50 protein-coding genes and 1 pseudogene (2 of these 51 only partly in view) are annotated in these 57671 nt (G+C 73.8%); 25 read left to right on the forward strand and 26 right to left on the reverse strand.

Features of this window, described 5'->3' with window-relative positions:
* On the reverse strand, positions 1–936 hold the 5' portion of the coding sequence (locus Q6347_RS10905) for an MFS transporter (RefSeq protein ID WP_304607358.1). It extends 240 nt beyond the left edge of the window; only the first 936 of its 1176 coding nucleotides appear in the window; it begins with the start codon at positions 934–936; its stop codon lies off the left edge, out of view.
* A gap of 155 nt (positions 937–1091) precedes the next feature.
* Between Q6347_RS10905 and Q6347_RS10910 the strand changes: the two genes are divergently transcribed.
* Positions 1092–1751, forward strand: coding sequence for a TetR/AcrR family transcriptional regulator (locus Q6347_RS10910; RefSeq protein ID WP_171246269.1), 660 nt, complete (start codon positions 1092–1094; stop codon positions 1749–1751).
* A 71-nt stretch (positions 1752–1822) separates the two neighbouring features.
* On the forward strand, positions 1823–2827 hold the full coding sequence (locus Q6347_RS10915) for an HdeD family acid-resistance protein (protein WP_304607359.1): 1005 nt from the start codon (positions 1823–1825) through the stop codon (positions 2825–2827).
* 3 nt (positions 2828–2830) lie between these two features.
* Here the strand turns inward: Q6347_RS10915 and Q6347_RS10920 are convergent, their stop codons facing one another.
* Genes Q6347_RS10920 through Q6347_RS10950 form a run of 7 tightly spaced genes read right to left on the reverse strand, consistent with a single transcriptional unit; the run spans position 2831 to position 10774 of the window.
* A complete protein-coding gene (locus Q6347_RS10920) occupies positions 2831–4318 on the reverse strand; it encodes an NAD-dependent succinate-semialdehyde dehydrogenase (protein WP_304603677.1) in 1488 nt (495 codons plus the stop codon).
* Positions 4319–4320: 2 nt separating this feature from the next.
* On the reverse strand, positions 4321–5136 hold the full coding sequence (locus tag Q6347_RS10925) for an aldolase/citrate lyase family protein (protein ID WP_304607360.1): 816 nt from the start codon (positions 5134–5136) through the stop codon (positions 4321–4323).
* Positions 5121–5933: a fumarylacetoacetate hydrolase family protein gene (locus Q6347_RS10930; RefSeq protein WP_304607361.1), complete on the reverse strand. Its 813-nt coding sequence runs from the start codon at positions 5931–5933 to the stop codon at positions 5121–5123. Before Q6347_RS10930 ends, Q6347_RS10925 begins: the two co-directional genes overlap by 16 nt.
* The gene (gene hpaD, locus Q6347_RS10935; RefSeq protein ID WP_171247794.1) at positions 5930–7063 is read right to left on the reverse strand and encodes a 3,4-dihydroxyphenylacetate 2,3-dioxygenase; all 1134 of its coding nucleotides are present in this window, start codon (positions 7061–7063) and stop codon (positions 5930–5932) included. The genes Q6347_RS10930 and hpaD overlap by 4 nt, the downstream gene beginning before the upstream one ends.
* Before the next feature lie 29 nt (positions 7064–7092).
* On the reverse strand, positions 7093–8604 hold the full coding sequence (hpaE, locus tag Q6347_RS10940; RefSeq protein ID WP_304607362.1) for a 5-carboxymethyl-2-hydroxymuconate semialdehyde dehydrogenase: 1512 nt from the start codon (positions 8602–8604) through the stop codon (positions 7093–7095).
* Positions 8601–9323 carry a GntR family transcriptional regulator gene (locus Q6347_RS10945; protein WP_304603680.1) on the reverse strand — a complete coding sequence of 241 codons (723 nt, stop codon included), beginning with the start codon at positions 9321–9323 and terminating at the stop codon, positions 8601–8603. The genes hpaE and Q6347_RS10945 overlap by 4 nt, the downstream gene beginning before the upstream one ends.
* Positions 9320–10774 carry a fumarylacetoacetate hydrolase family protein gene (locus Q6347_RS10950; RefSeq protein WP_304607419.1) on the reverse strand — a complete coding sequence of 485 codons (1455 nt, stop codon included), beginning with the start codon at positions 10772–10774 and terminating at the stop codon, positions 9320–9322. Before Q6347_RS10950 ends, Q6347_RS10945 begins: the two co-directional genes overlap by 4 nt.
* A 131-nt stretch (positions 10775–10905) precedes the next feature.
* On the opposite strand from Q6347_RS10950, the gene Q6347_RS10955 reads away from it, so the two are divergent.
* The gene (locus Q6347_RS10955) at positions 10906–12285 is read left to right on the forward strand and encodes an MFS transporter (RefSeq protein WP_171247792.1); all 1380 of its coding nucleotides are present in this window, start codon (positions 10906–10908) and stop codon (positions 12283–12285) included.
* Positions 12286–12394: 109 nt separating this feature from the next.
* Entirely contained in the window at positions 12395–14290 is a 1896-nt protein-coding gene (locus Q6347_RS10960) for an FAD-dependent monooxygenase (protein ID WP_304607363.1), read from the forward strand.
* 89 nt (positions 14291–14379) lie between these two features.
* Here the strand turns inward: Q6347_RS10960 and Q6347_RS10965 are convergent, their stop codons facing one another.
* The 4 genes from Q6347_RS10965 to Q6347_RS10980 form a co-directional block, all read right to left on the reverse strand.
* Complete coding sequence (locus tag Q6347_RS10965) at positions 14380–16053, reverse strand: thiamine pyrophosphate-binding protein (RefSeq protein ID WP_304607364.1); 1674 nt, start codon at positions 16051–16053, stop codon at positions 14380–14382.
* Positions 16054–16249: 196 nt separating this feature from the next.
* Positions 16250–16756, reverse strand: a complete 507-nt coding sequence (locus tag Q6347_RS10970) for a GNAT family N-acetyltransferase (RefSeq protein WP_304603684.1) — start codon at positions 16754–16756, stop codon at positions 16250–16252.
* A gap of 20 nt (positions 16757–16776) precedes the next feature.
* Positions 16777–17097: an AzlD domain-containing protein gene (locus tag Q6347_RS10975; RefSeq protein WP_304603685.1), complete on the reverse strand. Its 321-nt coding sequence runs from the start codon at positions 17095–17097 to the stop codon at positions 16777–16779.
* Positions 17094–17795, reverse strand: a complete 702-nt coding sequence (locus tag Q6347_RS10980) for an AzlC family ABC transporter permease (RefSeq protein ID WP_304607365.1) — start codon at positions 17793–17795, stop codon at positions 17094–17096. The genes Q6347_RS10975 and Q6347_RS10980 overlap by 4 nt, the downstream gene beginning before the upstream one ends.
* Positions 17796–17900: 105 nt before the next feature.
* Here Q6347_RS10980 and dapA point away from each other — a divergent pair, with 105 nt between their 5' ends.
* The 4 genes from dapA to Q6347_RS11000 all read left to right on the forward strand — a co-directional run bounded on the left by dapA (position 17901) and on the right by Q6347_RS11000 (position 24260).
* Positions 17901–18821: a 4-hydroxy-tetrahydrodipicolinate synthase gene (gene dapA / locus Q6347_RS10985; RefSeq protein WP_304603687.1), complete on the forward strand. Its 921-nt coding sequence runs from the start codon at positions 17901–17903 to the stop codon at positions 18819–18821.
* A gap of 26 nt (positions 18822–18847) precedes the next feature.
* Positions 18848–20533: a ribonuclease J gene (locus Q6347_RS10990; RefSeq protein WP_304607366.1), complete on the forward strand. Its 1686-nt coding sequence runs from the start codon at positions 18848–18850 to the stop codon at positions 20531–20533.
* 87 nt (positions 20534–20620) lie between these two features.
* Positions 20621–21400, forward strand: a complete 780-nt coding sequence (locus Q6347_RS10995; protein WP_304607367.1) for a DUF4328 domain-containing protein — start codon at positions 20621–20623, stop codon at positions 21398–21400.
* Positions 21401–21692: 292 nt separating this feature from the next.
* Positions 21693–24260, forward strand: a complete 2568-nt coding sequence (locus Q6347_RS11000) for a DNA translocase FtsK (RefSeq protein WP_304607368.1) — start codon at positions 21693–21695, stop codon at positions 24258–24260.
* Positions 24261–24268: 8 nt separating this feature from the next.
* On the opposite strand, the gene Q6347_RS11005 is transcribed toward Q6347_RS11000, so the two are convergent.
* On the reverse strand, positions 24269–25525 hold the full coding sequence (locus Q6347_RS11005) for a CapA family protein (protein ID WP_304607369.1): 1257 nt from the start codon (positions 25523–25525) through the stop codon (positions 24269–24271).
* 42 nt (positions 25526–25567) lie between these two features.
* On the opposite strand from Q6347_RS11005, the gene pgsA reads away from it, so the two are divergent.
* From pgsA to Q6347_RS11020, 3 genes and pseudogenes are all read left to right on the forward strand, one after another.
* Positions 25568–26203, forward strand: a complete 636-nt coding sequence (gene pgsA / locus Q6347_RS11010; RefSeq protein ID WP_304603692.1) for a CDP-diacylglycerol--glycerol-3-phosphate 3-phosphatidyltransferase — start codon at positions 25568–25570, stop codon at positions 26201–26203.
* The gene (locus Q6347_RS11015) at positions 26200–26679 is read left to right on the forward strand and encodes a CinA family protein (RefSeq protein WP_304603693.1); all 480 of its coding nucleotides are present in this window, start codon (positions 26200–26202) and stop codon (positions 26677–26679) included. Before pgsA ends, Q6347_RS11015 begins: the two co-directional genes overlap by 4 nt.
* 204 nt (positions 26680–26883) lie before the next feature.
* Positions 26884–27206: pseudogene (locus Q6347_RS11020) on the forward strand (helix-turn-helix domain-containing protein).
* Here Q6347_RS11020 and Q6347_RS11025 read toward each other — a convergent pair.
* Both Q6347_RS11025 and Q6347_RS11030 read right to left on the reverse strand, forming a co-directional pair.
* Positions 27190–27990 carry a DNA-formamidopyrimidine glycosylase family protein gene (locus Q6347_RS11025; RefSeq protein WP_171247781.1) on the reverse strand — a complete coding sequence of 267 codons (801 nt, stop codon included), beginning with the start codon at positions 27988–27990 and terminating at the stop codon, positions 27190–27192. The pseudogene Q6347_RS11020 and the gene Q6347_RS11025 sit on opposite strands and share 17 nt — an antisense overlap.
* Complete coding sequence (locus tag Q6347_RS11030; RefSeq protein ID WP_304607370.1) at positions 27990–32675, reverse strand: ATP-dependent helicase; 4686 nt, start codon at positions 32673–32675, stop codon at positions 27990–27992. Before Q6347_RS11030 ends, Q6347_RS11025 begins: the two co-directional genes overlap by 1 nt.
* 55 nt (positions 32676–32730) lie before the next feature.
* Between Q6347_RS11030 and Q6347_RS11035 the strand changes: the two genes are divergently transcribed.
* The 3 genes from Q6347_RS11035 (at position 32731) to Q6347_RS11045 (ending at position 34931) form a co-directional block, all read left to right on the forward strand.
* On the forward strand, positions 32731–32964 hold the full coding sequence (locus tag Q6347_RS11035; protein ID WP_171247779.1) for a DUF3046 domain-containing protein: 234 nt from the start codon (positions 32731–32733) through the stop codon (positions 32962–32964).
* Between the two features lie 213 nt (positions 32965–33177).
* Positions 33178–34323 (forward strand): recombinase RecA, encoded by a 1146-nt coding sequence (recA, locus tag Q6347_RS11040; protein WP_304603812.1) that lies wholly within the window; start codon positions 33178–33180, stop codon positions 34321–34323.
* Between the two features lie 65 nt (positions 34324–34388).
* Positions 34389–34931: a regulatory protein RecX gene (locus tag Q6347_RS11045; RefSeq protein ID WP_304607371.1), complete on the forward strand. Its 543-nt coding sequence runs from the start codon at positions 34389–34391 to the stop codon at positions 34929–34931.
* Between the two features lie 108 nt (positions 34932–35039).
* Here Q6347_RS11045 and Q6347_RS11050 read toward each other — a convergent pair whose 3' ends face one another.
* The 4 genes from Q6347_RS11050 to Q6347_RS11065 form a co-directional block, all read right to left on the reverse strand.
* Positions 35040–35987 (reverse strand): amino acid ABC transporter permease, encoded by a 948-nt coding sequence (locus Q6347_RS11050; protein ID WP_304607372.1) that lies wholly within the window; start codon positions 35985–35987, stop codon positions 35040–35042.
* Positions 35984–36658: an amino acid ABC transporter permease gene (locus Q6347_RS11055; protein WP_304603699.1), complete on the reverse strand. Its 675-nt coding sequence runs from the start codon at positions 36656–36658 to the stop codon at positions 35984–35986. Before Q6347_RS11055 ends, Q6347_RS11050 begins: the two co-directional genes overlap by 4 nt.
* Before the next feature lie 114 nt (positions 36659–36772).
* Positions 36773–37651, reverse strand: coding sequence for a glutamate ABC transporter substrate-binding protein (locus Q6347_RS11060; protein ID WP_304603700.1), 879 nt, complete (start codon positions 37649–37651; stop codon positions 36773–36775).
* 44 nt (positions 37652–37695) lie between these two features.
* The gene (locus Q6347_RS11065; RefSeq protein ID WP_171247773.1) at positions 37696–38496 is read right to left on the reverse strand and encodes an amino acid ABC transporter ATP-binding protein; all 801 of its coding nucleotides are present in this window, start codon (positions 38494–38496) and stop codon (positions 37696–37698) included.
* Positions 38497–38642: 146 nt separating this feature from the next.
* On the opposite strand from Q6347_RS11065, the gene miaB reads away from it, so the two are divergent.
* Positions 38643–40277, forward strand: coding sequence for a tRNA (N6-isopentenyl adenosine(37)-C2)-methylthiotransferase MiaB (gene miaB / locus Q6347_RS11070; RefSeq protein WP_304603701.1), 1635 nt, complete (start codon positions 38643–38645; stop codon positions 40275–40277).
* An 18-nt stretch (positions 40278–40295) separates the two neighbouring features.
* Here miaB and Q6347_RS11075 read toward each other — a convergent pair whose 3' ends face one another.
* Together Q6347_RS11075 and Q6347_RS11080 are read right to left on the reverse strand one after the other, a co-directional pair.
* Positions 40296–40805: a YbjN domain-containing protein gene (locus Q6347_RS11075; RefSeq protein WP_369810836.1), complete on the reverse strand. Its 510-nt coding sequence runs from the start codon at positions 40803–40805 to the stop codon at positions 40296–40298.
* Positions 40802–41293 (reverse strand): YbjN domain-containing protein, encoded by a 492-nt coding sequence (locus Q6347_RS11080; protein WP_304603702.1) that lies wholly within the window; start codon positions 41291–41293, stop codon positions 40802–40804. The genes Q6347_RS11075 and Q6347_RS11080 overlap by 4 nt, the downstream gene beginning before the upstream one ends.
* Before the next feature lie 110 nt (positions 41294–41403).
* Between Q6347_RS11080 and Q6347_RS11085 the strand changes: the two genes are divergently transcribed.
* Positions 41404–42003 (forward strand): hypothetical protein, encoded by a 600-nt coding sequence (locus Q6347_RS11085; RefSeq protein ID WP_304607373.1) that lies wholly within the window; start codon positions 41404–41406, stop codon positions 42001–42003.
* Position 42004: 1 nt separating this feature from the next.
* On the opposite strand, the gene Q6347_RS11090 is transcribed toward Q6347_RS11085, so the two are convergent.
* The gene (locus Q6347_RS11090) at positions 42005–42475 is read right to left on the reverse strand and encodes a hypothetical protein (RefSeq protein ID WP_304607374.1); all 471 of its coding nucleotides are present in this window, start codon (positions 42473–42475) and stop codon (positions 42005–42007) included.
* A gap of 53 nt (positions 42476–42528) precedes the next feature.
* Between Q6347_RS11090 and miaA the strand changes: the two genes are divergently transcribed.
* From miaA to Q6347_RS11105, 3 genes are read left to right on the forward strand one after another with little or no spacing between them, the layout of a single operon-like run.
* Positions 42529–43512 (forward strand): tRNA (adenosine(37)-N6)-dimethylallyltransferase MiaA, encoded by a 984-nt coding sequence (gene miaA / locus Q6347_RS11095; protein WP_304603704.1) that lies wholly within the window; start codon positions 42529–42531, stop codon positions 43510–43512.
* On the forward strand, positions 43509–44444 hold the full coding sequence (gene dapF, locus Q6347_RS11100) for a diaminopimelate epimerase (protein WP_304607375.1): 936 nt from the start codon (positions 43509–43511) through the stop codon (positions 44442–44444). Before miaA ends, dapF begins: the two co-directional genes overlap by 4 nt.
* Positions 44441–45514 (forward strand): hypothetical protein, encoded by a 1074-nt coding sequence (locus Q6347_RS11105; protein ID WP_304607376.1) that lies wholly within the window; start codon positions 44441–44443, stop codon positions 45512–45514. Before dapF ends, Q6347_RS11105 begins: the two co-directional genes overlap by 4 nt.
* Before the next feature lie 44 nt (positions 45515–45558).
* Here the strand turns inward: Q6347_RS11105 and Q6347_RS11110 are convergent, their stop codons facing one another.
* Complete coding sequence (locus Q6347_RS11110) at positions 45559–46176, reverse strand: class I SAM-dependent methyltransferase (protein WP_304603814.1); 618 nt, start codon at positions 46174–46176, stop codon at positions 45559–45561.
* Positions 46177–46249: 73 nt separating this feature from the next.
* On the opposite strand from Q6347_RS11110, the gene hflX reads away from it, so the two are divergent.
* From hflX to Q6347_RS11125, 3 genes are read left to right on the forward strand one after another with little or no spacing between them, the layout of a single operon-like run.
* Positions 46250–47779 carry a GTPase HflX gene (gene hflX, locus Q6347_RS11115; protein WP_369810837.1) on the forward strand — a complete coding sequence of 510 codons (1530 nt, stop codon included), beginning with the start codon at positions 46250–46252 and terminating at the stop codon, positions 47777–47779.
* 52 nt (positions 47780–47831) lie between these two features.
* Positions 47832–49877: an ATP-dependent DNA helicase gene (locus tag Q6347_RS11120; protein WP_304607377.1), complete on the forward strand. Its 2046-nt coding sequence runs from the start codon at positions 47832–47834 to the stop codon at positions 49875–49877.
* Positions 49878–49887: 10 nt separating this feature from the next.
* Positions 49888–50847: an L-lactate dehydrogenase gene (locus tag Q6347_RS11125; protein WP_171247763.1), complete on the forward strand. Its 960-nt coding sequence runs from the start codon at positions 49888–49890 to the stop codon at positions 50845–50847.
* A 33-nt stretch (positions 50848–50880) separates the two neighbouring features.
* Here the strand turns inward: Q6347_RS11125 and lexA are convergent, their stop codons facing one another.
* Positions 50881–51624 carry a transcriptional repressor LexA gene (lexA, locus tag Q6347_RS11130; protein WP_304603709.1) on the reverse strand — a complete coding sequence of 248 codons (744 nt, stop codon included), beginning with the start codon at positions 51622–51624 and terminating at the stop codon, positions 50881–50883.
* Positions 51625–51846: 222 nt separating this feature from the next.
* On the opposite strand from lexA, the gene Q6347_RS11135 reads away from it, so the two are divergent.
* Together Q6347_RS11135 and nrdR are read left to right on the forward strand one after the other, a co-directional pair.
* On the forward strand, positions 51847–52188 hold the full coding sequence (locus tag Q6347_RS11135; RefSeq protein WP_304603710.1) for a LysM peptidoglycan-binding domain-containing protein: 342 nt from the start codon (positions 51847–51849) through the stop codon (positions 52186–52188).
* A 93-nt stretch (positions 52189–52281) separates the two neighbouring features.
* Positions 52282–52767 (forward strand): transcriptional regulator NrdR, encoded by a 486-nt coding sequence (gene nrdR, locus Q6347_RS11140; protein ID WP_304603711.1) that lies wholly within the window; start codon positions 52282–52284, stop codon positions 52765–52767.
* A gap of 9 nt (positions 52768–52776) precedes the next feature.
* Here nrdR and serA read toward each other — a convergent pair whose 3' ends face one another.
* The gene (gene serA / locus Q6347_RS11145; RefSeq protein ID WP_304607378.1) at positions 52777–54015 is read right to left on the reverse strand and encodes a phosphoglycerate dehydrogenase; all 1239 of its coding nucleotides are present in this window, start codon (positions 54013–54015) and stop codon (positions 52777–52779) included.
* Positions 54016–54058: 43 nt separating this feature from the next.
* Complete coding sequence (locus Q6347_RS11150) at positions 54059–56320, reverse strand: AAA family ATPase (RefSeq protein WP_304603713.1); 2262 nt, start codon at positions 56318–56320, stop codon at positions 54059–54061.
* Between the two features lie 143 nt (positions 56321–56463).
* Here Q6347_RS11150 and Q6347_RS11155 point away from each other — a divergent pair, with 143 nt between their 5' ends.
* On the forward strand, positions 56464–57671 hold the 5' portion of the coding sequence (locus Q6347_RS11155; protein WP_304607379.1) for a PP2C family protein-serine/threonine phosphatase. It continues 118 nt past the right edge of the window; the window shows 1208 of its 1326 coding nt (coding positions 1–1208); the start codon lies at positions 56464–56466; its stop codon lies beyond the right edge, outside the window.

Below are 57671 nucleotides of genomic sequence, written 5' to 3' on the forward strand. Positions count from 1 at the left end.
CGCCCCGAACGCGGCGAGCCAGACGGCCGCACCGACCAGCACCACGCCCTGGTGCGGCAGCCCCAGCGCGACGGCCGCCAAGGCGAGCACCATCACGGCGATCGTGGCGAGGGTCAGGGTCCGTGGCCTGCGGTCCAGGTAGCGGCCGGCCGCCCACAGGCCCAGGATCCCCAGGGCACCGAAGACGAGCAGGGTCGGGCCGACCGCGGCCTCGCCGAGCCCCGTCGCGAGCAGCAGCAACGAGATGAACGTGTAGACGGTGTACTGGCCCACGAACAGCAGGGTGTTGGTGCCGACGACGACCCCGAGGCGCGAACGCCCGCCACGGGCGTCGGAGGAGGCGCCCTCGCCCGCACCCGGCGCGACCTCCACCGGGGGCAGCAGCCGGGCGACGAGGACCGCGGTCAGCGCGCAGACGCCGGCCAGGACGGCGAAGGACCACCGCCAGCCGACGGCCGCCCCCAGCGAGGTGGACAGCGGGACGCCCAGGACGAACCCGAAGGTGCCGCCGGTGGTCACGAGCGTCACGGCGCGTCCCGTGTACAGCGGCGAGACCAGCCGGGCCGCGTAGGCGATGGACACCGAGAAGAAGAGGGCGTGCCCGAGGCCGCCGAGCGTCCGGGCGGCCACGACGACGCCGAAGGACGGTGCGACGGCGGCGAGCAGGTTCGCGGCGGTGTAGACGACGACCGTCGTGAGCAGGAGCGGCTTGCGGGCCAGGCGCCGGGTGGCCAGCGTCAGCGGCACCGCGCACGCCGCGACGACGAAGGCGTAGACGGACACCAGCAACCCGGCGGTGGACTCGGGGACGCCGAGGCCACCCGCGAGCTGCGGCAGCAGGCCGACCGGCAGGACCTCGGTCGTGATGGCGACGAAGTTCGCCACCGCCAGGACCGTGATCCCCGCGGCGGCGTCCCGGACGGTGCGGTGTGTCACCGGGACATCCTGTCACCGCGACGTCGGGCCCGGACGTCGGCCGGGGTGGGAGTGGCGGTCATCACGGTTCGTCGACCGGTCGAACGGGTACTTACCGACTGGTCGGGGTTCGCGCGACCCTGGCATGATGGCCACGTGACGGGCGAAGGAGTGCGATGACGACGACGGGTGCGACGCCGCAGGCCGGAGCCGCGCGGGCGGGGGGCTACGCCCGGGGGCGCAGGAAGCGTGAGCAGATCCTGCAGGCGGCGATCACGCTGTTCGGGGAGGCCGGCTTCCACGGCACCTCGCTGCGGGACATCGCCGGTGCCGCCGGCATCTCCCATCCCGGCCTGCTGCATCACTTCCCGACCAAGGCCGCGGTGCTCGAGGCGCTCCTGGAGCACCGCGACGCGGTCGACGAGGCGGACCTCGAGGCGGACCGGGAGCGGGGGACCGACCTCTTCACCGCGCTCGTGCACCTGATGGAGCGCAACGCGCTCCGGCCCGCCATCGTCGACCTGTACACCTCGGTCGCCGCGGAGGCGACCTCCGCGGACCACCCCGCGCACGCGTACTTCGAACGGCGATACGCCCGGACGATCGCGCTGATCGTCGACGAGCTCGCCGCCCGCCGGGACGCCGGCGAGCTCGTGCCCGGACTCGACCTCGAGACCACGGCACGCTCGCTCGTCGCGATCATGGACGGCATGCAGCTGCAGTGGCTGCTCGCCCGCGACCTCCCGCGCGCACAGCGCCCGGACATGGCGGCCACGCTGGGGGCCTACCTCGACCTGATCCTCGTCACCCCGCCGCAGGACGCCCCCGCTCCCTGAGGCTCCCGGGCGCGTCCGCGCCGGTGCGCATAGCATGGCCGCAGGTCAGCAGGCATCGACGAAGGGCTCGCATGGCACGCGACGACGCACCCACCCCGGACGAGACGGTCGACGCGACGCCGCCGGACCCGCACAACCCCTTCCGGCGGATCTGGTGGCTGCCCGTGCTGCGGGGCACGGCCTTCATCGTGCTCGGCCTGCTGCTGATGATCGAGCCGCTCGAGGAGCTGGAGATCCTGCGGCTGCTCATCGGGATCTTCCTGGCGTTCGACGGGGTGCTGGTCCTGGTCCAGTGGGTGGCGCACCGTCGGCAGGTCGGATCCGCCTGGTGGCTCGCCCAGGCGGGCGTGAACATCGGCTTCGGTGCCGCCGTGGCCCTGTGGCCGGACCTGACGCCCACCCCGCTCTACTACGTGCTCGCCGTCTGGGCGATCGTGCTCGGCGTGGTGGCGATCATCGGCGGGGCCGCGCTGACCCGGAACCGCGACCTCGGCTGGCCGTGGATGGTCGCGTTCGGGATCACGGCGACGCTGTTCGGGCTGCTGCTGGTCACCCGGCCGCTGGACTCCCTCGACGTGCTCCGGCTCGTGGCGATCGTGTTCGCCCTGTTCGCGTTCGTGGCCGGGGCGCTGGACATCGTCTCCGGGTTCGCCGTCCGGTCGGTGGCACGGGAGCTGAGCAGCCTGCGGGAGCAGGCCGAACGGGTCGGCGTCACCGTGACCGGGGGGTCCGTCCTCGGGTCCGCGAACCCGCAGGTCACCCCCGCGCGGGCCTCCGGTCCGCCGTCCGCCGGCGCCCTCACGGACGGAGGCGGCTCCGGCACATCTCCGGCGTCGGAGCCCGAGGACCACTCCGCCTCGCCCGAGGACGACTCCGCCTCGCCCGTGGCACGTCCCGCCACGCCGGGCGCGGACGCGATCACCAGCGGTGGCTCCGCCGCGGACGACAGCCGCACCCCGCCCTCGGCCGACGAGCACGGCCCGCACGACGCGACGGCCGACGGGACCGAGGAGCGCCCGGACGGCACCGCGACGCCGGAGCGGTCGCCGCGCCGGTGGCGGGGCGACCGCTCCTGAGGACTACGCCAGCGGCATGCCGACGTACTGGGTCTCCTGGTACTCGGCGATGCCCTCGAAGCCGCCCTCGCGCCCGATCCCGGACTGCTTCATGCCGCCGAAGGGCGCCGCGGCGTTGGAGATGACCCCGGCGTTGAGCCCGAGCAGACCGAACTCCAGGCGCTCGGCGAACCGCAGACCCCGGGGGACGTCGCGGGTGAACACGTAGGACGCCAGCCCGTACTCGGTCGAGTTCGCGAGCGCGACGGCCTCGTCCTCGCTGGAGAACGTCGCCACGGGGGCGACCGGCCCGAAGATCTCCTCGCGCATGCAGCGCGCGTCCGGCGGCACGTCGCGCAGCAGGGTCGGGGAGAAGAAGTGCCCGGTGCCGTCCGGGCGGTCACCACCGACGACGAGCGTCGCGCCGCGCTCGACGGCGTCGTCGACGAACGCCTGGACGGAGTCGACCGCCGACGGCTCGATGAGCGGACCGAGGGTCACGCCGTCGTCCAGCCCGTTGCCGACGACGACGTCGCGCAGCTTCTGCGCGAGCCGGTCGACGAACGCGTCGGCGACGTCCTCGTGGACGTACATCCGGTTGGCGGCCGTGCAGGCCTCGCCGCCGTTGCGGAGCTTGGCGGCCAGCGCCCCGTCGACGGCGGCATCGAGGTCGGCGTCCTCGAAGACGACCAGTGGGGCGTTGCCGCCCAGCTCCATCGACGTGCGCAGCACGTTCGTCGCGGCGTCGCGCAGGAGCGACTGCCCGACGGCGGTGGAGCCGGTGAAGGACAGCTTGCGCAGGCGCGGGTCGGCCAGGATCGGTTCGCTCACCGTGGAGGCCGACCGCGAGGGCACGACGTTCAGCACGCCGTCCGGCACCCCGGCCTCCACCATCAGCCGGGCGAACAGCATCGAGGTCAGCGGGGTGAGCCGGGCCGGCTTGAGGATCGTCGTGCACCCGGCGGCCAGCGCCGGGGCCACCTTGCGGGTCGCCATCGCCAGGGGGAAGTTCCACGGCGTGATGAGGAACGACGGGCCCACGGGGCGACGCTGCACGAACATGCGCAGGCTGCCCTCGGGGGTGTGCGTGTACCGGCCGACGTCCTGGGTGGCCTGCTCGGCGAACCAGCGGACGAACTCGCCGCCGTAGGTCACCTCGCCGCGGGACTCGGCCAGCGGCTTGCCCATCTCGAGCGTCATGACCGTGGCCAGGGTCTCGGCGTGCTCCTGCACGAGGTCGAAGCCCCGGCGCAGGATCTCGGCACGTTCCCGCGCCGACGTCGCGCCCCAGGAGTCCTGCGCCGCCGCCGCGGCGTCCATGGCGGCCTGCGCGTCGTCCGCGGTCGCGGAGGCGACCCGGACGAGCTCGGTCTCGGTGGCGGGGTTCTCCACGGCGAACGTGCCGCCGTCCGACGCGTCGCGCCACTCGCCGCCGATCAGCAGACCGGTCGGGACGGCGTCCAGGGCCTCCGGGACCAGGTCCCGGGTGCTGGGCGTGCTGCTGGTGCTCATGGTCACTCACCTTCCTCGGGGGACGTGCGATGGTCGGCCCGGCGCGCGACGAGTCGGCGCGCACCCTGGGCGACGAGGGTGACGTCGGCGCCCACGGCGACGAACGCCGCCCCGGCCTCGACGTAGCGGTCGGCCATGGCCGGGTCGAACGCGTTGACCGCCACGGGGGTGCCGGCGCGGTGCCCGGCCTCGATCGCGGCGTGCACGGCGGCCACGACCTCCGGGTGGTCCTGCTGGCCCAGGTGGCCCAGGGACGCCGCGAGGTCCGCGGGACCCACCAGCACGGCGCCCACGCCGTCGACGGCGGCGATCGCCTCGGCCGCCTCGACACCCGCGCGGGTCTCCAGCTGGACGACGAGGGTGATCCCGTCGTCGGCACCGTCCAGGTAGCCGTTGACGCCGTTCCAGCGCGAGGAGCGGGCCAGGGCGCTGCCGACGCCGCGGAGGCCCGCGGGCGGGTAGCGCACCGCGCGGACGGCCTCGGCGGCCTCGGCGGGGGAGTCCACCATCGGCACCAGCAGGTTGGTGGCCCCCAGGTCGAGGACCTGCTTGATGCGCACGGGGTCCCCGGACGGCACCCGGACGAGCGTGGCCACCGGGTAGGCCGCGGTCGCCTGGAGCTGGCCGAGGACCGTCGTCAGGTCGTTGGGCCCGTGCTCGCCGTCGACGAGGACGACGTCCAGGCCGCTGCCGGCGAGGATCTCCGCGGCGAGCGGGCTGCCGAGGGACGACCAGGCCCCGACCAGGGCTCGCCCCTCGGAGGCGGCGGCGTCCAGGAGGTCGGCCAGGGAGGTGTCGGTGCTCAGACGAAGCGGCATGTCACGGCTCCCAGCTCGGCGTAGTCGGCGTGCACGGTGTCACCGGGGTGCACCCAGGTCGGTCGGGTGAACGACCCGGCCAGGACGGTCTCGCCCGCGGCCAGGAAGTCGCCGTGGGCCGCCAGCTTGTCGGCCAGCCAGGCGACGCCGGCCGCGGGATGGCCGAGCACGCCCGCCGCGACGCCGGTCTCCTCGATCGTCTCGTTGCGGTACAGCAGCGCCGGGACCCACCGCAGGTCGACGTCGTCGGGTCGCACGGGCCGCCCGCCCAGGACCATCGCGCCCATCGCGGCGTTGTCGCTGATGGTGTCGACGATGGTGCGCCCCGGCATCTCGACGCGGGCGTCGAGGATCTCCAGCGCGGGGACGACGCGTTCCGTCGCGCGCAGCACGTCCGTGACCGTGACGCCGGTTCCCTGCAGCGCCTCGCCGAGCACGAACGCCAGCTCGACCTCGACCCGGACGTTGGACCAGGCGGCGTGCTCCACGATGCTGCCCGACTCGAGCACCATGTCGTCGAAGATCACCCCGTAGTCCGGTTCGGTGATCCCGGTGGCCGCCTGCATGGCCTTCGACGTCAGGCCGATCTTGTGCCCCACGACGCGTCGGCCCGCGGCCTCACCGCGCTCGCGCCACGTGCGCTGCACGGCGTAGGCGTCGGCGACGGTCATCCCGGCGTGCCGCGCGGTCAGCAGCGGGACGGGGGTCCGGGTGCGCTCGGCCTCGGCGAGCTCGTCCGCGATCGCCGTCACCGTGCGGTCGTCGAGCGTCCGCTCGCCGTCGGGAGAGCTGCTCACAGCGTCGCCCCGAGCTTGAACCCGTGCTCCGTGTCGCCCTTGCGGGTGTAGGAGAAGCCGTCGGCGCCGATGGTGACCTCCATCTCGCTGTCGTCGGTCCGTGACGTGAGGGGCTGCAGCTCGCCGTCGAGGTCGAGCACGCGGGAGGCGTCCGTGTACCAGCTCGGCACCACGGGGTTGCCCCACCAGTCGCGGCGCTGGTTGTCGTGCACGTCCCAGGTGACCACGGGGTTGTCCGGGTCGCCCGTCCAGTAGTCCTGGGTGTAGATCTCCACGCGGTGGCCGTCGGGGTCGCGCAGGTACAGGTAGAACGCGTTGGACACGCCGTGGCGGCCCGGCCCGCGCTCGATGCTGTCCGTCATCCGCAGCGCACCGAGCTTGTCGCAGATCGCCAGGATGTTGTGCTTCTCGTGGGTCGCGAACGCGACGTGGTGCATGCGCGGTCCGTCGCCGCCGGTCATCGCCGTGTCGTGGACGGTCGGCTTGCGGCGCATCCATGCCGCGTAGGTGGTGCCGGCCTCGTCCTGGATGTCCTCGGTGACGCGGAACCCGAGGTTCTCCATGTACGCCACGGCACGCGGGACGTCCGGCGTGACCTGGTTGAAGTGGTCGATGCGCACCAGCGCGCCCGGGGTGTGCCGGTCGTAGGCCCAGGCGAGCCGCTCGACGTGGTCGACCTCGTGGAAGAACTCGTAGGGGAAGCCCAGCGGGTCCGTCACGCGCACGGAGTCGCCGACGCCCTTGACCCACCCGTCGGTCCGGCGCTCGACCCGGCAGCCGAGCTCGGTGTAGAACGCGACGGCCCGGTCGAGGTCCTCGGGTGTGCGCACGCGGTAGCTGAACGCCGCCACGGCGGCCACCGGCCCGCGCCGGAGCACGAGGTTGTGGTGGATGAACTCCTCGAGGCTGCGCAGGTAGACGGTGTCCTCGTCCTCCTCGGTCACGACGAGGTCCAGCACGTCGACGTAGAACCGGCGGCTGGCCTCGAGGTCGGTGACCACGAGCTCCATCGAGGCGGCGCGCACGACGTCCGGCGGCGGGCTGGACGGGGTGGGCACCGGGTCCGTCGTGCGGATCGGGGACTCGTCGGTGACGACGGGTTCGGGGGTGTTCGGGTCGAGAGTGCTCATGCGGGGCGTCCTTGCCTGGTGCGGGAGTGTCAGTTCTTGCCGAAGGTCGGGTTGTGGACCGCGCCGAGCGTGATGTGCACGGCCTGCTGGTCGGTGTAGAAGTCGATCGAGCGGTAGCCGCCCTCGTGCCCCAGACCGGAGGCCTTCACGCCGCCGAACGGGGTACGCAGGTCGCGCACGTTGTTCGAGTTGAGCCAGACCATCCCGGCCTCGATCGACTGGGAGACGTTGTGGGCTCGCTTGAGGTCGTTCGTCCACACGTAGGCGGCCAGGCCGTAGCGGACGGCGTTGGCGAGCTCGACGGCCTCGGCCTCGGTGTCGAACGGCGTGATCGCCACGACGGGTCCGAAGATCTCCTCCTGGAAGATGCGTGCGTCGGGTGCCACGTCGGCGAACACCGTCGGTGCGACGAAGTTGCCGGTCGGGAAGCCCTCGGGACGTCCGCCGCCGGCGACCAGGCGGCCCTCGGACCGGCCGAGCTCGACGTAGCCCATGACCTTCTCGAAGTGCTCGGGGTGCACCAGTGCGCCGACCTCGGTGTCGGGGTCGTGCGGGTGGCCCACCACGACGCGCCGTGCCTGCGCCGCGTAACGCTCGACGAACTCGTCGTACACGGACCGCTCGACGAGGATCCGCGATCCCGCGGTGCAGCGCTCGCCGTTGAGGGAGAAGACGCCGAAGATCGTCGCGTCGATCGCGGCGTCGAGGTCGGCGTCCGCGAACACGACCGCGGGCGACTTGCCGCCGAGCTCCATCGAGAGGCCCTTGAGATGCGGGGCGGCGTTGGCGAAGATCACCTCGCCGGTGCCGGACTCGCCGGTGAAGGAGATCAGGGGGACGTCCGGGTGCTTGACCAGCGCGTCACCGGCCTCCTCGCCCAGGCCGTTGACCAGGTTGAACACACCGGCGGGCACCCCTGCCTCGGAGAAGATCCCGGCCCACAGCGACGCGGACAACGGGGTGAACTCGGCCGGCTTGAGGACCACCGTGTTGCCCGTGGCGAGCGCCGGGGCCAGCTTCCACGACTCGAGCATGAACGGGGTGTTCCAGGGCGTGATCAGCCCGGCCACCCCGATCGGCTTGCGGTTGACGTAGTTGATCTGGCGTCCGGGCACCTTGAAGGTGTCGTCGCTCTGCGCCACGACCAGGTCGGCGAAGAACCGGAAGTTCTCGGCCGCGCGACGTGCCTGCCCGAGAGCCTGCGTGATCGGCAGGCCGGAGTCGAAGGACTCCAGCTCGGCGAGCCGGGCGTCACGGGACTCCACCAGGTCGGCGATCCGGTGCAGCACGCGGGAGCGTTCGCGCGGCAGCATGCGCGGCCACGGACCGTCGACGAACGCGCGCCGGGCGGCGGCGACGGCGGCGTCGACGTCGGCCTGCTGCCCGGCGGCCGCGGTGAGGTAGGTCTGGTTGGTCACCGGGTCCAGGACCTCGAACGTCTCGCCACCGATCGAGTCGACCTCGTGGCCGTCGATGTAGTGGCGGATCCGGTCCGGGAGCCCGTCGGGGCGGTGCGGTGCGTCGGTGGCGGGAGCGGTCATCGGTCCTCCTGGTGGTGCGGTCGGTGGGCCGCCTGGTAGGCGAGCACCGCGTCGAGGGTGGCGGTGCGGTGACGGCGTGCGGTGAGCTCGAGCTCGGTGGCCTCGACCCGGCCCGCCTGCAGGTCCTCGACGAGGTCGAGGATCCGGTCGTGCTCGGCGACCGACTCGTGCGCCCGGCCGGGCACGAACCCGAACGACGAGTCGCGCAAGACCTTCATGCGGCGCCAGCCGCGGTGGACGAGGTCGAGGACGTGCGGGTTGGGGCACGGCTCGAACAGCACGGCGTGGAACTCGAGGTTGAGCTCGGTGACGCGGTGAGGGTCGAAGTCGGCCAGGCTCTGGCGCATCCGGGCGTTGACCTGCCGGGCGGCCCGGAGCTGGTCGGCCGTCAGCAGCGGAGCGGACAGCGCGGTCGCGAATCCTTCCACGAGCGCGAGGGTCTGCATGGTGTGCTGGTACTCGGCCTCCTGGACGAGCGCCACCTGCGCGCCGACGTTGCGCTCGTAGGTGACGAGCCCCTCGGCCTCGAGCCGCCGGACCGCCTCGCGGACGGGGACGACGGAGACGTCGAGCTCACCGGCGATCTGGGAGAGCACCAGCCGGTAGCCGGGTCCGAGCGTCCCGTCCTCGATCCGGTCGCGCAGGTAGGTGTACGCGCGCTGCGACTTGCTCACGCCGCCCGCGGTGAGGCGCGCGTCGTCGGCGGTGGGGGTGCTCACCGGTCGCCCTCCCGCTCGGCCTCGTAGCGCGCGCGCCAGTGCGCGTCCATGGGGAACAGGCCGTCGACCGGTGCTCCCTCGGCCACCTGGCGTGCCACGAAGGCGTCGGCGGCCTCGGCCTCCTCGGCCTCGGCGAGGACCTCCTCGACCAGCGCCGCCGGGATGACCAGGGCGCCGTCCCGGTCGCCGACGACGACGTCACCCGGCTGGACGGCGGCGCCGCCGCAGGCGACGGTGACGTCGGTCTCCCAGGGCACGTGGCGGCGGCCGAGCACCGACGGGTGGGGGCCGGCGGAGAAGACGGGCAGGCCGATCTCGGCGACCGCCTCGGCGTCGCGCACACCGCCGTCGGTGACCACGGCGGCCGCGCCGCGCACCTTCGCGCGCAGGGCCAGCACGTCGCCCACGGTCCCGGTGCCGCGCTCGCCCCGGGCCTCGACGACGAGCACCTCGCCGGGGCCGACGGTGTCGAAGGCGCGCTTCTGGGCGTTGTAGCCGCCGCCGTGCGCGGCGAACAGGTCCGGTCGGAACGGCACCAGCCGCAGTGTGCGGGCGGGACCGACGAACCGGTCACCGGGGCGCAGCCCGTGCACGCCCTCGAGGAAGACGTCGGTGTGGCCGCGCCGGCGCAGCGCGGCGGAGAGGGTGGCCACCGCCACCGTGGCGAACCGGGCCCGCTGGTCCTCGGTCAGCACCGGCGCCGGTGTCACGCCGGACGACGTCGGCGGCTCGGTGCCCCAGGCCTCGGCACGCTGCGTCGCGTCGACCGCCGGCTGGGAGCCGAAGTCTCCGAAGGGTGTCGTGCCCGAGGTCACGCGGGTGACCAGACGTCCGCTGGTGGGTGCGCCGGGGGAGCCGGGAGCGTCCACCTCGACCTCGACGGTCTGGCCCGGCACGACGACGGAGGAGCCGGCAGGCGTCCCGGTGAGGACGACGTCGCCGGGCTCGAGCGTGAAGTGCTGGGACAGGTCGGCGACCAGGCGCCCGACGTCGAACAGCAGCGTCGCGGTGGAGTCCTCCTGGACGAGCTCGCCGTCGACCCAGGTGCGCACGCGCAGGCCCGCAGGATCGACGTCGGCGGCGGGGATCCAGTGCGGACCCAGGGGAGTGAAGCCCTCGCCGCCCTTGGAGCGCAGGTTGGAGCCCTTGTCCGCGCTGCGCAGGTCGTACAGACCGAAGTCGTTCGCGGCCGTGACGGCGGCGACGTGCGACCAGCCGTCGGCCGGGTCGACCCAGCGCGCCGGGGTGCCGATCACCACGGCCACCTCGCCCTCGAAGGCGAGCAGCTCGGTGCCGGCCGGACGTTCGATCGTGGCGTCGCTCGGCGCGAGCGAGGAGACCGGCTTGAGGAAGTAGGACGGCTGGCTCGGCGTCCGTCCGCGCTGTGCCGCGCGCGACGGGTAGTTGAGGTGGACGGCGATGATCTTGCCGGGCGCGAGGCCGTCGGGCAGCAGCGTTTGTGCCGCGGCCGACGGGCCGGCCGAGGTGTCGTCGTCGGTGACCACAGGAACCCCCTTGTCGTGTCGTATCACTCATCGTATACGATGCGGGCCTCGAGCGGAATCGACAGAGGAGTCCCCGCATGACCGTGAGCACCGTCGCCACGACCCCGACAGATCGGCGCGAGCTGCGCCGGGTCGCCTTCGCGACCGTCATCGGTACCACCATCGAGTGGTACGACTTCTTCCTGTACGCCAGCGCCGCGGGCCTGGTGTTCAGCGCACTGTTCTTCGAACCGGCCGGCTCCGCGGTCGGCACCCTGCTGGCCTTCGCGACCGTCGGCATCAGCTTCCTGTTCCGGCCCCTGGGGGCATTCCTCGCCGGTCACTTCGGCGACAAGATCGGTCGCAAGGCCGTGCTCGTCGTGACGCTGATGCTGATGGGGGGCGCCACGACGCTGATCGGGCTGCTGCCGACCTATCAGCAGATCGGCATCCTGGCCCCGATCCTGCTGGTGCTCCTGCGCATCCTGCAGGGCCTGTCCACCGGCGGCGAGTGGGGAGGCGCCGTCCTCATGGCCGTCGAGCACGCGCCGGACGGCCGGCGCGGCCGCATGGGCGCCTTCCCCCAGATCGGCGTCCCCATCGGTCTGCTGCTCGCCTCCGGTGTGCTCGCGCTCATGACCGGCGTCGTCTCGCCCGGCGACGCGTTCGTCGAGTGGGGCTGGCGGATCCCGTTCCTGCTCAGCGTCGTGCTGATCGTGGTCGGCATCGTGGTGCGGCGCACGGTCGAGGAGAGCCCGGTGTTCGTCGAGATCGCCGAGAAGAAGTCCGCCGCGCGCACGCCGGTCACCACCCTGTTCCGTCAGCACTGGCTGCTCGTGCTGCTCGCGGCCCTGACCTTCGCGGGCAACAACGCCGCGGGGTACATGACCACCGGCGGCTACCTGCAGAACTACGCCACGACCCCGCTGGACGAGGGGGGTCTGGTCGGGATGGACCGCACGCCGGTGCTCCTGGCGGTGGCCGGCGCGTCCGTCGTCTGGCTGGTGTGCACCTACGCGGCCGGTGTCGTCTCCGACCGCATCGGGCGACGCAACACCTACATCATCGGCTGGCTCGCGTTCCTCGGCACCGTGTTCCTGCTGTTCCCGCTGGTGAACACGGGGGACCCGTGGCTGCTGTTCCTGGGCGTCTCGCTGTTCGCGGTGGGCAACGGCTTCACCTACGGCCAGCAGGCGGCCTACTTCGCGGAGCTCTTCCCTGCCTCGATCCGCTACTCCGGGGTGTCCATCACCTACGCGATCGGTGCGATCCTCGGCGGCGCGTTCGCCCCGACGATCGCCGCCTGGCTCGTGCAGACCACCGGCAGCGCCACCTCCGTCGCGTTCTACATCGCGGGGATGATGGTGGTCGCCTTCGCCGCCACCCTGCTCCTGCGCGACCGCACCGGCATCCCGCTCGGACCGGAGCACGAGGCCGAGCAGGTCGCCAGCCCCGTGTACGGGCTGCCCCGAGCCTGAGACCCCGGCTGGACGGCGCCGGGCGCACCGGCGCCGTCCTGCCGAGGATGTGTTGGATGATCGAACCCCGGCGACGCCGCCGGGACATCGAGGACGATGAGGAGCACCCGTGCAGTTCCACCACCACGGCTACGTGTCCGGCGACCCGCGGGTCCTGCCCGCCGCCGGGACGGGCCTCGACCGGCCCGCCGAGCTGCCCGACGAGGTCGACGTCCTCGTCGTCGGCTCCGGCCCGGCGGGCATGCTGCTCGCCGCGCAGATGTCGCAGTACCCCGACGTCACGACCCGCATCATCGAGCGGCGGCCAGGACGGCTCGTGCTCGGCCAGGCGGACGGCATCCAGCCGCGCAGCGTCGAGACGTTCCAGGCCTTCGGGTTCGCCGAGCAGATCACCGCCGAGGCCTACAACATCGGCTGGATGAACTTCTGGGGCCCGGACCCCGGCGACCCGGGCCGCATCGTGCGCACGTCGCGCACGGAGGACTACGGGCTGAAGATCAGCGAGTTCCCGCACCTCATCGTCAACCAGGCGCGCGTTCTCGACTACTTCGCGCAGGCGGCCGCGAACGGCCCCGCCCGGATCGCGCCCGACTACGGCGTCGAGTTCCTCGGGCTCACCGTGCACGAGGGGCCCGACGCCGGCCCGTATCCCGTCGAGGTGCGCGTCCGGGAGACGGCCGGCGACCTGCCGGGCCGGGAGCGCACCGTCCGCGCGAAGTACGTCGCCGGGTGCGACGGCGCCCGCAGCGCCGTGCGCGAGGCGATCGGCCGCCGCCACGTCGGCGAGTTCGCGGCGCACGCCTGGGGCGTGATGGACGTGCTGGTGAACACCGACTTCCCCGACTGGCGCATCAAGTGCGCGATCAACTCCGAGGCCGGGAACATCCTGCACATCCCGCGCGAAGGGGGATACCTCAGCCGCATGTACGTCGACCTCGGCGAGGTGCCCGAGAACGACCACCACGAGGTGCGCAGGACGCCGGTCGAGGAGATCATCCGGCGCGCCAACGAGATCCTCACGCCCTACACGCTCGACGTGGTGGATGTCGCCTGGCACAGCGTCTACGAGGTCGGGCACCGCGTGACCGACCGGTTCGACGACGTCCCCGACGGCTCGGGACGCACCCCGCGCGTGTTCCTCACCGGGGACGCCTGCCACACGCACAGCGCGAAGGCGGGGCAGGGGATGAACGTCTCGATGCAGGACGGGCTGAACCTCGGCTGGAAGCTCGGCTCCGTGCTCACGGGGCTCAGCCCCGAGTCGCTGCTCGCGACCTACTCGTCCGAGCGGCAGCCGGTGGCCCAGGAGCTGATCGACTTCGACCGGGAATGGTCCAGCCTCATGGCGCGCAAGCCGGAGGAGATCTCCGACCCGACCGAGCTCGCCCAGCACTACCTCGCGACCTCCGAGTTCCCCTCGGGGTTCATGACCCGGTACGCGCCGTCGATGATCGTCGGCGAGCCGACGCACCAGGAGCTGGCCGCCGGGTTCCCGATCGGCAAGCGGTTCAAGTCCGCCGAGGTGACGCGGGTCGCCGACGGCAACGCCGTCCACCTGGGCCATCACGCCCGGGCGGACGGCCGCTGGCGCCTCTACGCGTTCGCCGACGCCTCCCGCGCCGGTGAGGACTCGGCGCTCGCCGCGTGGGCGGCGTGGCTGGACTCGGCGGAGTCGCCGGTGGCGAGGCACACCCCGGCCGGGGCCGACGTCGACGCCGTCTTCGACGTCAAGGTGGTCTACCAGCAGGCCTTCCAGGAGGTCGACCTCGCCGGTGTCCCCGGGGTGTTCCGCCCGCGGACCGGTCCGCTCGGACTCATCGACTGGGAGAAGGTGTTCGCCGCGGGGCCCACCGTGTGGACCGGCGTCGACATCTTCGCCGAGCGGGAGCTGTCGCGCGACGGCGTGGTCGTCGTCGTGCGCCCCGACCAGTACGTGGCGCACGTGCTCCCGCTGACGGCCACCGACGAGCTGGCCGCGTTCCTGGACGGGGCCTTCGGGAGCTGACACGGACGGCGGGGCCGCCGGCGGCGGCCCCGCCGTCGTGGGGGAGCGGTTCGCGGCGCTGCGTTCGCGCGGCGCCGGCGCCGCCGGTGTCAGCGCCGGTTCACGCGCAGGATCTCCTCCTGGTACGGCGCGACGACGGTGGGGGAGACGCGGCAGTCCAGCAGGAGGAAGCGGCGCTCGTCCTCCGGTTCCTCCCGCCAGGTGGCGAGCCGGTCGAGGTCCGCCAACGAGCGCACGACGATCCCCTCGGCGCCGACGGCGCTCGCCAGGGCCGCGAAGTCGGTCTCCGGGATGCGCATCGGACCCTCGGCGAGCCCCTGGCGCCCGTACACGTGCACCTCGGCCCCGTAGACGGTGTCGTTCCACACGACGGCGATCCCCCGGCCGCCCGCGGTACGGACCGCGGTCTCGAGGTCGGCCAACGCCATGAGTCCGCCGCCGTCGCCGGTGGTGAGCACCACGGCCGACCCCGGGCGGGCCGCGGCCGCGCCCGGCACGCTGGCCAGGCCGAGCCCGATCGACTGGTACGCGGTGCCGACCATAATCATGCGGTCGGGGGAGGCGACCGGCCAGTACATGTTGGCCCAGCCGATGAAGTGGCCGCCGTCGGAGACGACGACCCGGTCCTGCGGCAGCAGGTGCGCGAGCCGGTGGGCCACCGAGCGGGGGTCGAGGCGTCCGTCCTCCGCGAGGCCGTCGGCCGGCCCGGTCTCGTACTGCCGCGCGGGGGCGGCGTCCACGGACTCACGCCAGCCGGACGGCGTCGCGCCGAGCGCGGCGAGCTCGTCCACCAGCGCACGGGCCACCAGGGCCGCGTCACCGCGGATGAACCCGCCCACGTGCCGGTGGGTGCCGGCCTCGGCGGTGTCCACCTGGACGACCCGCGTGCCCGGGGCGAACAGCTCGCCGAACCGCATCGTGAACTGGTTGAGCGACGCGCCGAACACGACGACGACGTCCGCCTCGTGGGCGAGCTTCATCGCGCCGTCGGCCCCGAACCCTCCGGCCACGCCGAGGTCGTGGCGCGCGTCGGGGAAGATGCTGCGCCCCAGGGCGGTGGTCATCGTCAGCGCCCCGGTGGCGTCCGCGAGCTCGCCGAGCGGTTCGCCCGCCTGCGCCAGCCACGCCCCGCGGCCGGCGAGCAGCAGCGGCCGCTCGGCGTCCACGAGCGCCTTGGCGAGGTGGGAGATCGCCGCCCGGTCGAACGGGCCGTCCGGAGCGGCCGGCTGCGGCAGCACGGGCTGCGGGGCCTCCGGCACGGGCCCGGCCTCGCGCGCCGCCACGTCGTAGGGGACGGCCAGCACCACCGGGACGCGATAGGTGAGGGAGTGCTCGATCGCGATCACCGTGGTCGCGGCGGCGTCGGTGCGCCCGACGGTGTAGGTCCGTGCGCCGACGGCCGCCGCCAGGGCGATCTGGTCCACGTCCCACGGCCGCGGGCCCGACGTCGGCTCGTCCCCGGCGAGCAGCACCAGCGGGACCCGGGCCTGCGCCGCCTCGGCCAGGGCCGTCAGCGTGTTCGTGAACCCGGCCCCGTAGGTGACCGTCGCGGCGGCGATCCGGCCGGACGCGCGGTAGTGGGCGTCCGCGGCCACGACGGCACCGGCCTCGTGGCGCACCGCGGTGAACCGGCAGGAGGTGTCCTTCTCGAGCGCGTCGAGGAACCAGGCGTTGCCGTTGCCCATGACACCGAAGACGTGGTCGACGTGCTGGGCGAGGGTGCGCGCCACGTGGGCAGAGACATGGGTGTGCGAGGTGGGCACGAGATACTCCGGGTCAGTGACGGATGAGGGATGCAGTCCGTATGTGCCCGGGTCGCGCCCGTCGTCGGGCCGCCCGTGCGCCCCTTTTTCGAGCGCAGGCGATCTGTCCACCTTGACCCGGTCGAGTCTAACGGCTCGCCGGACCGTCGGCCAGGACCGGGCGCCTCGTCGCCGACGCCCGCCGTGGGCCCGGGCGTCAGATCGAGGCGGACCAGCGGCGTTCGACGACGTCGCGCACCCCGGTCGCCAGGGACCGTTCCGTCCCGTCGGGGCCGAGCCCGGAGGACGACAGGAACCGTTCCCGGCCCTCGTCGCCGTCGAGGACCCAGGTGACGACCTCGCTCTCGCCGTCGGTACGCAGCCGGTCCACGGCGGCGGCCAGCAGTCGTGAGCCGTGCCCGCCGCGCCGTGCGTGCGGGACGACCTCCAGGGACATCACCTGACCGGGGGCCACCGCGGCGAAGCCGACGACGACCGGGCCGTCCAGCGCGACGAGGACTGCGAACCCCGGCCCGGGCGGCCGGCGGATGGCGTCGGCCCAGCGCTCGGTCATGGCCGCGGTGTCGAGGGCGTCGACGGCGCCCCCCAGCACGTCGGCGTGGGTGGTGCGCCAGGCCTCGACCTGGATGCGGGTCACGGCCTCCTCGTCGCCGGCGACGGCGGGCCGCACCGAGACGTCGGCGGTCTCCTGGAACAGTGCCATCGTTCCACCCTAGTGCGGGCTCAGCCCCACCCGAGCGCTCGCAGGCCGGCCGCGGTGGCGGCGGCGAGCACGATCACCAGGACGAAGGGCGCGCGCAGGGCGAGGGCGACCGCCGCCACGGCCAGCGCCGGCAGGCGGGCGTCGACGACGAGCGCCGTGCCGTCGGCGAACGTCTGCACCACGACGAGCGCCACCAGCAGCGCCACGGTCACCAGCACCGAGGTGCGCTGCACCCGGTCGGTGGCGAGCCAGTGCTGCGGCACGTGGTGGCCGGCGAGCTTGAGGCCGAGGCTGACCACCGAGGCGACGAGCACGGTCAGCCAGAGGGCGGCGGGGGTCACCGGTCACCTCCCGTCCGGGTCCCCGGTGCGGGGGCGAGCAGCCCGACGACGACGGCGGCCGCCGCGGCCGCCAGCACCGGGACGCCGGCGGGCGCGACCGGGACCAGCGCGGCCGCGACCAGGACGGCGAGCCCGGCCACGAGACGACCGCTCCGGGTGGCGAGCCGCGGCCAGACCAGCGCCAGGAAGGCCGCCCCCGCCGCCGCGTCCAGGCCCCACGCCCGGGGGTCGCCGAGGGCGTCGCCGGCCAGCGCCCCGAGCAGGGTGCAGGCGTTCCACAGCACGAAGACGCCCAGGCCGGTCGCCCAGAACCCCGCCCGCACGGCCCGCGGGTCGCGCTGCGCCACGGCCACGGCGGTGGACTCGTCGATCGTCAGGTGGGCGGCGGCCCACCGGCGCCAGCCGCGCAGGCCGAGCAGCGGGGAGACCACCGCCCCGTACAACGTGTTGCGGACGCCGAGCAGGCTCGACGTGGTCACCGCGGCCAGCGGTGTGCCGCCGGCGGCCACGACCCCGATCAGGGCGAACTGCGAGCCGCCGGAGAAGAGCAGCAGGCTGAGCACGGCGGTCTGGGCGACGGAGAGTCCGGCCACGACGGCCAGCGCACCGAAGGAGATGCCGTACAGACCCGTGGCGACGGCCACGCCGGCACCCTGGCGCACGGCGGCCGAGACCGCGGGGGAGAGGGGGCGGGACACCGGGTCATCGAACCACGCTCCCGACCCACCGGTCGCGCCCGGCGCGGCGCGACAATCCGTGGACACCGGCGTCGCATCGGGGCCCTCGACAGGTACGGTGTTCCCATGACACTGCCCGGCACCCCCGAGCGCCCGTTCGGCGCGGTCCTGACCGCGATGGTCACGCCCATGACGGCGACCGGGGAGATCGATCTCGAGGCCGCGGGTCGCCTCGCGACGCGGCTGGTGGACGCGGGGAACGACGGCCTCGTGCTGTCCGGGACGACGGGCGAGGCGCCCGTGACCCACGCCCCCGAGAAGGCGGCTCTGGTGCGCGCCGTCGTGGACGCCGTCGGCGACCGCGCGACGATCCTGTCCGGTGCCGGCTCGAACGACACCGCGCACGCGGTCCGGATGGCCGAGCAGGCCGCCGAGGCCGGTGCCGACGGGCTGCTCGTCGTGTCGCCCTACTACTCGCGGCCCACCCAGGAAGGGCTGTACCAGCACTTCGCGACCGTGGCCGGTTCCACCGACCTGCCGGTGATGCTCTACGACATCCCCGGTCGCGCCGGCGTGCGGATCGCCCCGGCGACCTACGAGCGGATCGCCGCCCACCCGCAGGTCGTGGCGACCAAGGACGCCACCGGCGACGTCGGGTCCGTGCCCGCGCTGCAGAAGCTCACCGGGCTCGCCTGGTACTCCGGCGACGACGGGCTGCTGCTGCCCTTCCTCGCCCACGGCGCGGCCGGGATCGTCTCGGTGTCCGCCCACCTCGTCGGCGACCGCTTCGCGGAGGTCGTGCGACGCTTCACCGACGGTGACCACGCCGGGGCCCTCGAGGTCTTCAGCACGACGCTGCCCGTCCTGGCCGCCATGAACGGCGCCGGTGCGCAGGCCGTCATGGTCAAGGCCGCCCTGGAGCTCCTCGGTGTCCACCACAACCGCGAGCTGCGCCTGCCGAACGTCGCCGCCACGGACGACGACGTCATCGCGCTGCGCGCCTCCCTCATCGCCGGCGGGATCCTCGAACCCGCCACCACCCACTAACGACACGACACAGGCCAGGAGGCCCCGTGAGTCACCCTCACCCCGAACTACCCCTGCCCCCCGAGCTGCCGGCGAACGGTCTGCGGATCGTCGCCCTCGGCGGGCTGGGAGAGGTCGGCCGCAACATGGCCGTCCTCGAGCACCGCGGCCGTCTGCTCATCATCGACTGCGGCGTCCTCTTCCCCGAGGACCACCAGCCGGGCGTGGACCTGATCCTGCCCGACTTCGACTACATCGCCGACCGCATGGACGACGTCGAGGCGATCGTGCTCACCCACGGCCACGAGGACCACATCGGTGCCGTGCCCTACCTGCTGCGGCTGCGCCGCGACATCCCGATCTACGGCTCCCGGCTGACCCTCGCGTTCATCGAGGCCAAGCTCAAGGAGCACCGGATCAAGCCGGTCACCCACGTCGTCGCCGAGGGGGACACGGTCCAGCTGGGGGAGTTCAGCTGCGAGTTCGTCGCCGTCAACCACTCCATCCCGGACGCGCTGGCCGTCGCGGTGACCACCGCCGCCGGCACCGTGCTGCACACCGGCGACTTCAAGATGGACCAGCTGCCCCTGGACGGCCGCGTCACCGACCTGCGGGCCTTCGCCCGGCTCGGCGAGAAGGGCGTCGACCTGTTCATGGTCGACTCCACCAACGCCGAGGTGCCCGGCTTCGTGACCAACGAGGCGGACATCGGCCCGGTGCTCGACAGCGTCTTCGCCCAGGCCGAGAAGCGCATCGTCGTCGCCTCGTTCTCCTCGCACGTGCACCGCGTGCAGCAGGTGCTCAACGCCGCCCACGCCCACGGCCGCAAGGTGGCGTTCGTGGGGCGCTCGATGGTGCGCAACATGGGCATCGCCGCCGAGCTCGGCTACCTGGACGTCCCCCCGGGCGTGCTCATCGAGCTCAAGCAGGCCACCAACCTGCCCGACGACCAGGTCGTGTACATGTCCACCGGGTCCCAGGGCGAGCCGATGGCGGCGCTGAGCCGGATGGCGAACGGCGACCACCAGGTCAACGTCGGCCACGGGGACACCGTGATCCTCGCCTCCTCGCTCATCCCGGGCAACGAGAACTCCGTGTTCCGGGTCATCAACGGCCTGACCCGGCTGGGCGCGCGCGTCGTCCACTCCGGCAACGCCAAGGTGCACGTCTCCGGTCATGCCAGCGCCGGTGAGCTGCTCTACTGCTACAACATCCTGCGCCCGAAGAACGTCATGCCCGTGCACGGCGAGGTGCGCCACCTGGTCGCCAACGCGGCGCTCGCGGTGAAGACCGGTGTCCCGGCCGACCACGTGGTGCTCGCCGAGGACGGGGTCGTCGTCGACCTGGTCGACGGCCAGGCCTCCGTCGTCGGTGCCGTCCCGTGCGGCTACGTCTTCGTCGACGGGTCCTCCGTGGGCGAGGTCACCGAGAGCGAGCTGAAGGACCGTCGCACCCTCGGCGAGGAGGGTTTCGTCTCGGTCTTCGCCGTCGTGGACACCGCCACCGGCAAGGTGCTCGCGGGTCCGCAGATCCTCGCGCGCGGCATGGCCGAGGACGACGCCGTGTTCGAGGAGATCATGCCTGACGTGGTCCAGGCACTGGAGGAGTCGATCGCCGGCGGCGCCACCGACACCTACCAGATGCAGCAGATCATGCGCCGCGTCATCGGCCGCTGGGTGAACCGTCGCCTGCGGCGTCGCCCCATGATCGTGCCGGTGGTCGTCGAGGCCTGACGGCCGCGGACGGGTCGGGCGAATTCACCCGCTCCGGGGATGGTTGGCGCTACTGTGGCGCGACTTGTCCCTTTCTTGGAGTTCGTGATGAATCAGCCTGACCCGTTCGTGCCCCCGGCCGGTGCGCTGCCTCCGGCGCCCGAGGCCCCCGGCCCCGCACCCGCCCGCCCGCAGGAGCCGGCCTACGGGGCGTACGCCCCGGCTGCGCCGGCCGCGGGGGCGGTCCGGACGGGTCCCTGGCATCCTGTGCCGGCCGTCCCCGCCGGGCTCGCAGGGTGGACGATCGGCCTGGCCGTCGCCTGGACCGCCTTCCAGGGCCTGGCCTTCTGGGCATCCTTCGCCGCCGCCGACGCGTACGGTCGTGCCGTGGACGCGGGGGCCAGCGTCATGGACGTCTTCACCTGGTACGACGTCGTGAGTCTGCCGTTCCTGATGGTCCAGGTCGCGACGTTCGTCGTGGCCTGCCTCTGGCTGCAGGAGAGCCGCGCGGTGGCCGTCGCCGTGCTGCCGCGGGAACGTCACGTCCGCCGCCCCCTCTGGATCTGGTTCGGATGGGTCGTCCCCGTGGTCTCGCTGTGGTTCCCCTACGAGGTCGTCCGGGACGTCCGGTCCGGGACGACGGGGCTGCGCGGCGCCCCGGGCCTGGGTCTGTGGTGGGCGTCCTGGCTGGTCGCGATGTGGGCGTCGAACCAGACCGGTCTGGCAGGCGTGGGTCTCGGCGTCCTCAGCGACCACCCCTCGATGTTCCCCTTCGTCGAGGGTGTCGCCACCGTCGCCACGGCGGTGGCGTGCGTGCAGTGGATCCGCATCGTCCGCGAGATCACGGCTGCCCAGCGCGCGCGCCTGGAGTCTCCCGCGGCGGCGTGACGTCCGCCACGCCCGCCAGAGGGGACACGCAGGTGTCGGCCTGCGGCGCCGTGAGAAGGGGCGCGGGTACCGTGGAACCATCATGGCGGCTCGCATCCCTGCCCGGAAGAGCACCGGGACCTCGCGGTCGGCGGCGCGGACGGGGCGCGGAACCCCGGCGTCGTCGCGCAGCACCTCGGCGCGCTCGTCGTCGGGCAAGCGGTCCACCACCGGCCGGTCCTCCGGCGGCCGCGGTCGCTCGTCCGCGACGTCGCGGGGCCGGTCCCGGTCCGGACCCCCATGGCCGGTCCGGATGGTGCGCGGAGCCTACCTCGGCGTCGCCCACGGGCTCGGCGCCCTGACACGCACGATCACCAAGGGAGCAAGAGACCTGGAACCCGAGCACCGCCGTGACGGCGTCGCCTTCTTCCTCATCGCCATCGCCCTCGTCGTGGCCGCCCGCGAGTGGTGGGGCATCCCCGGCGACTTCGGCACGTGGGTGCACGCGGTCGTCGCCGGGACGGTCGGTCTGGCAGGTGTCGCCCTGCCCGTGCTGCTGATCTGGATCGGCGTGCGGATCATGCGGCACCCCGAGCGAGGCCAGGCCAACTCACGGGTCGCGATCGGTGTCAGCCTGCTGGTGGTCTCCGTGTGCTCGCTGGTGGCGATCGCGGAGGGCACCCCCTCGCCCCGCGACGGGTTCGCCCAGGTCCAGGACGCCGGCGGGATCATCGGCTACCTCGCGGCCACACCGGTGGTCATCGGGGTGACCGAGTGGGTCGCCGTGCCGCTGTTCCTGCTGCTCGGGTTCTTCGGGCTCCTCGTCGTCACCGCCACGCCGGTGCACCGCATCCCCGAGAGGGTGCGGGGCCTGTACGACCGCTTGACCGGGAACCACGGCAGCGCGCAGGACGACGGCCTCGAGCTCGCCGACGGCGTGTCGAAGCACGACGGCAGCGAGGACCGGCCCGCCCGCAAGAAGCGCACCCGGCGGATCCGGTCACCGCGCACCGGACGGGCCGCCAAGACGGCCGCCGCCGACCTCGACGAGTACGCCGGGGACCACGCCTTCGACAAGGCCGCGACCCTCGACGCTCCGGCGCCGGGCGGTGCCGCACCCGCCGATCCCGGGGCGACCCAGGTGATCTCGACCGGGTCGGCCACGTCGCCGGCCCCGGTGGACAGCGCGGCCCCGGCTCCGGCGGCCCCGGCCGCGCGCGACCCGCTGCCCGCCCCGCAGGGCCGCGCCGAGCAGCCGATGCTCTCCGGTGACACCGTCTACCTGCTGCCGTCCGAGGACGCGCTGGTCGAAGGGGCGCCGCACAAGAGCCGGTCGGCCGCCAACGACCGGGTGGTCGCCTCGCTCGAGGAGACCTTCGAGCAGTTCGGCGTGGACGCCCAGGTCACGAACTTCACGCGCGGTCCCACGGTGACGCGGTACGAGGTCGAGGTCGGCCCGAAGACCAAGGTCGAGCGGATCACCGGGCTGAGCAACAACATCGCCTACGCGGTCGCCAGCGCCGACGTGCGGATCCTGTCGCCGATCCCGGGAAAGTCCGCGATCGGCATCGAGATCCCCAACACCGACCGCGAGACGGTGGTGCTCGGTGACGTGCTGCGCTCGTCGGCGGCGCGACGGACCGAGCACCCGATGGTCATGGGCGTCGGCAAGGACGTCGAGGGCGGCTTCGTGGTGGCCAACCTGGCCAAGATGCCGCACATCCTCGTCGCCGGTGCGACGGGCGCGGGCAAGTCGAGCTTCATCAACTCGATGATCACCTCGATCCTCATGCGGGCGACCCCGGAGCAGGTGCGGCTGATCCTCGTGGACCCCAAGCGCGTGGAGCTCACGCTGTACGAGGGCATCCCGCACCTGATCACGCCGATCATCACGAACCCCAAGAAGGCGGCCGAGGCGCTGGACTGGGTGGTCCGCGAGATGGACGCCCGGTACGACGACCTGGCGACCTTCGGGTACAAGCACATCGACGACTTCAACGCCGCGGTCCGCGCCGGCAAGGTCACGCCGCCGCCGGGCTCCGAGCGCAAGGTCGCCGCCTACCCCTACCTGCTGGTCGTCGTGGACGAGCTCGCGGACCTGATGATGGTCGCACCCCGGGACGTCGAGGCCGCGATCCAGCGCATCACCCAGCTCGCGCGGGCGGCGGGCATCCACCTCGTGCTGGCCACCCAGCGTCCGTCGGTGGACGTCGTGACCGGTCTGATCAAGGCGAACGTGCCCTCGCGGCTGGCGTTCGCGACGTCGTCCCTGGCCGACTCCCGCGTCGTGCTCGACCAGCCCGGCGCCGAGAAGCTCATCGGTCAGGGTGACGCCCTGTTCCTGCCGATGGGTGCCTCCAAGCCGATGCGCGTCCAGGGGGCCTGGGTCAGCGAGTCCGAGGTCCACGCGGTCACCGAGCACGTCAAGTCGCAGCTCAAGCCCATCTACCGCGAGGACGTGACCGCCCCCGCGGCCGCCAAGAAGCAGATCGACGAGGACATCGGCGACGACCTCGACGTGCTGCTGCAGGCTGCCGAGCTCGTCGTGTCGACGCAGTTCGGCTCGACGTCGATGCTGCAGCGCAAGCTGCGGGTCGGTTTCGCCAAGGCCGGGCGTCTGATGGACCTGCTCGAGTCGCGCGAGATCGTGGGCCCGTCCGAGGGGTCCAAGGCGCGCGAGGTGCTCGTCCAGCCCGAGGGTCTGTCCTCCGCACTCGCCCTGATCCGGGGCGAGACGCCCGCCGAGGCCGCCTACGACCAGGACGCCGAGACCGCGGCGTCGGGCGACCCGTACGCCGACGGCACGGACGGCCACCGTCCTCCGGTGGCGGCGCAGTACCACGACGGCGCCGACACCGACGCCGAGCACCCCGTGCGCTGAGCGGATCGTCATCCGCCCGCGGGGACGCGGGGCAGGACCGTCGGCTGGTCGCCGGTGGGCCGGGGAGGCTCGGACCGTTCCCGGGCCTTCCCGCCGACCGCGTCCGCCACCAGCTCGTGGCGGACGCGGCGTTCGCGCCGGTCGAGCGTCGTGCTGCGGGGAGGCGACCCGTCGAGCACCTGGACACGGTGCCCTGCCGGGATGTCGACCGTGCTGGCGGTCCAGCGCACGTCGGTGACCAGGGCCGGCGCGCTCGGCCGCTCCTCGGTGATCGTCGCGGTCAGCAGGACACCGCTGCTCGTCCGGGCGTCGCAGCACGAGGCGCTCTGGTTCGACAGCAGGTTGCCCAGCCCGTGGGCGACCCACATCCCCGCACCGTGCGGGCCGCCGTCGAGTCGTTCGATGCGCTGGGGCACGTGGGCGTGGTGGCCGATGACGAGGTCGACCGCCCCCGAGGCGGCCAGCGCGGCCGCGACGTCGACCTGCTGCTCCGTGAGCACCTCCGTGTACTCGGTCCCGGCGTGCACGCTGACCACCACCACGTCGGCGCCACCCCGGTCGCGCGCCTTCTCGGCGGCCCGGACGAGGGCATCGGTGTCGATCAGGTCGACGGCCCACGGTGCCTCGGACGGCATCGGCAGACCGTTGAGCCCGTACGTGGCCGAGAGGTGCGCCACCACCAGCGAACGCCCCGATCGCTCCAGCTCGTAACGCTGCGGTCTCGACTGCTCACGGTGGGACCGGGCGGTGCCGACGTGGCCCATGCCCGCGGCGTCGAGGGCGTCCAGCGTGGTCACGACGCCGGCGTAGCCGCGGTCGACGGAATGGTTGGAGGCGGTGGAGCACCCGTCCCAGCCCTGGTCCGCCAGGGCCGGCACCAGCTCCGGCGGTGCGCCGAAGATCGGGTAGCCGCTGGGGGCCGTGCCGTCGGGCGCGACCGGCACCTCGAGGTGGCACAGCGCGAGGTCGGCACCGGCCACCCAGGGGTCGAGCCCGGCGAGCAGCCGGTCGAAGCGTTCGCCGCCGGCGGCGGAACGAACGACGGGGCCGTGCGGGAGCAGGTCCCCGGCGGCCAGCACCGTGAAGGTGACCGGGGGGACAGGTTGCGGGGGTGCGATCTTGGCCCGCGCCACGTCCGGGGAGACCGTCACCCGGGGAGCGGGGGGCGGGGCGTCCGGGGTGAGGACACCGCAGGCTGCCGTCACGGTGAGCACGGTGACGGCGAGCACGACCAGGGAGGTCCTGCGCGGGGCGACGTCGGCCACGGTGCGAGGCTATCGCGGTGGCGGTCCCAGTAGGCTGGTGACATGCCCGACGCTGCGCCCTCGCCCTGGAACATCGCGAACATCGTCACGATGATCCGTATCGCCCTCGTCCCGGTCTTCGCGGCGGCGCTGCTGGTGGACGGCGGTGAGTCGGTGACGTGGCGTCTGGTGGCGACCGCGATCTTCCTGCTGGCCGCGCTGAGCGACAAGGTCGACGGCCACCTGGCGCGGTCGCGCGGCCTGGTGACGGACCTCGGCAAGCTCCTCGACCCGATCGCGGACAAGGCCCTGGTGGGCACCGCGCTGGTCCTGCTGTGGTGGCCGCTGGGCGAGCTGCCCTGGTGGGTGCCGACGGTCATCCTGGTCCGCGAGCTCGGGATCACCCTGATGCGCATGGCCGTGCTGAAGTACGCCGTCATGCCGGCCTCCCGCGGCGGCAAGATCAAGACCGTGCTGCAGGTGGTCGCCATCGCGCTCTTCCTGCTGCCGCTCGCGCAGCTGCCGGACGCCGTGGGTGTCGTGGCGTGGGTCGTGATGGGCGCGGCGATCGCCGTCACCGTCGTCACCGGCGTCGACTACGCCGTCCAGGGGCTGCGACTGAGTCGCCGGGCCCGGCTGGAGAGGACGCTCGGCCGTGCGGACGACCAGCGCTCTCCGGGCGGCCGGTCGGACGGATGACGACCGCGCGTGACGTCCTCGGGGCGGTGGCCGCCCGGGGGTGGACCCTCGGTGTCGCCGAGTCGTTGACCGCCGGGATGGTGGCCGCCGAGCTCGCCACGGTGCCCGGTGCCTCGGCGGTGCTGCGCGGCGGCGTCGTCGCCTACGCGACGGACCTCAAGGCGTCTCTGCTCGGGGTCGACCGTGCGCTGCTGGCGTCCCGGGGCGCCGTGGACGCGGACGTCGCCGGCGCCATGGCCCGGGGTGCGCGTGCCGCGACCGGCGCGGACGTCGGGCTCGCGACGACCGGGGTCGCCGGGCCCGACCCGCAGGACGGCCGTCCACCCGGCCTGGTCTTCGTCGCCGTCGCCACGCCGGGAGGGACGGTCGTGCGTCGCTGCGACCTGGCCGGCGACCGGGCCGCCGTCCGGTCGGGGGCGGTCGTCGCGGTCCTGGACCTGTGCCGCACGACCCTGGGCGACGCCGCGCCGGGGTGAAGGAACCGTGCGTGGCCCGGGGGGATCCTGGACGACCCGGTGCGTCGGGAACACGGCCGTGGTGTCGTGCGTTGGGCAGGTGTGATCGCCAACAGGCCACGAAGCGGTATCGATGCGACTCCCGGGCGACGCGCCCCGCGTGCGTCGGGGTACGGTAGTGCCAACCCTCGTCAGGGGGTGCCGGCGGAAGGAAGGGGGCGTGACATGGTCGTCCTGCGACAGGAGATCGGTGACGTGCTGCGCGGCAGCGTCAGGGGCGCACCCTGCGTGAGGTGTCCTCGGCCGCACGGGTCTCGCTGGGTTATCTGAGCGAGGTCGAACGCGGGCAGAAGGAGGCCTCCTCCGAGCTGCTGGCCTCGATCTGCGAGGCTCTCGACATCCCGCTGTCCCTCGTGCTGCGCGAGGTCAGCGACCGTATCGCGGTCGCCGAGGGGCTGCTCGTCCCCGACACCATCCCCACGGACGTGCTCGCCGGGATGCTCTCGCGCGGAACCGTCGAGCGCGAGGACCTCACGCCGGTCGGCTGACCGCCTGGCAGGTGGGGCACCAGAACACCGGCCGTTCGTACGGCGGTTCGTTGGCCTGCCCGACGGCGACCGGTGTCCGGCACCGCCGGCACGGGTGACCCAGCTTGCCGTGCACCGCGCGCGGCACCTCACCGAGGCCCTCACGTCGCCCGACGTCGACGCTGCGTCCGACCAGTCGGCGCGCGGTCACGAGCAGGGCCCGGACCTCCTCGTCGTCGAGGGAGTCGGCGGGCGCCCACGGGTGCAGCCGGCGGTCGAAGAGCGACTCCGCCATCCAGATCGTGCCGAGTCCTGCCACGACCGACTGGTCGAGGAGCACGTCGCACAACGGGCGGTCCCCCTGCCGGTGCCAGCGGTCCAGCGCCGTGGTCAGACCCGCCGTGCCGAAGTCCGCTCCGAGCACGTCCGGGCCCAGGTGTGCCAGCAGCCGGGGCTCGTCGTGGGTCCGCAGCAGGTCCAGCATCCCGAGTCGCCACCCGACGCACGTCCACCGTGCGGTGGCGAGCACCGCCCGGACCTCGGGATGGCGGGCCGCGGCGGCACGGTCGCTCGTCGCCACGACGCGCCAGGACCCCTCCATCCGCAGGTGGGTGTGCAGGGTGCGGCCGTCGTCGAACCGGGTCAGCAGGTGCTTGCCGTAGGAGACGCACCCCGTCACCGTCCGGCCCGTGAGGTCGGTGCCCCCCGTCCCCGGCCAGCGCAGCTCGGCGCGGACCAGCGGCCGACCTCGCAACGCCTGGTCGAGACGCTCGGCCGTGAGCCGCAGGACGTCGCCCTCGGGCATCAGACCGCCACCCTCAGCCCGCGAGGCGTCACCGTGAACCCGGCGTCGAGCAGGGCGTCCGCCGCCGCGGAGCGTTCCTTGGCGGCCTCCAGGGCCGGGACGCCGTCGAGCCGCTGGACCACCAGCCGGCCGAGGTGCCCGCGCCGGACATGGTCGGCCAGGAGGGCTCCCGCGACCGCCAGCGCGTCCGGAGCCGTGGTGAACGACAGCAGCGTGCGTCCGCCCCGTTCGACGTACAGCGCCGGCTCGCCGTTGGTGAGGACGACGACGGCGCCCGCCTTGCGTCCGGGGCGGTGCCCGCCGCCGTCGTCGCCCGCCGAGGTGGTCGCCGGCCAGGGCAGGGCCGCGCCGTAGGGGTTGGCGGGGTCCGTCGCGGCGAGCAGCAGTCCCGGCGGGGAGGCGTCGGGGTCGTCGCGGACACGCTCGCGGTCGGCGGCGTCGACGCGCAGCCGGTCGACCGCCCCGGGCAGCGCGAACTGCGCACCGCCCAGCCGCTCCACGAAGTAGCCGCGACGGACCGCTCCGCGTTCCTCGAGCCCGGTGAGCACCCGGTACACCTCGCGGAACTGACCGGTCACGTGCTCCGAGGGCGCGACGGCCCGCGTCAGCACCCCGTGCCGGTCCAGCAGGACCTGGGCCAGCGCGTGCGTCCGGACTGTCGGGTCCTGCTCGCGCGCCGGCAGGCCGGACCAGCGGCCCCCGCCGGCCGGTGGCACGACGGGGCGGGCGACGGCGAAGCGCGACCGGCGCACCGGCCGGGCGCGGGCCGGACGCCGGGGAGCCCGGTGCGCCCCGCCGCCCGCGCCGAGCCGGGCACGCAGCACCGCGAGGCCGTCGTTCGTCACGTGGCCGCCCCAGACGAGGTCCCACAGCGCCTCCAGCACCTCGCCGGTCGGGGCGTCGGCCAGCTCGACGAGGCGGGGCAGGAAGTAGCCGCCCGACGACGTGAGCAGGTCGAGCAGCACGCGGTGCAGGTCGGTGTCCAGGGTCCCCTCGGGCCCCAGCGGGGCGGGCGGCGCGAGGGTCAGGGGAGCGTCCTCGGCCAGGTGCAGGCTCACCGTGCCGTCCGTGCCGGGCAGCGCGGCGTGTCCGGCCCAGACCACCTCCCCGGTGGTGGTCAGCTCGTCCAGGAGAGCGGGGGAGTAGTCCGTCACGCGGGCCGGGAGCACCAGCGTCTCCAGCGCCGACGCCGGGACCGCGGCGCCGGCCAGCTGCTCCACGGCCCGCAGCAGGCCGTCGCTGCCGCGCAGCCGCGGACCGGTGGCGCCCTGCCAGCGCGGCAGGAACACGCCGAGCGTCTCCGGCTCGACCGGTTCCACCTCGGACCGCAGCGCCGCCAGGCTGCGCCGCCGCAGCGTGCGCAGCACCTGCGGGTCGCAGAACTCGTCCCCGGTCCCGCCGACGGCCTCCGGCCGCAGCGCACCGCGCACGAGCGCGCCGTCGCGCTCGAGACGGGTCAGCACCCCGGTCGCCACGGCGACACCGAGCCCGAAGCGGTGGGCGACCTCGGCGGCGGTGAACGGGCCGTGCGTCCGGGCGTGGCGTCGCAGCAGGTCGGCCAGCGGGTCGTCGACCGGCGCCATCACGGCGTCCGGCAGCCCGGCGGGTGGTGCCACCCCGAGCGCGTCGCGCAGCCGGGCGGCGTCCTCGGCGACCGCCCACTGCTCGGCGCCGGCGAGGCGGACGCGGATGACCCGGCGGTCCCGCTCGAGGTCGGCCAGCCAGTCCGGCACGGCGAGGGCGGCGTCCTCGGCCGTGCGGTGACGCACCTCCTCGAGCGGGTGCGGGCCGGTGCGGCGCAGCAGGTCCCAGACGGCCTCGGCGTCCCGCGCCCGGCGGTCCGTGGCCAGCCCCTGCAGCTCGGCCTCGGTCCGCTCGACGACCTCCGGGTCCAGCAGGTCGGACAGGTCGGTGGCGCCCTGCTCGCCGAGGAGCTCGGCCAGCAGGGTGGGGTCCAGCGAGAGGGCCGCGGCCCGCCGCTCGGCCAGCGGCGCGTCGCCGTCGTACAGGAACTGCGCGGTGTACCCGAACAGGAGCGACCGGGCGAACGGCGAGGGACCGTCGGTGGAGATCTCGACCAGCCGGACCCGGCCTGCCGCGAGGTCGGCCATGAGCGTGCGCAGGGAGGCGACGTCGAAGTCGTCCTGCAGGCACTCGCGGGCCGCCTCGAGCATGATCGGGAAGTCGGGGTACGCCGACGCCACCTGCAGCAGCTGCGCGGCGCGCTGGCGCTGCTGCCACAGGGGGGCTCGCCGGTCCGGCCGACGCCGCGGCAGCAGCAGGGCGCGGGCGGCCGCCTCGCGGAAGCGGGAGGCGAACAGCACCGACGAACCCAGCTCGGCGCGGACGGCGGCGTCGACCTCCTCCGGGTCGACGAGCAGGTCGTCCGTGGTGATCTCCGGCCGGGTCTGGGCGGCCTCGAGGTCCCAGGGCGAGTCACCGGGCAGGCGGAGCACGATGCCGTCGTCGGCGGGCATGGCGGCGACGTCGGTGCCGAGCCGCTCGCGCAGCCGGGCCGCGACGACCAGCGCCCACGGGGCGTGCACCCGCGCCCCCAGGGGCGAGTGGATCACCACCCGCCAGTCGCCGAGCTCGTCGCGGAACCGCTCGACGAGCACGGTGCGGTCGTCCGGCAGCCGCCCGGTCGCCGCGCGCTGCTCGGTCAGGTAGCCCGCGAGGTTATCGGCGGCCCAGTCGTCGAGCCCGGCGTCGCGCAGGTGCGCGCGACCGCTCGGCGGGTCGGCCGCGAGGAGCTCGTCGGTCTCCCGCAGGAACGCGCCCACGGCGCGCCCGAGCGTGGCCGGCCGCCCCGGCGCGTCGCCCTTCCAGAACGGCAGCCGGCCGGGCTGCCCCGGTGCCGGGGTCACCAGCACGCGGTCCGGGGTGATCTCCTCGACGCGCCACGTGGAGGACCCGAGGGTGAAGGTGTCGCCCGCCCGGGACTCATAGACCATCTCCTCGTCGAGCTCGCCCACGCGCTTGCCGCCCCGGCCGGCCTCCTCACCGGCCAGGTACACGCCGTACAGCCCGCGGTCGGGGATCGTCCCGCCGCTCGTGGCGGCCAGCCGCAGGGCACCCGGACGCGCCGAGAGCCGCCCGGCGGCCCGGTCCCACACGATCCGCGGACGCAGCTCCGCGAACTCCTCGCTGGGGTACCGCCCGGCCAGCATGTCGAGCACGGCGTGCCAGGTGGCGTCACCGAGCGCGGCGAACGGCGCGGCGTGGCGGACCGTGCGCAGCAGGGCGTCCGCGTCCCAGTCGTCGACGGCGAGCGCCGCGACGACCTGCTGGGCCAGCACGTCCAGGGGCGTCGACACGATCCGCAACGGCTCGATGTCGCCGGAGCGCATGCGCTGGGTGACCACGGTCGCCGGGACGAGGTCACCGCGGTGCGTGGGCAGCACGACACCGCGAGAGACGGCCCCGACCTGGTGCCCGGCCCGGCCGATGCGCTGCAGCCCGCTGGCCACCGACGGCGGGGACCCGACCTGCACCACGAGGTCCACGGCCCCCATGTCGATGCCCAGCTCCAGCGAGGACGTCGCGACCACGGCCGGCAGCCGACCGGCCTTGAGGTCGGACTCGGTGCGGGTGCGCTCGGTCCGGCTCATCGACCCGTGATGGGCCCGCGCCAGGACCGGTGCCGCGGCGTCGAGGGCGGCGGCCGTGCCCGACTGGCCGGGGGTCTGGGCCGCCTGCTCCGCTCCGGCGTCGGGGGTCGCGAGTCCCTGGCGCTCGGCCCAGGTCTCGTTGACCCGCGCGGTGAGGCGTTCGGCCCCGCGCCGGGAGTTGGTGAACACCAGCGTGGACCGGTGGTCGCTGACGAGGTCGACCACCCGGTCGGTGACGTGCGGCCAGATGGATGCCTGGCGCTGCGGGCCGCTCGCCGCCCCGGACAGGTCGGGCTCGTCGTCCCCGCCCAGATCCGTCAGGTCCGGGACCGGGACGGCGACGTCCAGGTCCCAGCGTTTGCGTGACGGCGGCTGCACGACGGCGACCTCCCGGCCCCCGGCGGTGGTCGGTCGGCTCCCGGCGAGGAAGGCCGCGACCTCGTCGGCGGGCCGCACCGTGGCGGACAGGCCGATGCGCTGGGCGGGGCGTGGCAGGAGCGCGTCGAGCCGTTCGAGGCTGACGGCCAGGTGCGCCCCGCGCTTGGTGCCCGCCAGCGCGTGGATCTCGTCGACGATGACCGTGCCGACCCCGGCCAGGCCGGCGCGCGCCGCGGAGGTCAGCACGAGGAAGAGCGACTCGGGGGTCGTGACGAGCACGTCCGGGGGACGGGTGGCGAACGACCGGCGTTCGGAGGCGGGGGTGTCGCCGGTGCGCATGCCGACACGGACGTCCTGGGTGTCGGTCCCGAGCCGGTCGGCGGCCCGCCGGATGCCGGTCAGCGGGGCGCGCAGGTTGCGCTCGACGTCGGCGGCCAGCGCCTTGAGGGGGGAGACGTACAGCACCCGGCAGCGCTGCGTCGGGTCCTCCGGCGGCGGAGCAGCCGTGAGGCGGTCGATCGCCCAGAGGAACGCCGCGAGCGTCTTGCCCGAACCGGTCGGTGCCACCACGAGCGCGTGCCGGTCCTCCTCGACGGCACGCCACGCGCCCTCCTGCGCCGCCGTGGGGCCGGCGAACGCATCGGTGAACCACGCCCGGGTCGCGGGGGAGAAACGGGCGAGCGGGTCGGTGGCCACCAGCCCATGGTGCACCCGGGCACCGACAGGTCGGTGGTCGTGGCACGCTGGGCGGGTGCTCTACTCCGACTTCGCCCAGCTCGTCGACGAGGTGTTCGGCCGTGCCTACGGCCGCACGCTCGTGCGGGAGCAGGTCCTGCCCCGCCTCGGGGACCGCACCCCGGCCGAGGCGCTCGACGCGGGGACGGACCCCCGCGACGTCTGGCACGCCCTGTGCGACGCCCTCGACGTCCCGGACGCCGAGCGGTGGGGGACGGACCGGCACCGGCAGGCGCCGCCGGCCCGCTGACCGCGGCGCCTCCCGGTGTCGACACGCCGCGCCGCGGACGCTGACGTCGAACAGATGTTCGGCTAGGGTGTCCACAGGAAGGCCTCGTGGGTCGCTCGTCCACAGCGCGACCGGCTCGGACGGGGCGTGTCGGTGGCGGGGCGTAGCGTCGTCGTCGACATGAGCAGCAGACCGAAGGCGCGCGGCCGCGCCCAGAACACGAAGGTGACCGACATGCCTGGACCGGAAGACCGTGAGAAGGCCCTCGAGGCCGCGCTCGCCCAGATCGACCGCAGCTTCGGCAAGGGCTCGGTCATGCGTCTCGGCCAGGAGGGGCGGGCCCCGGTGGACGTCATCCCCACCGGTTCCATCGCCCTGGACGTGGCCCTCGGCATCGGTGGCCTGCCCCGGGGCCGCGTGGTCGAGGTCTACGGCCCGGAGTCCTCCGGCAAGACGACCGTCGCCCTGCACGCGGTGGCGAACGCCCAGAAGAACGGCGGGATCGCCGCGTTCGTCGACGCCGAGCACGCCCTGGACCCCGAGTACGCCAAGAAGCTCGGCGTGGACACCGACGCCCTGCTCGTCTCCCAGCCGGACACCGGTGAGCAGGCGCTGGAGATCGCCGACATGCTGATCCGCTCCGGGGCGCTCGACATCATCGTCATCGACTCCGTCGCGGCCCTGGTCCCCAAGGCGGAGATCGAGGGCGAGATGGGTGACAGCCACGTCGGCCTGCAGGCCCGTCTGATGTCGCAGGCGCTGCGCAAGATCGCGGGTGCGCTCAGCTCCTCCGGCACCACGGCGATCTTCATCAACCAGCTGCGCGAGAAGATCGGCGTGTTCTTCGGCTCGCCGGAGACCACCACGGGTGGCAAGGCGCTGAAGTTCTACGCCTCGGTGCGCATGGACATCCGCCGGATCGAGACCCTCAAGGAGGGCACCGACTCCGTCGGCAACCGCACCCGCGTCAAGGTCGTCAAGAACAAGATGGCCCCGCCGTTCAAGCAGGCCGAGTTCGACATCCTCTACGGCGTGGGCATCTCCCGGGAGGGCGGCCTGATCGACATGGGCGTCGAGCACGGGTTCGTCCGCAAGTCGGGTTCGTGGTTCACCTACGGCGGCGACCAGCTCGGCCAGGGCAAGGAGAACGCCCGGTCGTTCCTGCGGGACAACCCCGACCTGGCGAACGAGCTCGAGAAGAAGATCAAGGAGAAGCTCGGCGTCGGGGCCAAGCTCGACGCCCCGGCGGACGGGGACGCCCCGGCGGCCGAGGCCACGTCCGTCGCCGCCGGCGACGAGGAGAAGGCACCCGCCAAGGCGGGCGCGGCGACCAAGAGCACGAGCCGGTCGAGCGCCAAGAGCAAGAAGGCGCCCTTCTGAGCACCGGACGCGCGGAGGAACGGTCGGCGGGCGGTCGTCGGAAGGACGGTCGCCGCCGACCGAGCGTGAGCGAGCGCCTCGAGGCCGGTCAGATCACGCGCGACGAGGCCACGGAGCTCACGCGGGAGGCCGTGCTGCGCACGTTGACCGCCGCGCCGAAGAGCCGGGCCGAGCTCGCCCGGTCCCTCGCTCGCAAGGGCTACCCCGAGGACGTCGCCGAGCACGTCCTGGACCGGCTCCAGGACGTCCGCCTCGTCGACGACGCCGCGTACGCCGAGATGATCGTGCGCACGCGGCACACCGAACGGGGCCAGGCGCGTCGAGCCATCTCGGCCGAGCTCCAGCGCCGCGGCGTGGACCCCGAGACGGCGACCGCTGCGCTCGAGCAGGTCGACGGCGACGACGAGCGTGCGGCCGCGGCCGAGCTCGCCCGCAAGCACGTGGCCCGCACCCGCGGACTCGACCGGGACAGACGCGTCCGGCGCGCCGTCGGGGCGCTGAGCCGCAAGGGGCACAACCCCTCGGTCGCTTTCGCCGCCGTCAAGGACGCCCTGGCCGCCGAGGGGGAGTCCGAGGATCTCGACGACCTGATCTCCCTCGACGACTGACCCTGCGGCGCGCCCCGGCGCGCCGGCCACGCGATCCCGGCGGCACCATGCCCATCGGACCGCACGACCGGCGTCGCCGGAGCGCTCGAGGGACCGCCCGAGCGGCCGTCAGCCCCAGCGACCCGGCTTGCCAGGATCCGCCGGTCCGGCCTCGGGTCCCTCGTCGACCCCGTGCGGACGCTCGGCCGCCTGGGCCGTCGCACCCACACCGACGCCGGCGTCGAGCCCGGCAGCCATCGTCCCGGTCCGTCCGGAGGTGCGCCGCAAGGAGTTCCCGAGCCGCTCGGCCACCTTCGTCAGGCTCCAGTTGATGAGGATGAACAGCACGGCGGCGACGGCCAGGGTCTGCAGGATGTTGCCCTCGCCGGAGCCGAGCAGCCGGGCCTCCTGCAGCAGCTCGCGGTAGGTGATGATCGCGCCGAGCGCGGAGTCCTTGAGCACGACGACGAGCTGGGAGAGCAGCGCGGGCAGCATGGCGATGAGGGCCTGGGGGACCTCGACCGACCGCAGCGACTGACCCCGGGTCAGTCCGGTCGACAGCGCGGCCTCGCGCTGGCCCGACGGCAGCCCGTGGACACCGGACCGCACCAGCTCGGCCACGACCGACCCGTTGTAGAGGACCAGGCCGATGACCACGCCCCAGAAGGAAGGCGAGTCGGCGCCGGCGTTGGCGAGCAACAACCAGAAGAACACCATCATGAGCAGCACGGGCACGGCGCGGAAGAACTCCACGACGGCGCCGCACACCACGCGCACCGGCAGCAGCGTGGAGAGCCGGCCCACGCCGAAGAGCAGGCCGAAGGCGAACGCGCCGACGATGCTGACGGCGGCCGCCCGCATGGTGTTGAGGAATCCCGGCCAGTAGTAGAACCGCCAGGCGTCGGCGTCCACGGCGGCGAGCCACAGGTCCGGGTCGAGCTGCCCCTTGTCACCGAGCCGGGCGAGCAGCAGGGCGGCGATGCCGCCGACGATGACGGCGCCGATGACGTTGCCGACCCGGATGCGCCGCTTGGCGCGGGGGCCGGGCGCGTCGAAGAGGACGGTCTGGGCGCTCATCGGGACACCGCCAGTCGACGCGAGAACGAGGTCGACAGCAGGCCGACGGGGGTCACGAGGATGACGTAGCCGATCGCGAAGGTGAAGAAGATCGCGTAGATGTAGTCGGGCCGGAACTCGATCATCGTCCGCATCACCGAGGAGGTCTCCGTCACCGAGGCTGCCGCGGCGACCGTGGTGTTCTTGATGAGGGCGATGAGGACGTTGCCGAGCGGCGCGATCGCGCCGCGGAACGCCTGCGGCAGGATGACCAGCCGGGCGGAGGGCAGGAACGACAGCCCGATGGACCGTGCCGCCTCGGCCTGCCCGACCGGCACCGTGTTGACGCCGGACCGGATCGCCTCGCACACGAAGGCGGCGTGGTAGATCGACAGCCCCACGACCGCGAGCCAGAAGAAGTTGAGGGTGAAGTCGGTCGCCAGGGTGAGCTCGAGCTGGCCCCAGGCCCCGAGGACCATGAACACCATGATGATCGTCAGCGGGGTGTTCCGCAGGATCGTGACGTAGGTGGTGCCGGCCCACTGCAGGCTGCCGATGGGGGAGATGCGGAACAGGGCCAGCACCGACCCCAGGACCAGGGAGAGCACGGCCGCCCAGAAGGCGAGCTGGATGTTGACCCAGAACGCCCCCAGCACGTCGTACTGGCGGATGATGTCGAGGTACTCCTCCACGCGGCGGACGCTCCTTCGGCTCGGTCGCGGCAGAGACGTGTCGCCGGGACTCCGGCGGCACCGGATCGGGCCCGCTGCGTGGCGCGGCGGGCCCGATCCGTTCTCAGTGGTCGGTCACATGTCGCAGGGGTCGAACTCCGGCGGGTTGAGGTCCTGGTTCGGCGTGTAGCCGGTGCCCTCGGTGGCGGAGTCGATGTACTCCTGCCACGATCCGTCGTCGATCATCTGCTGCAGCGCCGCGTTGATGTCCTCGCACTGGTCGGAGTCCTGCGGGATGCCGACGCCGTAGCGCTCCTCGGAGAAGGTGTTGCCCACGACCTTCACCTGGCCGGAGTTGGCGGGCTGGGCCCCCAGGCCGGCGAGGATGATGTCGTCGGTGGTCACCGCGTCCACCTGACCCGAGGTGAGCGCGGTGACGCACTCGGCGTACCCGGGCTGCTCGAGGAGGTTGACGCCCTCGGAGTACTCGTCCTTGATGCGCTGGGCCGACGTCGAACCGGTGACCGAGCACAGGTTCTTGCCGTCCAGGGTGTCCGGGCCGGTGATGTCGGTGTTGTCGGCCGCCACGAGGAGGTCCTGGCCGGCCACGAAGTACGGACCGGCGTACGAGACCTGCTCGCGCCGCTCGTCCGTGATCGAGTAGGTGGCGAAGATCATGTCGACCTGGCCGGTCGACAGCAGCGTCTCGCGCTGGGCGGACGGGGCCTCGACCCACTCGATCTGGTCCTCGGAGTACCCGAGCTCGCCCGCCACGTACTTCGCGACGTCGACGTCGAAGCCGGAGGGCGTGTCGCCGTCCATGAACCCGAGGCCGGGCTGGTCGAACTTGATGCCGATGGTGACGCCCTCGCCGCCGGCCCCTTCCTCCTCCATGGTGTCGGTGGTCTCGCCCCCGGTGTCGGTCTCGCCGCCGTCGTCGGAGGAACAGGCGGCCAGGGTCAGTGCGGCGGTGGCCGCCAGGGCGATGACCCCGGTGGTGCGTGTGCGTCGCATGATGCGTCCTTTCGTCGGTGGTGCCGGTGATGCCGTGATGAAGATCAGTGGGTGAGGATCTTCGACAGGAAGTCCTTGGCGCGGTCGCTGCGCGGGTGGTGGAAGAACTCCTCGGGCGTGGCCTCCTCGACGATCTGGCCGTCCGCCATGAACACGACGCGGTCGGCCGCCTTGCGGGCGAACCCCATCTCGTGGGTGACGACGATCATCGTCATGCCCTCCTTGGCGAGCTGCTCCATGACGTCGAGCACCTCGTTGATCATCTCGGGGTCGAGGGCCGAGGTCGGCTCGTCGAAGAGCATCACCTTGGGGTGCATGGCCAGCGACCGGGCGATCGCCACGCGTTGCTGCTGGCCGCCGGAGAGCTGGGCGGGGAACTTCGCGGCCTGGTTCTTCACCCCGACGCGGTCGAGGAGCTTGAAGGCCTCCTCCTCGGCGTCGGACTTGCTCAGCCCGCGGACCTTGCGGGGGCCGAGCGTGACGTTGTCGAGCACCGTCTTGTGGGCGAAGAGGTTGAACGCCTGGAACACCATGCCGACGTCGGCACGCAGCCGGGCGAGCTGCCGCCCCTCGGCGGGCAGGGGTTGGCCGTCGATCCGGATCTCGCCGCCGTCGATCGTCTCCAGCCGGTTGATGGCGCGGCACAGCGTGGACTTGCCCGAGCCCGACGGGCCGATGACCACGAGCACCTCGCCGCGCCGCACGGTCAGCTCGATGTCCTGGAGCACGTGCAGGTCGCCGAAGTACTTGTCGACCCCGCTGAGCTCGACGAGGGGGGCGCCCAGGTGCGAGTCGTCCGCCGGCGGCTGCTGGTCGTCCGCCGGTGCCGTTCCGCTGTGATCCATGTCATGAACCTAACCAGTGGATCGTTTCGGTGGGGTGCGAGCACGCGCCGAGTCGGCAACGGTTCGATAACGACTGTCCGGAAAGCCGGGAATCGGCAACCTTGCGACGGCGGATCCGCGGCGCGCGGGACCGTACCCTGGAACCGATGTCCACCACCATGCCCTCGCCCCGTGAGACCGCCACGTCCCTGCCCTCCGACGGGGCCGGACGGACGTACATGGTCCGCACCCTGGGGTGCCAGATGAACGTCCACGACTCCGAGCACATGGCCGGGATGCTCGAGCAGGCGGGGTACACCCGCGCCACCGCCGCCGACGAGGCGGCGAGCAACGCCGACGTGGTGGTCATCAACACGTGCGCGGTGCGCGAGAACGCCGCGACGCGGCTCTACGGCAACCTGGGCCAGCTCGCCGGGCTCAAGGCGGAGCGGCCCGGGATGCAGATCGCGGTCGGGGGCTGCCTGGCGCAGAAGGACCGCGGCGAGATCGTCGACAAGGCCCCGTGGGTCGACGTCGTGTTCGGCACGCACAACCTCGACGCGCTGCCGGTCCTCCTCGAGCGGGCACGGCACAACGAGGCCGCCCAGGTCGAGATCGCCGAGTCGCTGCAGGTGTTCCCCTCGACGCTGCCGACGCGGCGCGAGTCGGTGTACGCCGGCTGGGTGTCCATCTCGGTGGGCTGCAACAACACCTGCACGTTCTGCATCGTGCCGCACCTGCGCGGCAAGGAGCGCGACCGCCGTCCGGGCGAGGTCCTCGCCGAGGTGCAGGCCCTGGTGGACGGCGGCGCCGTCGAGGTCACGCTGCTGGGTCAGAACGTCAACAGCTACGGCGTCGAGTTCGGCGACCGCGGAGCGTTCGCCAAGCTCCTGCGGGCCTGCGGACGGATCGAGGGGCTCGAGCGCGTCCGCTTCACCTCGCCGCACCCGGCCGCCTTCACCGACGACGTCATCGAGGCGATGGCCGAGACCCCGAACGTCATGCCGCAGCTGCACATGCCCCTGCAGTCCGGCTCGGACCGGGTGCTGCGCGCGATGCGGCGCAGCTACCGTTCCTCCAAGTTCCTCGGCATCCTGGAGCGGGTGCGCGCCGCCCTGCCCGACGCCGCGATCACCACCGACATCATCGTCGGGTTCCCGGGCGAGACCGAGGAGGACTTCGCCGAGACGCTGCGCGTGGTCCAGGAGTCGCGGTTCAGCTCGGCCTTCATGTTCCAGTACTCCCCGCGCCCCGGGACGCCGGCGGCCGAGATGGACGACCAGCTGCCCAAGGAGGTCGTCCAGGAGCGGTTCGACCGACTGCTCGCCCTGCAGGAGCGGATCAGCGCCGAGGAGTCGGCCCGGCAGACCGGCCGCACCCTCGAGGTGCTCGTCTCGGAAGGATCGGGGAAGAAGGACGGCGCCACGCACCGGCTGTCCGGACGGGCGCCCGACAACCGGCTCGTGCACCTCGCGGTGCCCGCCGGCGTGCTGCCCGAGGGCGGCCTCGCCGACCAGCCCGTCTCGCTCGAGGACCCGCGACTGGCCGAGGTCGGCGCGCTCGACCCGTCCCTGCCGCGCCCGGGCGACATGGTGACCGTCGAGGTGACCCGTGCCGCACCGCACCACCTGATCGCCGACTCGGCGCTCGACGGCGGCACCTACGCGGTGCGTCGCACCCGGTCCGGCGACGCCTGGGCCCAGCGCGAGACCGCGCGGCTCGGCGGGGGCCACGACGACCACGGCCACGGCGGCGAGCCCGGTGGCCCGGTCACGCTGGGGATGCCGACGCTGCGTCGCTGACCCCGGCGGGCCGGGGCCTCAGTCCTCGGCCTCGGGCCCCACCAGGGTGGCGAGCCCGGCGAAGAACTGCGACGTCGTCACCAGACCGCACGACAGCGTCTCGGCGAGCTGGTCGTCGGTCGCGCCCTGCTCCAGGTCGACCGACACCTCGCCGTACAGGGCCAGTCCGCCCCCCTCGGCGCGGGTGTAGACCTTCGGCCAGATCCGTTCCCGGTTCCAGTCGTTGCACGCCTGCAGCACCGCGGGCCGCGCGCTCTCCGGCACGGAGCCGGACCAGCGACCACGCACCTGCAGGATCTCACCGTCCTCGCCGAGGAGCAGGAACCAGAAGCGGTGCCCGTCCCACGTGCCCGTGAGGTCACCGTCGTCGTCGGTGCGGAACCGGTAGCCGCGGCGCGCCAGGTCGGCGCCGATCCGCCGGGCGGTCACCGGCGTGGGGCGGGCGGCCGGCGGTCCGGGGTCGTCGGCCCGTCGGCGCCGCGCCGCCTGCAGCACCACGGTCGCCGCCCGTCGCAGCGGCCCCGTCACGGTGTCACCTGCAGCGGGTCCGGGAACACCGAGTCCAGGTGCTCGAAGAGCATCACCCCGGTGGACAGCCCGCACTCCAGGACCTGGGCGAGCTGGTCGTCGGTGGCGCCGTGCTCCAGGCTCGTGGTGACCTCCGCGCAGACCACGACCGTGCCGTCGTCGCGCACCCGTGCGTACGCCGTCGGCCAGATGCGCTCGGCGTTCCAGGCGTTGCAGACCTCGAGGATCTCCCCGAGGCGCTCGATCGTGGCCTGGCGGTGCCACTGCCCGCGCACCTGGACGACCTCCCCGTCGTCGCCGAGGACGAGGAAGGAGAACACCCGGCCGTGCCAGATGCCCCCGAGGTCGCCGTCGTTGTCGACGGTGTAGGTGAACCCCGAGGCGTCCAGCCAGGCGCTGACGCGCTCGCGCGACACCGGCCGAGGTGCGGCACCGGCGACCTGCCCGACCGGCCCGTCCAGCAGGACGTTCTCGACGTCGCTGCGCAACAGGTCAGCGTCGAGGGGCTCCTCACGCGATGCAGCTGACGATCTGGCGATCCGGCGCGACCCGAAGAACCTCACACCTCCCACGCTACACGTCCCGGTAGGTTGGCAACGTGCCCACCCGTGCCGTCGTCCTGCCCGCGACCCCGCTCCTGGTCCCCGGCGCCGCCGGTCACGCGCGGCCGCTGACGGCGGTCCGCGCCGCCGTGTCGCGGGCCCTGGCCGCGGTCCGTGGCCCGCACGGCGGTCCGCCGGACCGCTGGGGCGTCCTCGCGCCCGCGTCGCGCAGCTCCGCCGGGATCCGCCGCCCGGCCCTGGCCGCCGCCGGCGTCGCCGACCGCTGGCTGCCGGGGCAGCTGATCGCCGCCGGTGTCCCGACCGCCCAGGTGCCGGCCTCGGTCGCCCTGCTGACCCTGGCCGCGGTGGTGGGGGAGCAGGCCGCCCGTCGGGCGCACGTGGTGCAGCTGGCCGGCGACGACCACGCCGCGGTGGGCTACGGCCTCGGCGAGCTGTCCGGCCTGGACGCGCTCGTGGTCGCCGGCGGCGATCCCGAGGACGCGGCCGCCGGGCCGACGGCCTGCGCGCCGGCGGTCCGCGGCGTGCTCGACGAGCTCGCCGCCCGGCACGGCTGGACCGCGACCGTGCGCGTGGTGGCCGAGCCGGGCGGGGGGCACCTCCCGGACGCCTACGACGTCGTCACCTGGGGCGACTGACTCAGCCTCCGGCGAACCAGCCGACGCCCTCGAGCAGCAGCCAGAAGCGGACGGTGCGGCCCACGAGCACCGTCGGGACGAAGACCGCCCACGGCACCCGCAGCGAGCCGGCCACGACGGCCATGATCATCAGCGGCGGGAACCCGACCGCGCCCGCGGCCAGGAGCACGACGGCACTCAGCCACGGGCGCCCCGCGATCCGCCGCTGCCACCGGTCGAAGGTCTCCCGGCGCCGGCCGACCGCCAGCTTGTCGCGCACCCAGCGGGTCTCCATGGAGCGGGCCGCGCCGAGGTACCAGACCATCTTGGCGACCGTCTGCCCGACGCCGGCCACCAACGCAAGCGCCAGGGCCCGGCCGGGGACCGCGCTGACGTCCGTCACGGCCGCGACACCCCCGAGGTAGACCTCGATGCTGACGACCGGGACGAGCCCCGACAGCAGGCTCACGGCGAGGGTGGACAGCAGCAGCACCCGCAGAGCCTAACGGCGTCGGGCCCCCACCCCCCGCGTCGTACCGTGGGTCCGTGATCGTCGCCGTCGTGGGACCCACCGCCACCGGGAAGTCGGACCTCGCCCTGGACCTCGCCGAGGCGCTGTCGCGCCCGTCGGCGCCGGCGGAGATCGTCAACGCCGACGCCTTCCAGCTCTACCGCGGCATGGACGTCGGCACGGCCAAGGTGCCACCGGCCGAGCGACGAGGGATCGTGCACCACCAGCTCGACGTGCTCGACCCGACCGAGGACGCTTCCGTCGCGCGCTACCAGACGGCGGCCCGCGCGGACCTGGACGCCGTCGCCGCGCGCGGGGCCCGGGCGGTCGTGGTCGGCGGCTCGGGGTTGTACGTGCGTGCCCTGCTGGACCACATGGAGTTCCCGGGCACCGACCCGGAGGTCCGCACCCGGCTCGAGGAACGCGCCGAGACCGAGGGCCCCCGTGCGCTGCACGCCGAGCTGGCCCGTCTCGACCCCGGCGCGGCCGAGTCCATCGGCCCGGCGAACACCCGCCGTCTCGTGCGTGCCCTGGAGGTCGTCGAGATCACCGGTCGGCCGTTCACCGCGAACCTGCCGCGGCAGGAGTACGTGCGTCCCGCGGTCCAGATCGGGCTGGACTGCGACCGGCCCGTGCTCGACGCCCGGGTGGCCGGCCGGGTGGAGCGGATGTGGTCCGCCGGGCTGGTCGAGGAGGTCCGCTCGCTGGCCTCGCCCGCGCAGGGCGGGACCGGCGGCGGGCTCGGGACGACGGCGGCCCGCGCCGTCGGTTACGCCGAGCTGCTGCGCTGGTTCGCCGGTGACCTCACCGAGGCCGAGGCGCGCGAGGCCGTCGTGACCAACACCCGCCGGCTGGCCCGCAAGCAGATGGGGTGGTTCGGGCGCGACCCGCGCGTGCACTGGCTGGACGCCGGGTCGCCCACCCTGGTCGAGGACGCCCTGGCCCTGGTCCGGGCCGCCGACGCCGACGAGCTGCCGGTCCCGGAGGACCGACCCGTGCGCCGTAGTCTGGGCTCATGACCGTACGTTTCACCAAGGGGCACGGCACGCAGAACGACTTCGTGCTCCTCGCCGACACCCGCGGCGAGATGGACCTCACGGCCGAGCAGGTGCGTCGCCTCGCCGACCGCCGCAGCGGTGTCGGGGCCGACGGCGTGATCCGGCTCGCCCCGACGGCGGCGCTCGCCCGGGCGGGGGAGGAGGTCGCCGACGCCGTCCTCGCCGAGGACCCGGAGGCCATCTGGTTCATGGACTACCGCAACGGTGACGGCAGCCGCGCCGAGATGTGCGGCAACGGCGTGCGCGTCTTCACCGCGTTCGCCGAGCAGCTCGGCCTCGTCGACCTGTCCGGCGGCGGCGAGCTCGCGCTCGGCACCCGGGGTGGCGTCAAGCGGGTCCGGCGCGAGCCGAGCGGCTGGTACGCCGTGGACATGGGGCCTTGGTCCCTGTCCGGCGGCCCGGACTCGGCCGCGGCCGGCGCCGACGCCATGGTCCTGACCCCGGGGTGGGACGCCCCCCGTCCCGGCCTCAGCATCGACCTCGGCAACCCGCACACCGTCGTGGCGCTGTCCGACGTCGCCGAGCTCGCCGCCCTGGACCTCGCCCGCCCGCCCGCGGTCGAACCCGTCCCGCCGCACGGCACGAACGTCGAGCTCGTCGTCCCGCTCGGCGAGGAGCCGGGGCCCGACGGCGGCACCGTCGGGCGGATCCGTATGCGGGTCCACGAACGGGGTGTCGGTGAGACGCGGTCCTGCGGGACGGGTGCCTGCGCGGCGGCGCTCGCGGTGCGCACCTGGGCGGCCCACGGGGTCGAGGACCCGCACGGGGTGCCGTCGACCTGGTTCGTCGAGGTGCCCGGCGGCGAGGTCCGCGTCCGGCTGCTGCACGGAGGGCACGTGGAGCTGGCCGGTCCCGCGGAGCTCGTGTTCACCGGTGAGGTCGAGCTGTCGTGACGGACGTCGCCGAGGTCGCGCAGGCGGCCTCGACCCTCCTCGGCGCGCAGCTGCTCGACCCGGAGGACCTCGGCGGCTCGGCGCGGTCGACGGTCCTGCGGTGCCGCGTCGGCGGCGACGCCGGCAGCACGGTCGTGGTCAAGCAGTTCCACGGCGAGGACGACGGCGGCTACGACCGCGAGCGGACCGGCCTGACCCTGCTCGACCGGACGCCCGACCTGGTCGCGGCCGACGGCGCCCAGCGGTTGCTCGTGATGTCCGACCTCGGCGACCCGCCGACGCTGGCCGACCTGCTGCTGGGTGCCGACCGCGAGGCCGCCTGGTCCGGTGCGTCCGGCTGGGCCCGGGAGCTCGGACGACTGGCGGGCAGCGGCCGTCACCAGGTCGACGAGGCGCGCGAGCTCCTGGGGGCGCGACCGTGGGACGTCGTCGAGCACGTGACCCGGGGTGCCGCGCGTCTGGGCGAGCTGCTGGGCGGTGCGGCGCGCATCGACCGGCTGCACGCCGAGGCGCGGGAGGTTGCCACGGCGTTCACCGCCGGGAGCGGCCCGGTCGTGCTCGCCCCGTCCGACAGCTGCCCCGACAACGCCGTGCTGCGGCCCGACGGGTGGTGGTTCCTCGACCTCGAGGGGACGGTCGTCCAGCCCCCGGCGTTCGTCGCGGCCTACACGATGCTGCCGTTCGCGACCTGCTGGTGCGTCTTCGACCCGCCTGCCGGGCTGACCGACACCCTGCTCGCCGAGTTCACCGCCGGGCTCGAGGTGTCCGCGCCGGGCCTCGTCGCTCACGAGGGGTGGCAGCGCGAGGTCGAGCGGGCGAGCGGGGCCTACGTCCTGGCGATGACCGGGTGGCTCCTGGACAGCACCCTGGCCGGACGCGAGCACGTCGGCCCGGCGGGGCGGTCGCCGTCCTACCGGCAGCTGATGACGTCGCGGTGGCGGTGGGCCGCCGTCAACCTGCGCACCGCCATGCCGGAGCTCGCCGCCACGTGCGGCGCCGCGGCACGCTGGGCCACGGAGGCCTGGGGCGGCGAGACGGAGCCGACGGGGTACCCGGCCTTCGCCGCCTGACCGCAGCGGGAGCCCGTGGTGACGCGCCGCGGGTGGCCCGGACCTCAGCGCGTCACGTGCAGGATGCGGAACCCCTTCGACGACGCCGCACGCCGGGTCGCCAGCCCGAGCTCGGTCTCGATCCACCGGGCCAGAGAGTCGGCGCCCAGGTTCTTCTGCACGACGAGCCACGCGCCCCCGTCGGGTGGTGACGGCGAAGCGAGCCGCGGCAGCCAGCGGTGCAGCATGTCGTGCAGCACCTGCTTGCCCACGCGGATCGGGGGGTTCGACCAGATCGCGGCGAAGGTCACGTCGTCGGGCACCTGGTCGGGCGCCATCGCGCGGACGCGGTCGGCGACGCCCAGGCGGTCGGCGTTGCGGCGCACCAGGTCCAGGGCGCGCTCGTTGACGTCGACGGCCCAGACGGTGGTCACCGGGTTCTCGAGCGCCGCGGTGAGCGTGATCGGGCCCCAGCCGCACCCGAGGTCCAGCAGGTCGCCCGCGGGTGCCGGCGGCAGCTCGTGGAGCAGGATCCGGGTGCCCTTGTCGACACCGCCGGGGGAGAAGATCCCGGGGGCGACCTCCACGGTCACGTCCTGGCCGGCCAGGTGGACGACGACGCCGCGTCGTTCGTCGTCGGACGCCGGGCGGGCCGTGAAGTAGTGGTCGCTCACGGGGGGAATCGTAATCCGCTTCGTCGGGACGAAACCGCGTGGGATCCTTGTTGTACCCGCCGAAGCCAGCGAGAGGAACGACTTGACCCACACCCCCACCGACCCCGAGCAGACCGCGACGGGGCCCGCCGCCGAGGAGCCCCGGGACGCGCAGTCGATCGCGAACGACGTCGTCGCGCGCGTGCTCGCGAGGGCCGGGACGGCCCGGGCCGAGGGCGGGACCGTGCACTCGGCCTACGACGGCGACCAGCTCGACCTGGCCGAGCGCTCGGCGCTGCGCCGGGTCACCGGTCTGTCCACCGAGCTCGACGACGTCACCGAGGTCGAGTACCGCCAGCTGCGGCTCGAGAAGGTCGTCCTCGTCGGGCTCCACACCGGCGGCGAGGCAGCCTCCCGGGAGGCCGAGATCTCGCTGCGCGAGCTCGCCGCCCTGGCGGAGACCGCCGGGTCCCAGGTGCTGGACGGCCTGCTGCAGAAGCGCGCCAACCCCGACCCGGGCACCTATCTGGGGTCCGGCAAGGCCGTCGAGCTCGCCGAGATGGTGGCCGCGAACGGGGCCGACACCGTCGTCGTCGACACCGAGCTCGCCCCGTCCCAGCGGCGTGCGCTGGAGGACGTCGTCAAGGTCAAGGTCGTCGACCGGACGGCCCTGATCCTGGACATCTTCGCCCAGCACGCCAAGTCGCGGGAGGGCAAGGCCCAGGTCGAGCTCGCCCAGCTCGAGTACCTGCTGCCCCGCCTGCGCGGCTGGGGCGAGTCGATGTCCCGGCAGGCCGGCGGCCAGGTCGGCGGCGCGAGCGCCGGCATGGGCTCGCGGGGCCCGGGTGAGACGAAGATCGAGCTCGACCGGCGCCGGATCCGCAACCGGATGGCGAAGCTGCGCCGGGAGATCGCCGCGATGGCACCCGCTCGCGAGACCAAGCGCCTCGAGCGTCGTCGGCACTCGGTGCCGAACGTCGCGATCGCCGGGTACACCAACGCGGGCAAGTCCTCGCTGCTCAACGTCCTCACCGACGCCGGGGTGCTCGTGGAGAACGCGCTGTTCGCCACGCTCGACCCCACCGTGCGGCGTGCCCGCACGGAGGACGGTCGGCTGTACACGCTCGCCGACACCGTCGGGTTCGTCCGTCACCTGCCGCACCAGCTCGTCGAGGCGTTCCGCTCGACCCTCGAGGAGGTGGGCGACGCCGCGCTGCTGCTGCACGTCGTCGACGCCTCCCACCCGGACCCGGAGGGCCAGATCGACGCCGTCCGCGAGGTGCTGTCGGACATCCCCGGCGTGGAGGACCTCCCGGAGATCGTCGTGCTGAACAAGGCCGACCTCGCCGACCCGGTCACCGTGGGACGGATCCAGCGGCGCGAGCGCCGCACCGCCGTGGTGTCGGCGCACACGGGGGAGGGGATCGCCGAGCTCAAGGAGCTGATCGCCGACGCCCTGCCGCGTCCGGCGGTGGAGATCGACCTCGTCGTGCCCTACTCCCGCGGCGACCTGGTGCACCGCGTCCACGAGCACGGGGAGCTCACGGACGAGGAGTACCTGGCCGAGGGCACGCGGCTGCGCGGTCGGGTCGATCCCGGGCTCGCGGCCGAGCTCGACGCCGTCGCCGTGTGACGGTCGTGCACCGTCCCGGCGCGGCGTCGGTGCGCGCCCGTAGGATCTTCCGGTGACCCCGTCCGACACCGCCGAGCCCGCACCCGCACCCGACGTCCCCGCGCTGCTCGACCGCGCCGTCGGTGCTCTGGGCGGCAGCCCCCGGCAGGGTCAGCGGGAGATGGCCGCCGAGGTCGCGCGCGCGATCGAGGACGGACGGCACCTGCTCGTGCAGGCCGGGACGGGGACCGGCAAGTCGCTCGGCTACCTGGTCCCCGCCGTCCGGCACGCGGTGACCGAGGGCGAACGGGTGGTGGTCTCGACCGCCACCCTGGCGCTGCAGCGCCAGGTCATCACCCGGGACCTGCCCCTGGTGGCCGACGCCGTGGCGCCCGCGCTGCCGCGACCCCCGCAGGTGGCCCTGCTCAAGGGCTGGCACAACTACCTCTGCCGGCACAAGATCACCGGCGGGTACCCGACGGACGACGCGACGCTCTTCGACCTGCCCCCGGACCCCGGACCGGGCGAGGGCGCCGCCGCGGAGCAGCACCCGGCGTCGGCGCGCGGCGGCGACGCCGGGTCGGACCGGTTGGCCGACCACGTCCGGCGGCTGCACGCCTGGGCCGAGGAGACCGACACCGGCGACCGGGACGACCTCGTCCCCGGCGTGCCGGACCGTGCCTGGCGGCAGGTCTCGGTGACGTCCCTGGAGTGCCTCGGTCAGCGCTGCCCGGTGTTCGACGAGTGCTTCGCGGAGCAGGCCCGCGGCACGGCCCGCGAGGCCGACGTCGTCGTCACCAACCACGCCATGCTGGGCATCGCCGCCTCGGGGAACCAGCACGTGCTGCCCGAGCACGACGTACTCGTGGTCGACGAGGCGCACGAGCTCGCCGACCGCATCACCTCGGCGGCAACGGTCGACCTCGCGGCCGGGACGGTCGAGCACGCGGCCCGCCTCGCCCGTCGCCACGGCGGACGCACCACCGACGACCTCGACGCGGCCGCGCAGGGCCTCGCCCAGGTCCTGGCCTCCGTCCCCGCCGAGCGATACCCCCAGGGCCTCCCGGAGTCCCTGCACACCGCGGTGTCCGCCGTGCGGGACGCCGCGCGCGGTCTGCTCGCCGAGCTGCGGCCCGAGTCCGGCGCCGAGCCGGACGCGGGCATCCGGATGGCCCAGTCGGCCGTGCAGCAGCTCTTCGACGTCGCCGAGCGGATGGCCGCCGAGGACACGAGCGACGACGTGCTGTGGTGCTCCCGTCCGCCGGCCGACGCCCCGTGGGGTGACGGCGTCGGCCGGCTCCACGCGGCCCCGCTGGCGGTGGCGGGGCTGATCAGCTCCCAGCTGCTCGCCGAGCGTACCGGCATCCTGACGTCGGCCACGCTGACGCTGGGCGGCAGCTTCGACCCGCTGGCGCGGTCCCTCGGGCTCGCCGCCTCGACCGGCACCGAGGACGACGCGTGGCGGGGGATCGACGTCGGCAGCCCGTTCGACTACCGCAGCCAGGGCATCTGCTACGTGGCCAAGCACCTGCCGGCGCCGGGTCGCGAGCCGACGACCGACGCCCAGCTGGACGAGATCGCCGGCCTCATCGAGGCCGCCGGCGGGCGCACCCTCGGTCTGTTCTCGTCCCGCCGGGCCGCCACCGCGGCGGCCGAGGCGATGCGCGAGCGACTGGACGTCCCCGTGCTGTGCCAGGGCGACGACCAGCTGCCGAGCCTGGTGGCCGAGTTCGCCCGGGACCCGGCGACCTGCCTGTTCGGCACCCTGTCCCTCTGGCAGGGCGTGGACGTGCCCGGCGACGCCTGCCGCCTGGTCCTGATCGACCGCGTCCCGTTCCCCCGACCGGACGACCCGGTGAAGGCGGCCCGCGCCCGAGCGGTCGAGCAGGCCGGGGGGAACGGCTTCATGCAGGTCGCCGCGACGCACGCCGCGCTGCTGCTGGCCCAGGGCGCCGGCCGGCTGATCCGCTCCCAGGACGACCGGGGTGTCGTGGCGATCCTCGACCCGCGGCTCGTCACGGCACGGTACGGATCGTTCCTGACCCGGTCGCTGCCCGACTTCTGGCGCACCACCGACCAGCATCTGGTCCGCGGTGCGCTGCGGCGCCTGGACACCTAGTCTGTCCTGCGTGAACGTTCCTCGCAGCACCACCAAGCTTGCCGTCGTCGGAGCCGGATCGGTCGGCTCCACCCTCGCGTACGCGGCTCTGGCGCGCGGTACCGCGCGGACGGTCGCGCTGATGGACGTGAACAAGGCGAAGGTCGACGCGGAGGTGCTCGACCTGCAGCACGGACGCATGTTCGTCCCCGAGGCCGAGGTCATCGGGTCGGACGACGTCGAGGTGTGCCGCGGGGCCGACGTGGTGGTCGTGACCGCCGGTGCGAAGCAGCAGCCCGGACAGTCCCGGCTCGACCTCGCCGAGGCGACGATCGGGCTGACCCGCAAGATCCTGCCCGGTCTGGTCGAGGTCGCTCCGGACGCGATCTACGTGATGGTCACCAACCCCGTCGACGTGGTGACCTTCGCGGCCCAGCAGGTCTCGGGTCTTCCGCCGGAGCGCGTCTTCGGGTCGGGGACGGTGCTGGACTCCTCCCGGCTGCGGGCGGCCCTCGCCGAGCACTGCGGGGTGGCCACCGCCAACGTGCACGCGTACGTGGCCGGCGAGCACGGCGACTCGGAGATCGCGTTGTGGAGCTCGGCACGGATCGCGGGCGTGCCGCTGCTCGAGTGGGAGGCCCTGCCCGGCCGACCGCCCCTGGACGACGCGGCGCGCGCGACGATCGCCCGCGAGGTCGTCGAGTCGGCCTACAAGGTGATCTCGGGCAAGGGGGCCACCAACTACGCCGTCGGCCTCGCCGCGACGCGCATCGTCGAGGCCGTGCTGAAGAACGAGCACCGGGTGATGCCGGTCTCCACCCGGGTCGACGGCTTCCACGGGATCGACGGCGTGTGCCTGTCGATGCCCACGCTGGTCGACGCCCGGGGCGCCACCACGGTGATCGACACGCCGGTCTCCGACGAGGAGGCCGCCGGGCTGCGGGCCTCCGCGGAGAGCGTGCGCGCGGTGCTGCACCGCTTCGGTCTCTGACCGGGTGCCGCCCGCGCGGACGGGCGGCCGGTCTCACAGGCTGCGGAGCACCGCCACCACGCGACCGAGCACCTGTGCCTCGTCGCCGGCGATGGGGGAGTAGGCCGCGTTCTGCGGCATCAGCCACGTGTGGCCGTCCGACTGCTTGAACGTCTTGACCGTGGCCTCGCCGTCGATCATGGCGGCCACGATCTCGCCCTGCTCGGCGACGTTCTGGCGCCGGACCACGACCCAGTCGCCGTCGCAGATCGCCGCGTCGACCATCGAGTCGCCGGCGACCTTGAGCAGGAACAGCTCGCCGTCGCCGACGAGCTGCCGGGGCAGCGGGAAGACGTCCTCGACCACTTGCTCGGCGAGGATCGGACCACCGGCGGCGATGCGTCCGACCAGGGGCACGTACGACGGCACGGGGGTCTCCTCGCCCTCGCCGTCCGGTGCCGGAGCGGTGCGGGCGGGCCGGTCGTCGGTGCTGGCGGTCCGGCCCGTGTCGGGGTCGACGACCTCGATCGCCCGGGGGCGGTGGGGGTCGCGCCGGAGATAGCCCTTGCGTTCGAGCACCGTCAGCTGGTGCTTGACGGACGACGGGCTCGCCAGCCCGACGGCCTCGCCGATCTCGCGCATGGTCGGGGGGTACCCGCGGGACTCCACCGACTCGCGGATGGTCGTCAGGACGCCGCGCTGCCGCGCCGTGAGCCGGTCCGCCCCGGGCGCGAGCTCCGAGACCGACGCCAGACCGCTGCCGGCGCCCCTCGCGTCCTTGTCCTGTCGCGTCGCCATCCGTCGCTCCCTTGGTGCCGTCTCGAGGTGCGGGTGGCCGGCACGCCCGGCCCGAACCCGACATTCCTGCCATCCCGCTGTCGTCAGCCTAGGCCAGATCACCTGCGACATCAAACATCTGTTCGAGATCTCTCGACGTGTGTCGCGCGGTCGTGGTATCAAGGGAACAGGTGTTCGACGAACGTGTGTACGAAGGATCGCGACCACGGAGGGACGGACGTCATGGCGACGACGGAGACACGATCGGCAGGCCTCCTGGACCGGTGGGGTCTGGCGGGTCTGCGACTGACGGCGCGTGGTCGGCTGGTGCTGTTCCTGCTGGCGGTGGCGGTGAGCCTGCCGGTCGCGCTGGCGGGGTCCCAGGCCGTGGCGGGTTCGCCGGGGGAGCCGATCGAGGTCCGGCTGCACACGGTCGCCCCGGGGGAGACGCTCTGGCAGTTCGCCGCCGGGCTGGCGGAGCCCGGCGAGGACCTGCGCGTCGTCGTCGCCGAGCTGCGCGACCTCAACGGCATGCCGGACTCGTCGCTGCAGGTCGGGCAGGTGCTGGTGCTCCCGCGGTCGTAGCGGTGCCGTGCTGTGTTGCACCGAGCCCGGGCCTGCGCATACTTTCGTCGGGCAGCCGGGCAGGGGCTCGGCACCGACCGCAGGAGATCTCGGATGCACTGCCCTTTCTGCCGACACGCCGACTCGCGCGTGGTCGACTCGCGGACCTCGGACGACGGTGCGGCGATCCGCCGTCGTCGCCAGTGCCCGTCCTGCCAGCGCAGGTTCACCACGATCGAGACGGCGAGCCTGTCGGTGGTGAAGCGGTCCGGGGCGACCGAGCCGTTCAGCCGCGACAAGGTGGTGTCCGGGGTCCGCAAGGCCTGCCAGGGCCGGCCGGTCAGCGGGGACGACCTCGCCCTGCTCGCCCAGCGCGTGGAGGAGGCCCTGCGGTCCTCGGGCAGCGCGGAGATCGACGCCTACGAGATCGGCCTGGCCATCCTCGGCCCGCTGCGTGAGCTGGACGAGGTGGCCTACCTGCGGTTCGCCTCGGTCTACCAGGCCTTCGAGTCCCTCGAGGACTTCGAGGCGGCGATCACCTCGTTGCGTGCCGAGCGGCTCGAGCGCGAGACGTCGGGCGCCGGCGCGTCGGAGGAGTGACCGCCGACCTCAGCCGGCCGCGGGCCCCGGCGGGAACTCCGGACGGTCGAAGGCGTCGCGGATACGGAGCCGCACCGTGGTGTCCATCGCCATGAGCTTGCTCGACGCACCGCGGTGCGTCACGTCGGAGATGTCGGTGACCACGTAGCCCAGGTCGCCGTGGGTGGCCAGCATCTGCGCCTCGATGTTCGCCCCGTGGTCGGCGAAGACCTGGTTCACCGCCGCCAGCACGCCGGGCACGTTCCGGTGCAGCAGGGCGATGCGCCCCACGCCGGTGTGCTCGAGCTGCAGGTTCGGCAGGTTGACGGACAGCATCGTCGAGCCCGTGAGCAGGTAGTCACGGAGCTTCTTGGCGACGAACTGCCCGATGTTCTGCTGGGCCTCCTCCGTCGACCCGCCCACGTGCGGGGTGAGGATGACGTTGTCGAGTCCCCGCAGCGGCGACTCGAAGTGGTCGCCACGCTTCTTCGGCTCGGTCGGGAAGACGTCGACGGCGGCCCCGGCGAGGTGGCCGCTGAGGATGTGCTCGCGCAGGGCCTCGACGTCCACGACGAAGCCGCGGGAGAGGTTGAGGAAGATCGCCCCCGGCTTCATCCGGGCGAAGAGGTCGTCGCCGAACAGACCGGCGTTGCCCTGCCGGCCGTCGACGTGGATGGTCACGGCGTCGGCGGTCTCGAGGAGCTCGCCGAGGGTCTCCGCACGGCGCGCGTTGCCGAGGGCCAGCTTCTCGGAGGTGTCGAAGAAGACGACGTTCATGCCGAGGTTCTCGGCGAGCACCGAGAGCTGGGACCCGATGTTGCCGTAGCCGATGATGCCCAGCGTGCGTCCCCGGACCTCGTGGGACCCGTCCGCCGTCTTGTCCCACAGGCCGTCGTGCAGCGCCTTGTCGCGGACGGTGAGCCGCCGCGTCAGGGCGATGATCTCCGACACGGCGAGCTCGACGACCGAGCGTGTGTTCGAGAACGGGGCGTTGAAGACCGCCACGCCGTGGCCCGCCGCGGCCCCGAGGTCGATCTGGTTGGTGCCGATCGAGAACGTCCCGACCGCGAGCAGGCCGGGGGACTCCTCGATCACCCGGCGGGTGACCTGGGTCTTGGACCGGATGCCGAGGATGTGGAAGTCGGCGAGCGTCTCGATCAGCTCGGACTCGTCGAGGGCACCGGGGCGGGACTCGACCTCGATCCCGGCCGACTCCAGGATGGCGACGGCGTCGGGGTGGATGTTCTCGAGAAGAAGGGCGCGCAGCACGCCCCTATGGTGCGCCTCGCGGGGCACCGGGGCCAAACGTGTCTCACCCCTCGTGCATCAGCCCCGCGGGGAGCTCGCCGGCGTGCACGACCACGAGGCGCTGCGTGGGGCGCGTCATCGCCACGTACAGGTCGCCCCAGCCGCCGGCCCCGGCGGCGACCGCCGCCGGCTCGACGACGACGACGGCGTCGAACTCCAGACCCTTGATCTCCCGCGGCGAGGCCACGAGGACCTGCGCGTCCTCGGGACGCTGGGCGGCCAGCCGCCGGCCCTCCTCGGGCCCCAGCGCCTCGCCGACGGCGGCGGCGACCGCGCCGCGCAGTCCGCTCACCCGGTCCGCCGGCGCGATGACGGCCACGCGTCCGGCGCCGTCGGGGTCCACGTGCCGGCGGGCCTCCTCGGCGGCACGGCGAGCGGTCTCCCCCACGAGGTCGTCCGTCGGGGCGACGACGAGGGAGTCGGGCGCGTCGCGCGCCGCGGTCAGGGGCGAGACGGGCAGACCCGCCGCCACGGCCACCCGCTGCGCGGTCGTGGCGACCTCTGCGGGGGTCCGGTAGGACACGGTGAGCTCGTGCAGGCGCCAGCCGTCGCGGAGCACGGAGCCGAGCGTCTTCTGCCAGGACCGGGCGCCGGCCGCCGAGGACGTCTGGGCGACGTCCCCCACGATCGTCAGCGACCGGGAGGGTACCCGGCGCACCAGCGTGTGCCAGGCCATCGGGCTGAGCTCCTGCGCCTCGTCGACCACGACGTGGCCGTAGGTCCAGGAGCGGTCCGCCGCCGCCCGCTCCGCCGTCGTCAGGGACGGCCCCGACTCCGCGAACCGCGCGGCCAGCGTCTCGGCGTCGACCATGCCCTGGCCGGCACCGGTGCTGGCGAGCGTCTGGCGGGCGTACTCGATCTCGGCGGCGCGCCGCGCCTCGGCCGCCCGGGCCTCGGCCCGGGCGACGCTGTCGTCCTCGCCGAGCAGCTCCGCGGCCTCGTCCAGGATCGGCACGTCGGCCTCGGTCCAGGGTGCGTCGGGGTCGCGGCGCAGCGCCTCCCGCTCCGCGTCGGACAGCTCGGGTGCCGCCTCGGCGAGGCGGTGCGGCTTGGACCACAGGTCGGCGACGAGCCGCTCGGGCGTGATGGGGAACCAGGCCAGGTTGATCGCCACGCGCACGTCACGGTCCGCCCGCAGGTCCTCGGTGAGCACGGCGAGGTCGTGCTCGGTGACCTCGCGCTGCGTGCGCTCGCGGTACTGCTCGACCAGCTGGCCGAGCATCTCGCGCACGAAGGTGGCGCGCGCCTCGTTGTGCGGCTTGTGCGTCCGTCGTGCCCGGGAGATCGCGTCGCGCACGTCGCGGCGGCGCACGTGCAGCTCCACCCCGTCGATCCGCACCGGCACGTCCGTCGCGGGCACCCGTTCGCGGGCCCGCACGGCACGCTTGACCGCGGCGCGCCACAGCAGACGGCCCTTGATCTCGGCGGCGACCGGGTCCTCGACGGCGTCGGCCGTCACCCCGGGCAGGAGCTCGGCGATGGTCGTGGACACCACGCCGGTCTCGCCGAGGGAGGGCAGGACCTGGTCGATGTACCGCAGGAACGAGCGGCTGGGGCCGACGAGCAGCACGCCGGAGCGTTCCAGCAGCCGCCGGTGGGCGTACAGCAGGTAGGCGGCACGGTGCAGGGCGACCGCCGTCTTGCCCGTCCCGGGACCGCCCTGGACGACGACGGCGCCGCCGAGCTCGTCCCGCACGATGCGGTCCTGCTCGCCCTGGATGGTCGCGACGATGTCGGACATGCGCCCGGTCCGCCGCCGCGCCAGGGACGCCAGCAGCGCTCCCTCCCCGGACAGGCTGGAGGCGTCCAGGCCGTCGTCGACGGCGTCCAGGTCCAGGACCTCGTCCTCCAGGCCCGTCACCGTGCGTCCGGCGGTCACCACGTGCCGACGGCGTCGCACGCCGTCGGGGTGGCGCGCGGTGGCGCGGTAGAAGGCTTGCGCGGCGGGTGCGCGCCAGTCGGTCAGCAGCGCGCGGTGCTCGTCGTCGGTCAGGCCGATCCGGCCGATGTACCGCTCCTCGCCGGACTCGAGGTCGAGACGGCCGAAGGCGAGGCGGTCCTCGACGGCGTCGAGCCGGGCGGCGCGGTCCTCGTACATGGTCGCGAAGGCGTCGCGCTCGCTACGGTTCTGCGGCGAGCCGGAGGGTCCCTCGCGCCGGACCGCCGCGAGCCGCGCGCGCGCCGTGGCGCGCAGCTCGTCGAGTCGCGCGTAGAGGCGGTCGACGACCGCCTGCTCGCGTGCCAGCTCGTCGTGCCTGCCCGCCACGCGTCCTCCAGGTGCTGCTCGGTGTGCGGCCGACCATCATTCCACGTCCGTGACCCCTGTCGTGTCCCGCCCCGGGTGATCTGGGGCGGCGCGCCGCCGCGCCACCGGTGACGTGGACCACAGCGGCGCATAGGATCCCGACCATGAGCAGCGGCGACGGGGGTCAGGAGGAGGCCGGGGACCCCGCGGGGGGCGCGCTGCCGTGCGTCCTGCTGGTCGAGGACGACGACGGCGACGCCCTGCTGGTCACCGAGCTCCTCGCCGACGCGGAGATCGACGTCGAGCTGCGTCGCGCGGTGTCGGTCTCCCAGGCGGCGGCCGAGGTCGCCACCGGTGCGGTGGACTGCCTCCTGGTGGACCTCGGGCTCCCGGACGCGGCGGGTCTGACGGCCGTGCAGCGGCTGCGCCACGTGGGCGCCCGGCACGCCGCCTCGCCCGCCCTCGTGGTGCTGACGGGGCACAGCGGGGTCGATCTCGGCGTCGAGGCGGTGGCGGCCGGGGCCGACGACTACCTCGTCAAGGGTGAGGTCGGACCGGACCTGCTCGGCCGGTCCCTGCGCTACGCGCTGCAGCGCCGGCGGTCGGCGGAGCAGGAACGCGCCCTGTACCGCGGCCGGATCCGGGCGGCCGAGACCGCGAGGCTGGAGAAGGCTCTGCTGCCCACGCCCCTGGTCGACGACGAGGCCGTGTCCGTGCTCGTGGGATACCTGCCCGGCGGGGAGGGGCTCCTCGGCGGAGACTTCTTCGACACCGTCGAGCTGCCCGACGGCCGGGTGCTCTCGGTGATCGGGGACGTCGCCGGCCACGGGCCCGACGAGGCCGCGCTCGGCGCGACGCTCCGGACCGCGTGGCGGACGCTCGTGCTCACCGGGACCCCGCCCGAGGCGATCTTCCCCGCGCTGGAGACGGTGCTGCACACCGAACGTGCGCGTCCGGAGATCTTCGTGACGCTGTGCCAGGTGACCGTGCAGGCCGACCGGTCCGCCGTCGAGATCTGCCTCGCCGGTCACCTCGCCCCGATGCTCCTCACCGGGACGGACGGCACCCTGGGGTGCGAGGTCCTCGCGCCGGTCGAGCGTGGTCGCGCCCTCGGCGTGCCGGTGCCCGGGGGGTGGACGTCGCAACGGCTCGAGCTCGAGGGTCCGTTCGCGGTCGTCACCTACACCGATGGTCTGGTGGAGGCGTCGCTGGCCGCCGACGAGTCGTCCGCACCGGGTCGGGTCGGACGGCGGCGGGCCGCGTTGCGCGTGGGCGTGGCCGGTCTGGCCGACCTCGTCCGCGACGAGGTCGAGCGCGCAGGTCTCGGCGGGGTCGTCGAGGGGGTGCTGCGCCGGGTCCGGCGCCTGCACGG

Origin of the sequence: Isoptericola sp. b408 (assembly GCF_030588085.1) — a bacterium.
Taxonomy (GTDB): Bacteria; Actinomycetota; Actinomycetes; order Actinomycetales; family Cellulomonadaceae; genus Isoptericola; species Isoptericola sediminis.

Excerpts from the sequence above, each read along its gene's own strand:
- Q6347_RS10910 (WP_171246269.1), top strand. The coding sequence starts at position 1,092 with ATGACGACGACGGGTGCGACGCCGCAGGCCGGAGCCGCGCGGGCGGGG.
- Q6347_RS10915 (WP_304607359.1), top strand. The coding sequence starts at position 1,823 with ATGGCACGCGACGACGCACCCACCCCGGACGAGACGGTCGACGCGACG.
- Q6347_RS10920 (WP_304603677.1), bottom strand. The coding sequence starts at position 4,318 with ATGAGCACCAGCAGCACGCCCAGCACCCGGGACCTGGTCCCGGAGGCC.
- Q6347_RS10925 (WP_304607360.1), bottom strand. The coding sequence starts at position 5,136 with ATGCCGCTTCGTCTGAGCACCGACACCTCCCTGGCCGACCTCCTGGAC.
- hpaD (WP_171247794.1), bottom strand. The coding sequence starts at position 7,063 with ATGAGCACTCTCGACCCGAACACCCCCGAACCCGTCGTCACCGACGAG.
- hpaE (WP_304607362.1), bottom strand. The coding sequence starts at position 8,604 with ATGACCGCTCCCGCCACCGACGCACCGCACCGCCCCGACGGGCTCCCG.
- Q6347_RS10955 (WP_171247792.1), top strand. The coding sequence starts at position 10,906 with ATGACCGTGAGCACCGTCGCCACGACCCCGACAGATCGGCGCGAGCTG.
- Q6347_RS10970 (WP_304603684.1), bottom strand. The coding sequence starts at position 16,756 with ATGGCACTGTTCCAGGAGACCGCCGACGTCTCGGTGCGGCCCGCCGTC.
- dapA (WP_304603687.1), top strand. The coding sequence starts at position 17,901 with ATGACACTGCCCGGCACCCCCGAGCGCCCGTTCGGCGCGGTCCTGACC.
- Q6347_RS10995 (WP_304607367.1), top strand. The coding sequence starts at position 20,621 with ATGAATCAGCCTGACCCGTTCGTGCCCCCGGCCGGTGCGCTGCCTCCG.
- Q6347_RS11000 (WP_304607368.1), top strand. The coding sequence starts at position 21,693 with ATGGTGCGCGGAGCCTACCTCGGCGTCGCCCACGGGCTCGGCGCCCTG.
- pgsA (WP_304603692.1), top strand. The coding sequence starts at position 25,568 with ATGCCCGACGCTGCGCCCTCGCCCTGGAACATCGCGAACATCGTCACG.
- Q6347_RS11015 (WP_304603693.1), top strand. The coding sequence starts at position 26,200 with ATGACGACCGCGCGTGACGTCCTCGGGGCGGTGGCCGCCCGGGGGTGG.
- Q6347_RS11025 (WP_171247781.1), bottom strand. The coding sequence starts at position 27,990 with ATGCCCGAGGGCGACGTCCTGCGGCTCACGGCCGAGCGTCTCGACCAG.
- recA (WP_304603812.1), top strand. The coding sequence starts at position 33,178 with ATGCCTGGACCGGAAGACCGTGAGAAGGCCCTCGAGGCCGCGCTCGCC.
- Q6347_RS11050 (WP_304607372.1), bottom strand. The coding sequence starts at position 35,987 with ATGAGCGCCCAGACCGTCCTCTTCGACGCGCCCGGCCCCCGCGCCAAG.
- Q6347_RS11060 (WP_304603700.1), bottom strand. The coding sequence starts at position 37,651 with ATGCGACGCACACGCACCACCGGGGTCATCGCCCTGGCGGCCACCGCC.
- Q6347_RS11065 (WP_171247773.1), bottom strand. The coding sequence starts at position 38,496 with ATGGATCACAGCGGAACGGCACCGGCGGACGACCAGCAGCCGCCGGCG.
- miaB (WP_304603701.1), top strand. The coding sequence starts at position 38,643 with ATGTCCACCACCATGCCCTCGCCCCGTGAGACCGCCACGTCCCTGCCC.
- dapF (WP_304607375.1), top strand. The coding sequence starts at position 43,509 with ATGACCGTACGTTTCACCAAGGGGCACGGCACGCAGAACGACTTCGTG.
- lexA (WP_304603709.1), bottom strand. The coding sequence starts at position 51,624 with ATGGCGACGCGACAGGACAAGGACGCGAGGGGCGCCGGCAGCGGTCTG.
- Q6347_RS11135 (WP_304603710.1), top strand. The coding sequence starts at position 51,847 with ATGGCGACGACGGAGACACGATCGGCAGGCCTCCTGGACCGGTGGGGT.
- nrdR (WP_304603711.1), top strand. The coding sequence starts at position 52,282 with ATGCACTGCCCTTTCTGCCGACACGCCGACTCGCGCGTGGTCGACTCG.